Origin of the sequence: Kitasatospora sp. NPDC048298 (assembly GCF_043201465.1) — a bacterium.
Classification (GTDB): domain Bacteria; phylum Actinomycetota; class Actinomycetes; order Streptomycetales; family Streptomycetaceae; genus Kitasatospora.
This window is the reverse complement of sequence record NZ_JBICYZ010000079.1, coordinates 1-46,819: the sequence shown is the minus strand read 5'-3', so window position 1 is coordinate 46,819 and position 46,819 is coordinate 1. Positions and strand designations below refer to the sequence as shown.

The window sequence follows — 46,819 nt, the reverse complement described above, 5'->3', positions numbered from 1 at the left end:
TCCGCGTCGAACACCAGGTGGGGCCAACTTTCACCGTTCCTCGGTGGGGCCACTTGCGGCCGTCACCCCGGGGCCAGAAAACACCGTCCTAGACAGTCGGCCCCGCGCACCCGGGGATTGCCGCCACGGCCGCCGCCCGTGTGCCCTGTCGACGCTCCTTGGCGCGATGTCCTGTCAGCGATCGACCAGCGGAAGCGGAACACACATGCATGGTGCTTCCGCCACGGCCGTCGGGGCCTGGGGCGTTACGGGCGGTTCGGCGCGAGCGCCGGGTAGCGCAGTTCCAGGCCGAGGGCGGTGGCGGGCGGCCGCTCGTGGTAGCGGACCCAGAACGGGGCCGCGCCCTGTTCCGCCTGCGGCCGGCAGCGGTGGCAGAGGAGGCCGCGGGTGAGGCCGGTGTGGGGGTCGTGGTCCTCCGCGTGGGCGGGGCGGCCGGCATCGGGGGTGGAGCCGCAGACGGCGCAGCGGCCCTGGTGGTAGGCGAGGAGGCGTTCGGCGGGGCGTTGGCGGTGGTCGTAGGGCGGAAGCGGCCAGGACAGGTACGCGGGGTCGGCGGCGCTCCAGCGCTCCTCCCAGCGGGCCCACAGCCGTTTGCGGACGGCGCAGCGTTCGCAGCCGGCGGGGCAGCCGCCTTCGAGGGGCGGGCAGAGCGGGGCGGCGTCGAGGGCGTGGCGCAGGTCGAGGCGCAGGCGTTCGAGGGGCTGGGCGCCGGGTGGGGCCCAGCCGTCGGGGGCGGGTGGGGGCAGGGGGTGGTCGAGGAGGACGGCGGGGGCCATGGCGAGGCGGTCGGGGGTGACGGTGTTGGGTTCGAAGACGAGTTCCGGCACCCGCGCGGCGATGGCTTTGACGATGCGTCCGGGCATGGTGTTGGAGTCCAGTCGCCTGCCGTTGCGGCTGGTCAGCAGGGGGCGGCGGCCGGTGTCCGGGTCGTGGCCGTCGACGCGGTGCGGCAGGTAGTCGGAGATGGCCTGCCAGACCTCGCGGGAGGGCTGGTGGGTGATGCTGCCGTCACCTTTGGGGGCGGGGCAGGTGAGGGTGCGGATCCTGCGGTGCGGGTCCTCCTCGTGCAGGTCCTCCAGGTCGATGCCGACGGCCTGGCGGGGACGCAGGCCGTCGAGGAGGAGGTGGACGAGGAGGCGGTCGCGGTGCGGGGCGGTGTCGTAGGGGCCGCGGCGGTGGCGGCCGGGCAGGACGTCGTCGGCGGCGTACTGCATCGCGGCGGCCTGTTCCAGGGTGAGCGGGGTGGTGCGGGGCAGCGCGGTGGGGGAGGGGCGCAGCGCGGCGGCGTTGAACGGGGGCTCGGGGATGTGGCCGGCGTCGGCGGCGTAGGCGTAGAACGCCGCGAGGGCGGCCAGGCGGCGGGCGGGGTTGTGCAGGGAGACGCGCGGTGCGAGTGGGCGGCGTGAGGGCCGGTCGGGGTTGGGGCGGCGCAGGGCGGGGGCGTAGGCCCAGGTGGTGGCTGTCGACTCGTCGGCGTTCCAGGCACCGATGCCGGTGGTCTCCTGGGTGAAGTACAGCCACTCCCGCAGGTCGGCCTCGTAGCGGGTGGGGGTGGTGCCCTGCAGGGCGCGGCCGTGCTTGCCGCGGCCGGCGGCGAGCCACTGGGTGAGGACGTCGTACGGGTCGGGGCGGGTCACCAGGAAACTGTATGCGGGGTGCCGCGGGTTGCTCCGTCTCGGCGGCGCCGGGGGTGACCGCGGTCGCCCTGTGGTGGCGCCCGCGGTGGCGCCCGCTTGTCCGGTCGCGTGGACACACCGCCGCGTGGACGTCGGCCGCATGGCCACAGCCGGACCGGGTCGGCGTCGGTGCGGCCCTGGCGCGTCGGTCAACAGGCGCCGGCCGGGTCGCGTTCTGCGTCCTGCTCTTCGCCGCTCGCCGGTGCCGCTGCGGGGGAGGGGAAGGTGAGCCTCGCCATGCGTGCGGAGATCTCCTTCCGCCCCTTCAGCGCGGCCTGCACGTCGCGCCTGGGGATCCCGGCAGTCTCGGCGAGTTCCTCGATGTCGCCGTCGAAGAGCGGTACGGCCTTCTCCAGTTCCCTTGCGAGCTCTCCCTGGGCCATCTCGACCCGCTCCCTGGCCCTGTCGATCGCGGTGAGGGCGGAGGTCTGGCGGGTCTGCCGCTGTCGGAGGTCTTCGCGCTCCTGCTCCTGGCGCCGCTTCAGGGCCGCGCGCCGGTCCATCGTCTGCTCGTTCCTGCGTGAGGTCATGGCGCGATCCTGGCGCCACACCGCGCCCGAGTACAGCACCTGCGGGTGGACCGTCCCGCGCTGTAACCCGGTGGAACGAATACGCGATCCGGAAACGCTCGATGACGAGCGGATCGGAAGGCGACGAGGAGAGGACCAGGAGGGGACGGAAGCGAGCAAGGAGGAGCAGCGGACACGGACGGGAAGGCGAGGCACGAGCGGAACGGACGGCTAGCGTGATCAGGAACAGCACACCTCTTGCTATCCGCCGTTGATCCCGAAGGAGTGCGCCGGATGCCCTGTTCCGTCGGCCGCCGGACGGGCCGGTACACCGTCGGTGCCCCGACGAGTCACGGCGGGCCCGGGGCCAGCCGGTGATCACCCTCCACCCGATCAGTGCGGGCAGCGGCATCGACTACCTGCTCTCCACCGTCGCCGGCGACGACGTGAGGACCGGTTCGCGCTCGCTGACGGCCCACTGGGAGGGCGGCGGTGACACCCCGGGCGTGTGGCTGGGGGCGCAGGCGGCCGAGCTCGGCATCGCCGGCAGGCGGGTCACCCAGGAGGCTGCCGACGCCCTGTTCAAGGACGCCCTCAATCCGGTCGACGGCAGCCCGCTCGGCCGGCGCTGGAGCCGTTACCCCAGCGCCGACGAGCTGTACGAGCGGTACGCCGCCGCGGAGCCGCAGGCCACCGAGGAGCGGCTGCTCCTGCTGCGGGCGAAGGCCGAGAAGGAGGGCAACCGGACCGCCCGGTGCGGGTGGGAGATGGTGTTCTCCCCGGTGAAGAGCTTCAGCGTGTTGTGGGGGTGCGCCGACGACGCCGAGCGGGCCCGGCTGGAGGCCGTCGAGGAGCGCGCCTTCCGGCGGATCTTCGAACGCGTCGAGCGCGAGGCCTGCATCACCAGGACCGGCCCGACGCCCGCCTCCCAGGTGCAGGTCCGCGCCAGGGGCTTCATCGCCTGCGTGTTCGTCCACCGCAGCAGCCGGGCGGCCGATCCGGCCTATCACCGGCACCTCGCGATCAGCAGCAAGGTGCGGGCGGCGGACGGCCGCTGGCTGGCCCTGGACGCGCGCCATCTGCACCGGATCGCGGTCGCCCTGTCGGAGGCCTACACCGCCGAGCTGGAACGCGGGATGCACGCCGAGTTCGGCATCCGCGCCGGGGCGCGCCAGGACAGCATCCGGCCCGCGAAACGGCCGGTGCGTGAGTTCCTCGGGGTGCCCCTGAGCGCGCTGCGCGGGTTCTCCCGGCGACGCGAGGCCACCGAGCGGGCCCTGGCCCGGATGATCGCCGAGTTCACGGTCCGGGAGGGCCGCGCACCCGAGCGCGCCGAGCAGTACAAGCTGGCCCAGGCCGCCACCCTCCAGTCCCGTCCGGCGAAGACCGCGACCACCGTGGACGGCGAGCGCCGGCAGTGGCGCCGCCGGGCCAAGGCCTACGGCATCAGACGCCCCGACAGGCTGCTGCGGACCGCCGCCCGCACCGGCGCCACCCACCCCGCGCCGGGCCCCGACCCGATGGTCGTCCCGAAGGCGATCGACGCGGTGCTCGCCGAGCTGGAGAGCCATCGCGCCACCTGGACCCGGGCCAACGTCGAGGCCGAGGCGTGCCGCCGGCTCACCGCGGTCGGCGCCCACCTCGACGACGACTACCACCGGGTCCTCGCCCGCGTCGTCGACGGCGTCCTCAGCCCCGTCCGGTGCGAGCTGCTGACCCCGCCCGACGCGGTGCCCCTGCCCGCCCGGTACGCCCGCTGCGACGACCGTCCCTCGCTGTTCGCCGAGGTCGGCTCCCGGGTGTGGACCTCCCACGGCATCCGGGCCGCAGAGCGGGCCCTCGTCGAGGCGTCCACGACCCCCGCGCCGGTGCGCCGCCTGACGGCCGAGCAGATCGACCGGGTCCTCGCGGCCGGCGAGACCGAGCGGGGCTTCGCGCCCTCCGACGAGCAGCGCGAGGCGGTCCGCCGGATCTTCGGTGCGGACACCCGGGCCACGTGGGTGGTCGGCCCCGCCGGCACCGGCAAGACCACGATCATGCGCCTGGTGAGGGAGGTCGCGCACGCCCATCGGATCCCCGTCCTCGGCCTGGCCGGCGGCCAGGTCCAGGCCGACCTGCTCGCGGCCGAGGCGGGCATCCGGGCGGAGAACATCGCCAGGTGGCGGACCATGTCCGAGCGCTACGGTCGGGGACTGCGCCACTGGACGCTCCAGCCCGGCACGATCGTCATCGTCGACGAGTCCGGCCAGGCCTCCACCCCCGATCTCGCCGCGCTGCTCGGCCAGGTCCGGCAGGCCGGCGGGCGGCTGCTGCCGATCGGCGACCCGCGCCAGCTCGGCTCGCCCGGAGCGGGCGGCGCGCTCGCCGACATCGAGGAGAGCGTCCCCGACGCCGTCGTCCGCCTCACCGAGGTCCGCCGTTTCCGCGACCCGGGCGGCACGGTGCGCCGGTGGGAGGTCGACGCGGCCCACCGGCTGTCCGTCGGCGACGCCGGCGCCGCCTTCGACGCGTACGAGCTGCGCGGGCGCGTCCACTGCGGCCCGGCCGCCGCCGTCATGCGCCGGCTCTTCGAGGACTGGCGGCGCGACGTCGACGACGGCCTGAGCTCCGTCATGATCGCCGCCACCGACGCGGCCGTCGCCGAGCTGTCCCGCCTCGCCCGCGAGGACCGCATCGCCCGTGGCCTGGTGGACGACCGGCGCACGGCCGACCTCGGCGCCCGCGGGCGCGCCGGCGTCGGCGACCTTGTGGTCACCCGGGTGAACGACCGCCGCCTCGCCACCGCCGACCGGCGCCAGTGGGTCCGCAACGGAGACGTCTGGACCGTCGGGGCCGTCGGCGCCGACGGCTCCCTGACCGTGCGCCAACAGCGGACCCGGCGCACCGTCACCCTGCCCCCGGCCTACGTCGCCGACGCCGTCGACCTCGGCTACGCGATCACCTCCGCGCGCTGCCAGGGCGTCACCGTCGACGTCGGCCGCGCCCTGCTCGACACCGGCTGGAACCGCAACGGCGTCTACCCCGCCCTCACCCGGGGCCGCTACGGCAACCACGCCTACCTCGTCACCCAGACACCCCCCGACGAGGACAGCGGCGAACCCGGGCACCCGCGCACCGCCCGCGAGATCTGGCACGCGATCGTCGAGCGCGACGGCACCCGGCTCTCCGCGGGCGCCACCGCCCGTCGCCAGGAGGAGCAGGCCCAGTGCCTCGCGACCACCACCAGCCGCCTCGTCCACGTCCTCGACGAACTCAACGCCGAGGCCGCGCAGCGGGCGATCGCCGCACTGCTCGGCGGCGAGGCCGCCTCCCGCCTGGCCGCCGCCGAGGCCTGGCCCGCCCTGCGCGCCCGGTGCGCGCGGCTGGCCGACGACGGCTACGACACCGACCGGCTACTGCGCGCCGCCTGGGCGGACGGGCGGGGCAACGAGACCGACCATCGCACCGGCCGGCCGCTGCGCGACCTGGCCGCCATCGTGGTCGCCCGCCTCGACGCCCTGGCCGAACACCACGGCGAGCGCTTGCGCCTGCCCGACGGCGCCCCTCGGCCCGCGACCGCCCCGACCTACTGGGCACCGCCCTGCGCCCGTCCCGGCGCCGCGCTCCTGGAGGCGATGGGCCTGGTGCTGCCCGACGCCAACCCCACCGACCCGCGCGTCACCCTCGCCCACGACCTCGCCGCGCACGCCACCGTCCGGGCGGATCGACTGGCCGCCCGCGCCCGCGCGAACGCCCACACCGGCACCGGCTGGGCGGCCGCCCACGGGCCCGAACCCGCCGACGCCGACCGGGCCCGACCGTGGGCCGACCGGATCGCGGCGGCCGCCGCCTGGCGCGACCTGGCCGGCTTCCACGCCACCCGGGCCACCGGTGACGCCCCTGCCGCCTGGCGCACCGAGCAGCGCGGCCTGTGGCGTGCCGCCCAACTCCTTCCCGACGAGCAGCGGCACGCCGCCGAACTCGCCGCCACCGGCCCCACCTGGCTCGACGTGCTCGGCCCCGCACCCGCACCCGCCCACCCCGACCGCGCGCTCTGGGACCGGGCGGCGGCGGCCGTCGCCGCCTACCGCGACCTGTGGGACCACGGACACGAGACGCAGGCCCTCGGGGAGCGCCCCGATGAGCCGATCCAGGCCGCCGACCACGACCGCGCCCAGCAGGCGATCACCGCCTGGCGCGACCGTCCGGCCCCGCCTGTCACCGATGAGGAGCAGCGACGGCAGGCCACCGCACGCGCACGGGCCGCCCGCGTCGAAGCGGCCGAGGCCGCCGACGCGCTGGCCGCCGTCCACGCGGCCCGGCGCCTGGCCGCCCGCGCCCGGCAGCAGGCCGACGACGACCGGGTCCGCGCCGACGCCGCCCGCCGGACGGCCGTCACCGACGACCAGCGCGCCCGAGCGTGCGCCCTGCGGACCCGGGCGGACGCGCACGCCACCCTGGCCGTCCGGGCCGCCGAGGCGCTCGCCGCCGCCGAACGGCGACTGGCCCGCACCGCCCCCAACGGCCTGCGGGCCAGGGCCGACGCCGAGCGCGGCCGGGTCGCCGAACGGGTTGCTGTCGGGCAGCCGACCGAGCGTCCCGACCGGCGGCGCCCCGTCCCGACCGCCGTTCCCGCCTGGCGGGAACGCCCGTTCGGCGGCTGGTCGGACGCCGAACTCGACGCGGCCCTGCGGACCGCCCTCGACCGCGTCGCGCGCCAGGACGAGGCCGCGGCCGACGCCGAGGACCGTGCCGCCCGCGCCGAAGCCCGGATGCTCGCCGGCGGCCGCATCGACCGACAGGTCCAGGCGCTCGTCGACCGCGTCACCGGCCACGGCCGACTGCTCGCGGCAGACGCCGCACTCGCCGACCTGACCCGGCGCCGGGCCCGCCTGGCCGACGAACTCGCCGCCGCCGGCCCGTCCGGCCGTCCCGCGCTCCCCGGCGGGGAGCGCGAAGCCCTCGTCGAGCTGCGGCGCACCCGGCAGGCGCAGTTCGAGGCCCTGCTCCAGGCCGAGAACCACCACCGGAGAGTCCGCGCCCAGGCGCTCGCCGACATCGGCGACCCCGCCGGCGTCGACGCCGCACTGGAACTGTGGGCACGCACCGGCGGCTGCGCCGACGCCTACCGCGGCCACCTGCGCCGGATCGCGGACCAGGACGCCCGGCACCACCACCGCGCCGCTTGCGAGTACCGCGACCGGGCGGGCCGCCTTCGCCTGCGGATCGATGCCCTGCGTGACGAACAGCGGGCGCGTACGGCGATGCCGGTCGACGAGCGCGCACGCGAGGCGGCCGAACGCCTGCCCGCCGTCCGGCGGCGCCGGGCCGAGAAGCGGAAGACCGTCATGCGCCGGCAGGCCGGGCCGCAGACGGTGCACCGGTGCCGCGAACGCCTGCCCCTCGACGGTGGCCCGCCCTCCTACCGGCCGTAGCAGTGCCTCCCCCGGTCCGGGTGAGAGCCCGGTCTGCGCCGTGTCGTCCGGGGCGGGCTCGTGCCGGTCGTCCCGCAGGGCCGCGGTCAGCACGCCTTAAGGGTTGGCGAGGCCGGAGACCGTGTGCGCATCCGCGCTTGTTCCTGGAGGCTGTCCGAAGCAGGCCCCTGAGTGGTAGCCGTGTGGAAGTATCGGTGATATGCAGGCTTTTTACGCCGAGGCAACAGGCCTGGTTTCAGTTGAGCGTTCACAGTTCGGACTGTGGGAGCAGGATGAGTTCGCCGAGGACGGCAGCTGGATGGACCTACCTTTGTGCAACGAAACTCCGGGTATCACATTGACCGACGGGGCGATTAAGGTTCGAAGCACGATTCGTGATCACTATGCAGCTGTGACTCTTGAGATTACTGAAAGGCCAGTGAGCCCGGAAGGGTTGAGGCTTATCGCGAGGACTCCATACAAGTCCCTTACGGGGCGCACGGAAGCATGGACTCTATTCTCTGGACCCACCGGTCTGACCTTGGACTTTGAGGGGGCCTCGCGCAACTTTATGCTAAATGTCTTTTGGGGGAGTTCGCTGGAGTTGGGCGATCAAGAAAAAACGGAACTGCTCCACGGGGTGGAGCAGTTCCGCTTCGCATTCGAGCCAGCGGCGGGATGACCAGACACCTTCTCGCCGCCGAGTGATCCTTTGCGGCTACGGAAGGATTTCTACCGCAAACTTATCGTTGTGGAGAACTCGCTGACTCCCGTACCAGATAGCCAGGTCGGTTCCAGCATTTCCGTTCTGAGTGCCGTCTATGTACTGGACCGAGAAGTTCCCGTCGCCGCGGCCTGCACCCTCCCATGTCGACGCGAACGGGAACCCGTCAGGTCAGCGAGACGTTCCCGGTGACTTCCTCGGCGTGTCGCAGGACCGCCAGGCGTCGCTGGGCCTGGCGGTCCTGTTGCTGTTTCTGCGAAGGGGGTATGGCAGGACTCCGTCGTAGTCGGAGATCCATGTGTCACCCACGTCCGGCAGTTTCATACCTAGGCGGCGGGTGGGCGGGTTGTCATCGGACCGGCGTACTACAGCGGCTGCTCATCGGTGCTCAGATCGGCGGCCAGGGCCGGGCTGGGGTGCTCGCGCTCGCGGGTGCCGAGGCCGCCCGGCTCCTCCAGCCATCGGCGCAGGGTCTCCTCGTCCGGCCCGCCCCAAGGCCGGGCGGCCGGGTCGGCGTGCCCGTTGGCGCACTTCGCCCGGCGGATGGTCGGGAGGAGGGTGTTCGCCGTGATCAGCCAGTCCGCCTCGGCGGTGTCGCGGCCCGCACTGGGGCGGGTGTAGGACCGGACCCATCCGATCTGCAGCGCCAGGAGGACCTCGATGACGTCCTCGTGCCGGTGCCAGCAGGCGGGCACCGAGGCGCGGGCTTCCGGGTTGACTTCCACGAGCCAGCGCAGCCAGTGCCCGAGCTCCTCCAGTCGGGAGCGCCGCTCCTGCGGCTCCATGTCGCGCAGGACGATCCGCGGCACGGGCGCGGAGTCGGGCTCGGGGAGGTCCGTCCACGGATCGGCCGGATCCAGGCCGTCGGTCGGCTCGGTGTGGGTCTCAGGCACGGATCGTTCTCCTCAGGACTCGGTCAGCGGGACCGGGGTGTCGTGGGCGGGTGCTGTGGCCGCGGCGGGACCACCACTGGCGCGGCGCCCGCCGCAGCCGCCGGCTCGGGTTTTCCGGCCAGGAGACTGACCAGGTCCGGGTCGGCGTAGGTGCGGCGGAGCCTCACCCGCACGGGGCGCTGGTTGCCGTAGACGGCGATCGCGGTGAAGTCGGGCAGTTCCCGCAGGACGTGGGTGGGCGCGAGGTCGGTCTCGACCAGCTGCTCGGAGGTGGACACACCACCGCCTCCCGTGCTGGTCGATCTCCGCGTCACCAGGGCCCGGCCGAGCAGGTTGGTGAAGGCCCGCAGCGTCTCGGGGTCGGCGTTGCCGGGCAGCAGCATGCGCAGGCCGCTCGCGTTCATGACGGTGTTGGCGGCTTCCCGGCCGAGTACGCCGATCAGCTGGCTGAGGTCGTGCCACACGGTCAGGGCGACGATGCCGATGCCGCGTCCGACGGTCAGGAGTCTCGGCAGGGCCTTGTAGCGGAAGCAGTTGCCGGCCTCGTCGATGACGAGGCCGAGCGCGGGGTCGAGGGGGCGGCCGGTGCGCTGGTAGCGGGCCTGGGCGGCGTGCACGATGCTCGCGGTGATCGCGGTCAGTAGCGGCGCGAAGCGTTCGCCGTCGGCCTCGCTGGCGATCAGGCAGACGGTGCCGCACCGGTCGAGGATCTCCTCGGCGGTGAAGTCGCTGGCAGCGGCGGTGGCGCGGACCTCCTCGTCCGCGTAGACCTTGGTGATCACGCCCAGGGTGAACTTGATGGAGCCGACGCCGTCGGGGTGCAGGGCGAACGCGGCGGCGTAGTCGTCCGCGACGTCGGGGTGGCCGCCGTCGACCAGGACCTCGCGGACCTCGTCCACGGCGTCCTCGGCGAGCGCGAGCCAGCGCCTGAACGTGGTGATGTCCCCGCCGGCGAGGTTGGCGGCCAGCAGCACGCCCTTGACGACGGCCTTGGCCTGGTCGACCCAGGGGCCGGAGCGCGGGTCACCGGCGGTGGAGGCGGCGTCGGCCAGCCAGGTGGCCATCCGGTCGGCGGCCTTGGCGTCGGCGCAGTAGTCGACCGGGGACCAGCGGGCGGTCGGGCGGTCGGGCAGGCCGGCCGGGGCGACGACGTACACCGGGCCCAGGGCCGCCCGCCGCGCGTACACCACGTCGAGGTCGGCCGCCTTGACGGTGGTCATCACGCAGGGGCCGTACCACTCGGCGGCGATCGGCAGTACCAGCCCGGTGGTCTTGCTGCTGCCGGGCAGGCCGAACACGGTCGCGGAGATGTTCTCCTTGGTGGCGAGGATCCAGCCTCGGCGGGCCTTGCTGCGGCCGAAGGCCATGCGGTTGCGACGCCGGTCGGGTTCCTCGGGCACCCGGAGCCGGCGTTCGGTCGCCCGGCCACCCCAGCGGGCGCCGTCCGCGCCGGGGTCGGCGAGGCGGCGCACCCACAGCCACGTCCCGCCCGCGACCGGGCCGGCCCAGACCAGCACCAGCAGCGGCCACCACAGCCAGCCCGGCGGTGCCGGGGCGAAGGCCGCGGCCGGGCCGCGCAGCGGCCAGGTGACGGCGGCGAGGCCGGCGCCGCCGACCAGGTGGCAGGGGCTCGCGGTGAGCAGGGCGCAGACCCGGGCGGCGATCAGCCCGGACGCCGGCAGCCACAGCACCGCGGCGCCGAGCACGGTCGGGGCCCAGGTCGGTTCGGAGCGCCGGTCGGCCGTCACAGGGCCATCCGCTCGTCCGTGTGGTAGAGGTCCTTTTCGGTCTCGGTGAGGTGGAGCTGGACCGGGAAGGCGCCGGAGCGGCCGGGCATCCACAGACCCCGGCCGGCGTGCGCGCGGCCCCACCCGGAGACGAGCTCCACCTGCGGCTCGGTGAGGCCGACCGCGTCCCGGATCGCGCCCAGGGAGCGGACGTCCTGAGCCATCGTGATCTTGGTGTCGAACGACGAGACCATGTGCCGGGCGATCATCACGGCCTCGGAGCCGGCCGGGCCGACCGCCTCGAAGTCCGACAGCCGGTGGGTGGCGGCGAGGTCGAAGACCCCGTCGGCCCGGTGCAGGCGCAGGTCGGAGTCGAGCTTGCGGATCACGGTGGCGCCGCCGACCTGGAGCGCCCGCCACAGCTCGTCGCGCACGACCAGGCGCTGGGGCCCGCCGGGCTGGTCGATCGCGGCCTGGGTCCAGCTGGAGATGCACATCATGATCATGGCAACGGTCTCGTCGCCGTAGGCGCGGGTGCGGGAGATGTCCACGCTGACCATCGGCGCCGACCAGTCGATGCGGCCGGTGGAGGTGTCCGCCGTGCTGAACAGGTCGCCGACATGCCCGTCCAAGCACGTGGCCAGCGCGGCCCGGGCGGCCCTGGTCGCCTCCCGGGTGGCCTGGATGTCCTCGCCCCGGATCCGCAGCTCGCGCGCCATCTCGGCGCTCGGGTCGCGCAGGGCCGCGTGCACGTCGCGCAGGGTCGGGGTGGCCAGCACGGTGCTGCCCGCCAGCTGGCCGGTGACCTCCTTGATCGCGGCGGAGATCGCCTCCGTCTCCTCCGGCGTCAGCGGCCGGCGCATCTGCAGCTCCAGCAGTGTGCACAGCAGGCTCAGGCGGCGCCGGTGGATCTCGGTGAGACGCTCGCGCCACTCCACCGGGTCGGTGACGTGCTCCAGGCCTTCGCCGAGCGAGCCGGCGTCCAAGGGGTTGATGCGGCCGGGCAGGCCCGGGCCGAGCTCCAGCGGCTCGCAGCCTAGCCAGCGGCACACCCGCCCGTACTCGCCCTTGACGTCACCGGCGATCAGCACCTTCACGCCGAACGCCGCCAGCCGTGTGGACAGGGCCTTGATGAGCGCGCTCTTCCCGGCTCCCATGGTGCCGGTGACCAGCACGGCGGGGTTGGAGACGATCTTGTGCTGGACCCATGCGCCCGGGTGCATGGAGAACTGGCGGCCGGTCAGGACGTCGTGGCCGATGTAGGCGCCGACCGCGGGCAGGGCCGAGCCGCCCCCGAAGGGGTAGAGGCCGGCGAGGTTGTGGGTGTCACAGCGGTAGACCTCGGGGCTCGCCACCCGCACGGCCCGTCCGGCGTGGGGGCCGGGCCACCCCAGGACCGGTGCCGGTGCCGCAGGGGCCGGGCGCCGCGGCGCCCGCCGTCCGCGCTGGGCGGGAACCGGCGCCGGTCCGCTCCCGAGAATGTCCTGGAGGCCGATCGAGGGCAGGTCGGTGTCCCCGCGGCGCAACCAGTCGCCCAGGCGGCCCATCAGATCACCGCCCGCCGCTTCACCGGCAGGCCCAGCCCGAGCGGCAGCGTCGCCGCGAAGCCCGAGTCCTGCGCGGCGTACAGCTCGCGCAGGCGCAGGCCGGAGGTGTACGCGTCGCGCTTCAGACGGGCGGTCGCCAGCGGCAGCTCGTCGGGCTCCTCGACCGTCACGGTGACCACACCGGTGAAGCGCGCGATGCCGTGGCCCGCCGTGCGGGCGTGGTCCTGGTCCTGGGTGTCGACCAGCGCCTTGCGCTCGTCCAGGGACTCGATCCGCCCGCCCCGCGCGCGGACGCGGCGCTTGACGTCGGCCCTGGTGCGTTCGCGGCTCAGCGTGGCGCGGGCGGTGCGGGCGCCGAGGCACTCGTAGGTGAGCGAGACGCTCCGCCGGGCATCGCTGGAAGGGCTCATCAGCGGGGTGAGCACGCTCGCGTACACCCGGCCCTCGGGCCAGCCGTGGACCTCGAAGCTCGCCGACACGCCACTGTCGTGCCGGTAGCGGCTCCAGTGCTGCTCGGCCGCGGCGGGGCCGGCGGCCGTCTCCTCCACACCCGCCGGTGCGCCGGTCCACCCCGGTGCGGAGGCGTCCGCCGCGTGGGCGGCGAGCACGGGCACCTCACCCGGGTCGTATGCGGTGCGGATCACCTCGGCGATCTGGCCGACGGTCAGCGTGGCGACGACCTGGAGGTCGGCGGCGGCGATCGCGCCCTGCATCGCGAGCAGCTCGCGCACCAGGACGGCCGTTGCCCCGAGGGTGCCGCCGCCGGAGCTCCTGATGTCCTGGCGGACCCGGGACGCGGCCAGGGTGACGGTCAGATAGGTACGGCGGGTGGACGCGGCGGGCGCCGCCTCGGCGGCCAGGCCGGTCACCAGTTCGTGGGCTGCGGCCGGTGCGCCCTGGTCGAGGTGGCCGGTCGTCCACGCCATCAGCGCGGTGCCGTCCTCGGGAGCGGACCGGTCGGTGACCGAGATCCGTACGATCGGCCCGCCCTCGACGCAGTGCCCCCTGAGGAAGCCGCCCCAGGCGGCGATCCGGGAGTTGACCCGGGCGGTGTCGGCGAGCGCGATCCCCGGGTAGCGCACCTCCATGACCGCCGAGTAGTGGCCCTGCAACGGGTCGTGGACGACGCCGATCTCACGGCCGGCCCCGGTGGGCACCTTCAGGAGCTCCAGGCGGGCCAGCACGCCGGGCAGGTCCGTGCACCGCGCACCGTCGGATCGCCGGGGCGCGAACGCGCCGCTGAAGAACATCGTCTGCCTCCTGGCGACAGCGATCTGGAACCGGACCGCGAGGACGAGCCACTCCGCCGCGGTCAGGCCGTACACCCGCAGATAGACCGCGGCGAGCAGCAGCAGCGCGACGGGCACGGCGACGATCTCGCCCGCCCACGCGTGGCTGTAGACCGGCAGCATCGCGACCAGGCCCGCGCCGGCGACCGTCACCAGGCCGCTCAGGCTCAGCTCGCCCAGGTACGGGCTGCGCTCGCGCTGCCAGCCGCCGTACGTCGACGGCTCCTCGGGGGACGTCACGGCCCCTCACCTCCTGGTGGCGGATCGGCCGGCAGGGGCGGGGCCGGTGCCGGGGTCGGGTGGGTGGCGGCCGCCGGGACGTCCGTCGGGACGTTCGTCGGGCCGGGCTGTGGGGGAGCCGGTGGCGCGGGGGCCGCGCCCGCCGCGCGCGCCAGGGGCGGTCGCGGCGTGGCGGCAGCCGCAAGGGGCGGGGCAGCGGCCGTGCCGGAGTGTGCGGACGAAGACCGGGCGGTGGGGGCCGGACGGGGTGCGGGAGCGGCTGCCGCCCCTGCGGTGCCCGGTGGCCCGGCGGGCGCGGAGGCCTCACCGGAACGGCTGGGCGGGAGGTTGACGGATCCGCCCATGTCGCGCCCGGAGCTGAGTCCGGCGTGCGCGGCCATCGTGTCCAGACCGCCGGAGGCCAGTTCGGTGGCCGCCTTCACGCCCTGGGCGGCCATCAGCCCGGCCATCACCGCGCGGCCCGCCGAGGAGCGTCGGCCGTCGTCCGCCCTGCGCCGGTCGGCGTCGTCCGACTCCACAGCCCTGGCCAGCGCCGGCCCCGGCGGTGCCGCGCCGCTCCCGGAGGGAACCCCGCCGCCGCGGCCCCAGACCGCCGAGGCCGCGGTGACGCCGACCGCGCCGATGATGCCGCTCGCGACCGACCCGCCGCTGTTGCCGCCGCCGGACCACGGCATGAAGCGGCCGGCGATGGGCCAGGCGACGGCGCCGACGCCGACGACGAGCAGGCCGCCGACGACGCCGGTGACGGTCGTGGCCGCGCCGACCATGCCCTGCCCGATCAGCAGGGTGAGCACGACGACCGGCTTGATCATCGCGATCGAGTACACCGCCCGGCGGGCCGTCGGCGCCCACTGCCGCGTGAACTCGCTGATCGCCCCGGCCGCCGATACGGGAAAGCTGACGACCAGGAGGTCGAGGGCGTCGTGCCGGAAGACGAACTCCAGCCACATCAACCCGGCGACCAGCGATCCGACGACGCCCAGCACCAGCAGCCAGCCGACCTCCGAGACGGCGTCCATGCCCGCGAACAGGCCGGTGACGCGGCTGACGAACTGGTCGGTGGTCAGGCCGGAGGCACGGATCATCCAGTCGGAGACGTCGTCGGCGGCCCAGACCAGGGTCTGGGTGACGGTGTACACGGCCGCGCAGCTCAGTGCCCACTCGACCAGGCCGGTGACCGCCGTGGCGATCCCCTTGCCCTCCTGCGAGACGCAGGTGCGGGTGACCTCCACGCACAGCAGGACGACCGCGATGATCGCGGACAACTGGAGCATCAGGGCGAGGGTGTCCGAGATGCCGTCAGCGTCCAGGTCGACGACGGACCCCTCCAGGACCGCCTTGGCCATCTCCCCTAGCACCCACTTCGCCGCGCTGGCGAAGGTGTGGGCGAGCCGGCTGGTGCCCTCGTCGGCGATCGCGGCGCCGGGGTTCTTCAGGGCGGCGGCGAGGCTGTGCTTGGCGCTGACCATGCAGTGGGTGCTGTTGGTGTGCTGCTGGCACCACGCAGCCATCTCCTTGTCGGCGTTCTCGCAGTAGACCTCCATCCCGGGCAGGGGCAGGAGATCGGCGTCGCAGTACTTGTGCTTGAAGGTGGCGTACACGCAGGTGCTGAGCGGGTCGTCCCTCAGCCCGAGAGCCCGGCAGCCGTCCTCGTCGAGCGGTACACAGCCACCGCGCGCGTCCATCTGTTCGGCCGGGGGCTTCGGTTGCAGACCGGTGGCGGTCAGCTTCTCGGGCTGCCCGACGGGCCGGGTGTGCGCGGGGCAGGGTGTTCCGGCGGCGGCGCCCGGAACGGGAAGCGGCGGGGGCGCGGCGGCGAACGCGGTGGCGGGCCCGGCCAGCGCGGCCAGGACGAGCACCAGGACCAGCGCCGCGCGCCGCACGCCGCTAGTGCTGGTAGGCAACGGGCCTCCAGCCGGCCGCGTCGGCCTGCGCGGTACCCGGATCCTCGACGACCGGGGATTGCGTGACCTTCTTCTCGGTCAGGTGCCAGTCTCCTCCGTCCCACACCACCGGGGCGGCGATGGCGAAGACGCCGGTGCCGTGCTGGATGCCGCCGACCGTGGGGGTCTGGGTAGTCAGCAGCCACACGTCGACGGCGTCCGCACTCACAGCAGTGGCCTGGTAGGCGCGGACTTGGAGGGCGATGAAGTCCGAGCCGGTGCTGCCCCCGGCCGCGGGAAGACCGAGCAGGCGCCGCCAGTCCCGGGCGTCCGCGATCGCCAGCGAGGTCAGTTTGAAGAAGTTCTCGTCGTCCTTGCCGGCCATCACCCTCATCTGCCCGGGCACCGCGTCGGGGCTCAGCAGGTCGCGGGCCTCGGTGTAGTGGGCGGCCGCGGACACGGCACCGGCCAGGGTGTGGGGGTAGCCGACCGGAATGCCCTTCTCGACTCGGGCGGGCGCGGGCAGCGGCACAGCCTGCACCACCGTGGACGGGCTCGCGGACGGCGGTACGGCGGCGGCCGAAGCAGCGGCGGGGCCAGCGGCGGCGGCGCCGGCCCGCGGCCCGGGTTCGGCCTGCCAGATCAGGACCGCGACCGCGCCCGCGGCGGCGGCCGCCGCCAAGGCAGCCCCGGTGACCAGCGTGCGCAGGGCCCGGCGCCGGCGGAGCTCGACGGAGTCCATCCCGTCAGCCCTTCAGGCTCGCGCCGAGGGCGACGATCGGCCAGGCCAGGCCGATGATCACGGCGGCGCGGAAGCACTTCGGCATGCCGGCCTTGCCCCGGGCGCTGACATCCGGCTTGTCCGAGATGCTGCCGAAGGAGTCCATGGCGGCGCACGCGCACAGTGCCGCGACCACGAGAGCCAGGCAGCCGCCCATCGTCCAGTTGACGATCGTGGTCAGCGCGCTGCCGACCTCTCCGCCCGGCACCTCGGGCTTGAAGTTCTTCCCGACGTCGTAGAACGACCCGCTCGGGGCGCTGGTGGGGTCATTGAACGGCAAGGTGGTCAGCCGGGCTGCCAGCAGCGACATAGAGGTCGTCATGCGAGGGATCCTCCGAAGTGGCGGCCGTCCCGGCCGGGGCCCGCAGCGGGCCCCGGGACCTCTCGGCCGTGGTGATCAGGGTGTCGGCCAGCCCGGTGCCGGCCGCCTCGAACCGGCGGCTGAGCCGGTCGGTCCGCAGGGCGTGCGCCCGCCAGGTGGGGCAGTGCGGCACCCGTACCACCGCGCCGACCCGGGGCGCGAGCATGGTGGCGACCGCCCTGCACTGCCGCGGCATCCCACCGGCCATGCCGACCAGCACCAGCACGCACCGCTGAAGCGGCAGACAGACGCTCTCGGCGGCGGCGATCGCGACGGCGGCCGCCTCCAGGCCCTCTCTCGACGTCGGCGCGCAGATCACCGGCACGGCCCCTTCCAGCAGCATCCACTGGGCGGTGCGCGAGTGGACCCCGGTGTCACCGAGGTCGTCCGCGACGGTCAGCGCCGTGTCCGCCACGCTCACCTGCCAGCCGCCGATCCCTGCCAGAGCCGGCCACGCCGACGGCGCCGAGGGCAGGGTGAGCGGCGGTTGCGACCAGGGCCTGCGGTCGGTGAGCACCTGGACCCGGCCGTCGAGGCAGGACGAGGCGGCGGCGCGGACCTGACCGGCGCTCAGGGGCCGGTCGGCGGGTACGGAGGCGAGCCCGGTGCCGCCGGCCAGCGGCCAGCGGCGCCACGGCGACGACGCGGTCGACGCGCTGTCGAGCACCACCGTCGAAGCGAGCCGGGCCAGTCCGGCCGCGGCGAGCAGGGCCACGGTGCTCCGGCCGCTGCCGGCCGCCGCCCCCAGCACCGGGACGATCAGCCGGGCGCCCGCGTGCAGCCCGGCCACGGGCGCGGACCTGCCCACCGATGTTCACTCCCTCCCACCTGACCGGTGTTCAGCGATGCCACTTCATGGGCCATCGCTGGTCGTAGCCGCACTGTCTAGCACAGTGACGACCGGCCCTGTTTACACTCGGCGATCGACTTGGAGCGGATCGTGACCAGGGGTGTGCCGGTGCCGTACGACACCACCGACTTCGGGGGCGGGGCCGGCATGCGGCCCTGTCCTCGCTGCCTCGACGGCCGGCCGGAGGTGATGCCGGCCGTCGAGGCAGCGGCCCACCTGCGGCGTCTTTCGTCCGCATGCCCTCGTGTCCGGCCGCTCCGGGCGCCTGCCCGGTCGGCAGGTCGGCGGCTCCGGCGGTGCGGCAGGCGGTACCCGGATAGTCACCTCGCCACCGGCCGAGCCTGTCTGTCCGGCCGGTCCGTATCTGACACGCCGACGGGTGCCACACGATCGGGGGACCTGGACCATGCCCAAACGGACGATCCTGCTGGCGGGCGGCGCGGTCGCCGCACCCGCCGGACTGCTCGCCCTGGTGCTGCTGGCGGCCGCCACCGACGTCCCCGTCGCGGCGAGCGCCCCGGGGCACGGACCGTACGGCAGCGCGCTTCGGCCGGGCAGCGTCCCGGCGCCGTACGTTCCGATGATCGAGCGCGCCGCCGGGGCCTGCGACCAGGGCCTGACCTCCCCCCGGCTCGCCGCCCAGCTCCACCGGGAGAGCGGGTTCGACCCCAACGCCCAGAGCCCGGCGGGCGCCCAGGGCATCGCCCAGTTCGTTCCGGACACCTGGCGCGCCTGGGGCCGGGACGTCGACGGCGACGGGGTGAGCAGTCCGTTCGAGCCGGCCGACGCGATCGACGCCCAGGGCCGGATGATGTGCTCGCTGATCCGCCAGGCCCGCGACTCCGGCCTCGCCGCCGACCCGTGGCAGCTCGCGCTCGCGGGCTACAACGCGGGCTGGCACGCCGTCGAAGCCGCGCACGGCATCCCGCCCTACCCGGAAACCCAGCGGTACGTCGCCGCCATCGTCGGCGCGCTCCCGGACTTCACCGCCCCCTCGCCCGCCGGGCCGCCGGCCGACGCCGCCCTCCCACCGGGGTGGGACGTCCCGGCCGGCACCCACCCGCAGGCTGCCGCCGCCATCCGTTGGGCCCTGGCCCAACGCGGAGGCTGGTACCAGTACGGCGGCGACTGTACCGACCCACTGGGCGCCACCCCGTCCCACCGGTGCGACTGCTCCAGCCTCGTCCAGCAGGCCTACGCCCACGCCGGGATCCGGCTGAGCCGCACCACCTTCACCCAGGTCGAGGAGGGGCAACCGGTCGACCCCGGAAGCATCCAGCCCGGCGACCTCGTCTTCACCAACGGAACGGACGGCGGTCCGGGCCGCCCCGGCCATGTCGCCCTCTACATCGGCGACGGCCGTCTCCTGGAGGCCCCTCGTACCGGCCTCCGGATCCGGACGGGCAGCTACCAGATCTGGAGGGCAGCCGGCGGCGGCCCCAACCAGGTCGTCGCCGTCCGCCGGATCGTCACCTGATCCCCCGTCCGGGTGACCGGATCCGTCCACAACACCCGGTTTATCCACAAGAACCCGCACCACCGGCCTCCTGGGCCGGCCGGATCGGCCACCCTGACCGCCACGACAACGACCGACGAAGGAACTCACTGTGACGACCGCCTGGTTCGACCGCATCGCCGTCCGCCTCGCCGAGCCCGACATCCAGGGCCCGCTCTCGGCGGCCTGGTCCCTCGCCCACCAGACCGGGTACTGGGCCCTGGCCGTCACCACCGACACCGGCGGCGACACCCTGGCCGCCTGCGGCGCCCACAACCACGCCATCGAGCTCCGCGGCTTCCTGCCCGAGCCCGACGACGGCGACGACCCCGAAACCGACCTCACCTTCGCCGACGGCCGTCGGCTCGCCGAATTCCTGGAGCAGGCGGAGCTTCGGCTTTCGGCAGCGGCCGCCACCGCGGCGACGCCGGACGAGGCCTACACCGCCCTGGTTGCCGTCCGCCTCCTCGGGCACACCGCCGCCGCGGTGCGCACCACGCTCCGCCCGGCGGAGACCGCTCGGTGAGCGCCGAGTTCGGCGAGTTCGTCGCCCTCGCGGGCAGCTGCCTCACCGACGCCGACCACCTGCCGATCGAGCGGAGCTCGGAACTCTACCGACGGACCGTCGGCCACCAGGTCGCGGACCTGCTGGACCTCCTCCTCGCCGTGGAGACCCGGTACGGCTGGGAACCGGTGGACACCCTGCCCGACCGGGCGCCCACCGGCCCCGGCCCGGCGACGGCACCGGACAGTGCCCGCCGGGCCCGGCTGCACGTGGCCCTGGCCGAAGCCGCCCGACAGCTCAGAGCCGCCTACGGCAAGCCGCCGGCCCTCACACCCCTCCAGGCGTTCCAGGCCCCCCGGTACGTCCCCCATGCCGTCCAGGCCCTGCGCACCGGCCTGGACCTGCTCGCCACCCACACCGATCCCGACGGCCGACCCCTCACCCGGCACGGGCTCGCCCTGGAGAGCACGCAGCTGCGCACCGCCGTCCTGGTCAGGGTCCTCGCTCTCACCGGAACGGTCGCGGACCTGGTGGGCCGCCTTGGTTCGGCCACGTCCAGCGCGTCCTTCACCGAGCGCATCGGTGCCCTTGGCCGGGTCGTCGACCAGCTGGGAGTGGTGCAGCAGGAGGTCCGGGCGCTCGCCGCCGACCCGGACGTCCGGCTCGGCGCCGTGGCGCTCGACACCGTACGGCCCCGCGCGCTGCTGCAGCCCGACCCGCCCCGTACCGTGGAGACCCCCGCACAGCTCGGCACCGGCGCCGCCGCCTCGGCCGACCGGCTCGCGGACATCAGCTGGCGCGCCGTACAGGCGGGCGACGACTCCCACGCGCACACCGCCTCCGCCATGGGCACAGCAGCCTCCAACGCCTTCGCCGTCTACCAGCTGACCCGGTTGCTGTTCACCCACGCCGCCACCCATGCTCCCGCCACCGTGTCCGCCCACCTCGCGTCCGTCCACGCCGCCGACACCGCCTGGGAAGCAGCCGAGCACGCCTGGCGCCGCGTACGCGCCTGCTGGTTCCCCCTGCGCTCCGCTCCCGACAACACCCTCTCCGCCGTCACCGCGGAGTCGCACGCCCTGGTCGACCGGGTGGGCCGGCTCCTCTACGCCGACCCGGCCTGGCGGCTGTCCCACGGCCACGGGGGACCCACCCGTCGGGCCTGCGACATCGCCGCGTCCCTGCCGGTGTGGTGCGACGCCCTCCGCCAGGTCTCCGCCCGCCTCCAGCACCTCGCCGAGGACCACGCCGTCCTCGCCGAACGCCTCGCCGACACCCGGCGGCTGATGATGCGAGCCTCCGGCCCCGGGCACAACCGACTGCCGGCCCGGCCGCTGCCCGCCGATCGACGCGCTGAGCTCGCCGAGGAGTACCGGTCCGCCGGCCGGGCGAGCGCGGCCGCCGAGACGGCCCTCGCCACCGTGGTCTCGGCGCTCGGAGCCGACCTCGCCGCCCAGCACCTCCAGCACCGGCTCGCCTCTGCTCCCGACCGTCAGGCCGCCGACCGCATGACCCTCAGACGCTCCGCGGCCCGGCTCGCCGCTACCGGGCAGAACCCGCAGCCGACCCGGCGTCCAAGGCGGAGCGGCCTGGGCCTGTGAACTATGGACCCGCCGGGCAGAGTCCAAGAAAGCAACGTGGTCCGATACGGGCGACGATTCCTACGCCGTGCCTCCGTGCCAGTCGGCGCCGACACCTGAAGCACCGGAAAGCGCTGTGCCGTCGCCGACGACCCGATCCTCAGTCGGCTGCTCGCGGTCGGGCGGTGGGTCGATGTCGTATGTCCGCAGGACCAGGCAGTGGCGGTATGTGGCGACGACTTCGGCGACGGCGGCGAGGTCGGCGGCACCGCGGAGCTGAAGGTCGTCCTGCGTCAGCCTCTCCGCCCCGGGGCGTGGCCGACGCCGTCACCGGCGAACCCGTCTCCTATGCCCATGCCTGATGCCAGCCCGTACGATGCTGTCGAAGGTTCAGAGCCGGCTCGCCGGGGCGCAGCTGGGAGAGATCGTCTCTGGGGCGTTGGTCCCGTACACGTGGGGCTCCGGATTCGAACTGAATGGATTGGCGCACTCTGCGCCCAATCGCCGCAGGTCAGGAAGTGTCGGCCCCGCGCTCGCGGGGATAGCTCCCGCGTGCGCCGCCGAGCGACGGTGCTGCGGCAGTCGGCCCCGCGCTCGCGGGGATAGCTCCACCCGCAGCCGGCGGGCGAGGGCCACGCCGTCGTCGGCCCCGCGCTCGCGGGGATAGCTCCAGGATCGCATCGGCCCAGGTGCCCCCGATCACGTCGGCCCCGCGCTCGCGGGGATAGCTCCAAGGAGCAGCTCGCCGCACTCCGGACCCGCCCGTCGGCCCCGCGCTCGCGGGGATAGCTCCCGCGGCGGGTTCGTCACCGAGTTCTCCCAGCCGTCGGCCCCGCGCTCGCGGGGATAGCTCCAGGGCGGCCTGAGCGTGCGCGACGTCCGGCGCGTCGGCCCCGCGCTCGCGGGGATAGCTCCCGGGCCTTCGAGTCGACCGCCACCGCGGCGACGTCGGCCCCGCGCTCGCGGGGATAGCTCCGGGGGCGGCTCCTCGATCACGGTCACCGTCCCGGTCGGCCCCGCGCTCGCGGGGATAGCTCCTCCACCTGCTGGACGCTACCCACGCCCGGCGCGTCGGCCCCGCGCTCGCGGGGATAGCTCCCCCGCGAGACGAGGGCGCCGATGATGGATCGGGTCGGCCCCGCGCTCGCGGGGATAGCTCCCTGGTCGCAGGCAGGGAGTTGGCCAAGTCCACGTCGGCCCCGCGCTCGCGGGCATAGCTCGCAGCTCTGGTACGGGCAGGCCCTGCGCGAGGTGTCGGCCCCGCGCTCGCGAGGATAGCTCCTTCGTCGGGCTGACGAAGCTCGCCGGGAACCTGTCGGCCCCGCGCTCGCGGGGATAGCTCCTACATGTACGCCGAGCCGGACCGCGGGCTCTTGTCGGCCCCGCGCTCGCGGGGATAGCTCCTCGACGCCGGCCGCCATCGTCCAGGCCCTCGCGTCGGCCCCGCGCACGCGGGGATAGCTCCAGGCTTGACCGGCGAACACCGAGCCGATACTGGTCGGCCCCGCGTACGCGGGGATAGCTCCTGCCACTGCAAGCTCACCTACTGTCGGCAACGGTTGAAGCCGGGGGAGGGCCGTGGGGCGGCGCTCCGTGCTTCAGGAGGGCCGGTGAGATCGACGCTGTCCAAAGGATTCACGTGCAGTGGGTCGCCGGGCACCGCCGGACGGGTGTCCCGGCAGCGAGTTCGCGCAATCACCGGGTGTTCGGTTTTAACGCTTCGCAGCAACGGCATCCGGAGTACCGTCCTGATGGACGAGGTCAGAACGGAGTACACCAGCATGCCCTTGAACAGCGAGCACATCGGCGCCCGCGTGCGGATCGCCCGAAACGCGGCTGGACTGACCCAAGTTGAGCTGGCCGGTTTCCTGGGCCGGGCCGAGTCCTGGATGGCAAACGTCGAGAGCGGTCGGCAGCCGCTCGACCGGTACAGCGTGATCACTGCGATCGCCGACCGTTGCGATGTCGACGTCGTCTGGCTCCTCGGCCAGCCGTACCGCCTCCAGAGGGCCGGGGGAAGCCTTGCGCACGCCCACGTCCCCGCGGTCCGGACCGGTATCCGCCGTGCCAGCCTGATCCTCTCGGGACACCCAGGGCTCGCCCCGCAGGGGGCACCGGTTGAGCTGGACAGGCTGCGTGGGCAATCCCGCCGTGCCAACGCAGCCCGCCAGGCAGCGAACCTGCCCGGAGTCGCCACCCTGCTTCCGCCACTGATCGAAGATCTGAACACGGCGGTGCTCACCCTTACCGGCCACCAGCGGGACGAAGCTCTGAGGCTGTTGGTTGACGCCGCCAGGACGGCTCGGATGTGCCTGAACCAACTCGGCTACCCTGATTTGGCATGGTCGGCGGCCGAGGTGGCGGCCAGTGCCGCGGCAGCGGTCGACGACCCGCTCATGCGTGCCGCCGTCGCATGGGACAGGTGTGGTGCGTTGCTGCACCAGGCCTCGAACCGGGAGACCATCGCCGTGGCGGAGGCCGCGCTGCGGGACCTGGAGCCCTACGCCACCGGAGGCGCGACTACCCGAGCAGCGATGTCCTTGCGCGGTGCCCTGCACTTGAGGTGTTCGATCGCCCATGCCCGCGCAGGGCAGAAGGACGATGCCTGGGCCCGGATCAGTGCCGCGCTGGAGGACGCCGACCAGCTTGGCGACGGCTGGTACGACCTGGCGAACCACACCGTGTTCGGGCGTGGCGTCGTGGCCGTACATGCGGCGGAAGCCGGAGTGGAAGTGGACGAGCCGGACCGTGGCCTCAGGCGCGTTCCGGAGGTGGACATTCACGAGGTTCCGTCGAAGGAGCGCCGGACGCACTATGCGATCGACGAGGCGCGAGCGATGCACCGGATGGGTAGAAGCTCGGCCGCGGTGGTCAAGTTGAGGGAAGCCGCGACGGCAGCACCGCACTACGTGTACGCCGACCCCATGAGCCGCGCACTGGTCACTGAGCTCGTCCAGATCGGAGTGCCCTCCCAGGCCGCTGCCCTCTCAGGGCTCATCCGGAACATGGAACTTGTTCAGTAACTCAACTGAAATATCGAACAGTTGACGCCCCCTAAGTTTTCTAGGGGGCGGGCCAAGGCCGGGCTGTCACTCTCGGAAGGTCACCAGCAGTGCATGTGTGATCACCGTGGGAGAGGCTGGCATGGAGCTGATCAACACCCGCCGACCGGAGGACGCCGCCACGGCCTACTCGGCCCTGAGCTGGCCGCTGTCCGTCGGACACCGACACCGGCCCAGGCAGGGCTGTACCTGCGGCGATCCGAGCTGCCCGACCCCAGGCGCCCACCCGCGTCCGAAGGGTCCGGTGTTCTCCGACCCGGAGCTCGTCATCTCCGAGTTGGAGGAGTCGCCCGGTGCCGGCCTCATCGCCTGGACCACCAGGTTCGATGCCCTGCTCCTCCCGCGAACCATCGGCATGGCCGCGATGGTCGTCTTGGAAAAGGTCGCTCAGGTCCCGTGCATCGTGACCGTCGAGTCGGTGATCCTTCTGGTTCTCCCGGCCACCGGCCGGTACGCGAGCGCATCCTGTGACGACCTCGAAGTCCGCTCCGGTCCCGGCGACTGGATCGCCGTTCCGCCTTCGCACGGCACCCGCTGGGACACCCCGCCGTGGGTGCCTCAGACGAACACGCCGGCTGTCCTGTTGCACGGTGCCGATGTCGGCCGCCGCCTTGAGGGAAGCTCCTCCGGCTCGGCCACTGGGACGGCGGTGTGAGCACCATCGCCAGCCTTGAATTCGTCGCCGAACGGGAACGGATCGGTGATCTCCGCCGCTGGGCGAGGACGGCGCTGCCGACGCTCGGCCTGGACGGCCGGCAGCAGGAGGCGGTGTCGGACGATCTGCAGCTCGTGCTGAGCGAACTCGGGACGAACGCCGTCGTGCACGGCTGTGGCGGCGAGCGGCCGGACGTGATGCTGACCGCCCGCCTGCGGTACGACGCGGGTGTGCTGCGGGTGTCCGTGACCGACCCGGGGCTCGGCCGGCCCGAGTACCGGTCGGCCGGCGACGAGGCGACCTGCGGCCGCGGGCTGATGCTTGTCACGGCGGTCGTGTCCGGGTTCGGCGTCGAAGAGTTCCCCGAGGGCGGCAAGGAGATCTGGGCCGAGATCGGGCTTCCCGAGCAGGCGCGTCCGGCGGCCACCGTGGGCGAGCAGGTCCACCCGCGGGTCGCGGCGCCGCGCGCGGACGCGCTCGTGCGGGAGTTCCGGCCTCGGCCCGCCGTGGGCCCGCTGCCCGGGCAGCCGGCGCGCGACCGAATACCGGCGTGACCGGCACCTAGTAGGCCTCCGGTAGCACCTGCCGCCTCCGCACACGCTGCCTGTGCACACCGGTGCCACCGGAGTCCGGAACACCCGTCCCTGGAGCGACACGGCGGCGGGTGGCGGAAGAGCACCGCCCCGCCCGCACGGGGCGCGCACGCTCACCGCCTCCAGGGCCGCTTCCCTCTCCATCCGTCCACTCCGAACCCGAGGACTGCGCCGTGAGCGTCGGAACGCGCACCAAGACGCTGCTCAAGACCATCAGCCCGGCCCGCAGACTGGACATCGCTGCCTCCTACGAGGCCCTGACGCAGGCCTGCGTGGCCACCGGCGACGACCCCGCGAAGGCCGAGCTGGTCAGCGACTGCCCGAACCACCTGTGGTCGCTCGGTTCGCGCTCGCACGCGCTCGCCATCGTGCACCCGGACCTGGACCAGGCCTGGGCACTCGTCAAGGGCGCGCAGTTCCTGCGGCAGCACCGGCTTCCCGTCACCTCCCCCTACTACACCGACGTCCGCCCGGCCGCCGACGGCCGGGCCGTGACCTTCTGGCAGGACCCCGGGAGGCCGAGCGCCGACACGTCCCTGTCCGCGTGGGTGACCGCCCTCGCCCACCGCATCGACCCCGCGTTGGCGCCGTGGCTGAGGGAGCACGACCCGTTCGCCCACCTGCTGGACGGACTGGACGACGCCCCGCTGGACGATGCCGCCCGCCGGTTCCTGCGCGACCACACGGCGCAGCTGCGCGAGGAGTGGGACTACCTGGACTGGCCGACTCCGGACACCGTCGTCCTCGGCGCCCTCGGAATGGTCCCCTGCCACGACGACGGCGTTCACGTCGGGCTTCTGCTGCGCCGGCCGCTGACGCGCGGCCACCGGGAGTGGGACCTGGTCGCGGCCCGCTGGCGCTCCGAACTGCTCACCGGCCCCCGCGAGGACCACCGGACCTACGCAGACACCTACCTGTCCTACGAACGGGAGGGCCGGCTCCCGGCCCACCCCTACATCGGCGCCTGGTCCGGCTACCAGGTCGTGCGTGACGTCGTCGTCCTCACCGCGGTGATGAACACGGTGTGGCGCGCCCACCTCGACGCCGCCGCCCACCGGCAGGCCGCCCATCGCGTCGCCTGCCTGCGCGGTGCACACCCCGCCCCGTGGAACTGGGGGCCGCGATGACGGCCTCCCACACGAACGCCCGCCCGCTGCCGGAGCTCCACGAGCCCCGGGTCCTGCGGTGCGGCGACCACCTCACGGAGGAGATCACCATGCCCATGACCCCGCCGCAGAGCACCCCGGCCGCCGCCGACCCCCTGGCCGTCGCCGGCTTGGCCGACCTGGACCCTGACGCCCTGACCGACCGCCCCGAGTACCTGGTCACCGGCGCCTGGCTCGCCCCCGCCACCGAGTTGGCCCTGCACCTGCTCGACCGGGCCGACCCCGGCACCCTCGCGGCCGGCTCCCGCACCGCCCCCGGCCACACCCTGCTCCTGCTCGCCGCGCCCCGCGACGGCCACCCGGCGATCCACCTGCGCCTGCCCGACGGCACCACTCCCGACGGCACCACTTCCGCCGGGCCCTGGCCCGCCGACCGCACCACCGCCCTCGTTCCGCTCGTCGGCACCCTGGACCTCGCCCTCTACCGCGACCGGGACGACATCGACCATGACGACCCCCAGTACCTGCGCACCCTGGACCCCGGCCAGGTCTGCCTCCTGCACGCCGGTGCCACGACCCGGCTCACGGGCTCCCCGGACAGCGCGCAGCTCGTCGCGTCCGATGCTTCGGCCTCCACCCCGGTCCCGGGCACCGCGCCGCTGACCCCGGACGAGTACCGGGCCGCCGTCGCCGACGCCCACGCGCGCCTCACCGGCCCCCGCCCGAGCGGTGCGGCCCGGGCCGCCGCACCCCGACTGGAGGACATCCCCGACCTGCGCGCCGCCGGCCTGCCGCGGATCCACGCCGAGTCCGACGTCCTCCACTGCCTCGCCGCCGACCGCGCCCTCCTGTCCTACCTGGTCACCACCACCGTCCTCGCCCCCGAGCGGTACGAGGCCTCCCGCACCACCCTGCTGCTGGACCGTCTCGTCCTGTCCACGGCCGACGACCTCGGGTACGAGATCCGCCTTAACACCAACCCCCGCCCCGGCAACCAGCTGCTCCCGCACGACCACGCCTACCCGTTCGCCGCCCGCGTCCTGACCGGTGGCTACCTCCACACCGTCTACCTGCGCACCGACGGCCGGATCGACGGCCGGACCGCCGACCGCGCCGACGGCCCGTTCACGTCCGGCGACCTGCGCCCGGCCGTCACCACCACCGAACTCCCCGGCAGCAGCTACACCCTGGCACCCACGCTCGTGCACCGGGCCGTCATGCTGCCCGGCACGACCACCCTCATGCTGCGCGGCCCCTACCGCTCCGCCGCCCACGCCGCCTCCGACCTGATCCCGCCGGTCTCCGCCTGGCCCCCACCAGTCGGCGGCGAGGCGCCGACGCACTCGCGCCGGATGACCGACGCCGAGCACCACGCGCTCTACCGGAGCCTCGCCGCCGCAGGCGTGATCGACCCCGTGCCCGAGCGCCGGTGAAGCAGCACCCGGCCCCAGGATCCCGGCGCTCCGGTGCCCCGACGCCGCCGGGAACCCGGCCGAACCGGCCCCGGCGCCCGCCCGGACTTGGCAAGCTGGGGCGGCCCACTTCGGCACCCTAGGCAAGGAGCGCCCCGTGCAGACTGTCCTGACGACCGATCACCCAGCCTGGCAGGAGAACACCACCACCGGCCACCGGCAGCGCCCCCTGCGCACCGCCGACGGCCGCTGGGTGGCCACCCTCACCCCCGACGGCCTCGACCTGGCCTGCGTGGACGGCACGGAGGACACCAAGCCCGCCCTCGTCACCACCGACCCGACGTCGCTGCCCGGCACCGTCCCGCCCGTCCTCCTCGCCGGCCTGCGCGGTCTCGGGCCGAGCGTGCGGGTGGCCAACCCGTGGCTGTGGGACGCGATCACCACCGCGGTCCTGCGCCAGGTCGTCCGCGCCGACCAGGCCCGCCGCCTCTACCGCGGCTGGTGCGCGGCCCACGGCACCGAGCTGCCCGTCCCCGGCAACGGCCCCGACAACGGCCCCGCCTCTGGCCACGACCACGGCCCCGCTCCCGACCGCACCCTGCACACCGCGCCGACGCCGGAGACCGTCCTCACACTGACCGACGAGCAGTTCGCCGCTGTCGGCACCACGTTCCACCGCACCGCACTGCGCGCGGCCGCGAACGCGTACCTGGAGCAACGCGCCCGCTGGGAGCGGCTGGACGCCCCGGCCCTGGCCGCCGAGCTCGTCGGCGTGCCGCGGATCGGGCCCTGGACGGCGGCCGCCGCGGCCGCCGACTTCACCGGCGACTTCTCCGTCTACCCGCACGCCGACCTCGCGGTCCGCACCTGGGCCGCCCGCATCGCCCCCGACCACCCCTGGCCCGCCGCCGACAAGCCGAAGAAGACCGAGGCCCTGTTCGGCGCGCACTGGCACCACCTGGCCGGCGACGAACCGCGCCACCTGCACACCCTCACCCTGTCGACACTCACCTGGGGGGCCCATGCCCGCACCGATCAGCTCGGAGGAACAGACCCGCACCGCCCATGACCTGGTCGCCGGCGCCGACCCGGACCGCGCCCTCGACTGCCTGTTCGTCAACGCCCCGCTGCGCGACTATGGCCTGCGCCCGCGCGTCAACGACTACACCCTGCCGGTCCTCGGCATGGCCTACATCGCCACCCACGCCGCCGCGCACGGCTTCAACGTCGGCATCCTGGACGCCGAGGCCCACGGACTCGGCATCCGGCGCACCGCCGACGTCGTCAACGCGCTGCGGCCGCGCTGGGCCGCCTTCAACCTCCTCGCCCCCACCTACGAGCTGACGGCACGGATCGCCGCCGCCCTGGACCCGGCGATCGCGCTGATGGCCGGCGGCCACCACGCCAAGGCCGACCCGGGGCGCGTCCTGGCCGATCCGCGCTTCGCCGGCCTGGAGGCCCTGGTGATCGGCGAGGGCGAGATGCGGGTCACCGCCCTGCTCGGGGACGTCCACCGGCGCCGCGAACTGCCGAAGGTGATGTGGCGCGACCGCCTGCTCGGCACCACCGCCTGCGGCATCCCGCGCCCCGGCGACACCGCCCGCTGGCTCGCCCCGGACATCGACGCCCTCGCCGTCGACCGCCGCTTCCTCGCCCAGGACCCGTACCGGGCCGCCGACGGCCGCATCGAGGCCAACCTGGTGTGCTCGCGCGGCTGCCCCTACGAGTGCGGGTTCTGCGGTGCCGCCGCCTCCATGAACCCCGAGGTCAGCATCCGCACCCGCACCCCCGAGAACATCATCGCCGAGATGCACCGGCTCGACGCCGACTTCGGATGCACGGCCTTCCGCGCGGTGGACGACCTCTTCCTCGGCGCCCGCCGCGTCATCCACCCCGCCCTGGACGCCTTCACCGCCGAGCGCGTCGGCGAGAGGTACGTGTGGGACGCCACCGGCCGCATCAACGTCCTCGACCGCGAGAACGACACCGTCCTGGAGCGGCTGCGCGGCAACGGACTGCGCGAGGTCGCGCTGGGGATCGAATCCGGCTCCGCCCGGATCCTGGAGGCGATGGACAAGCGGATCACCCCCGCGATGACGCTCACCGTCGCCCGTCGGCTGCTGGAGAAGGGGATCGGCGTGAAGGGGTACTTCATCCTCGGCTACCCCGGCGAGACCATGGACGACGCCCTCGCCACCCTCGCCCACATCCGCGAGCTCTGGGTCCTGTCCGACCGCCTGCCCGGCACCTTCCGCGCCTCCGCGTTCACCTTCCGCCCCTACCCCGGCTCACCCGTCTTCGCCGACCTCGTCCGGCAGGGCTGGGACCCCGAAGCCCTACAGACCTACCAGGACGTCGACCTCACCGGACACGGAGCCGACGAGGCGATGCGCGGCCGCGACGAATTCAACTTCGCCACCGGCCAGCAGTTCGGCCACGTCCCCCTCACCCGGCTCTACGGATGGCTGGCCGACATCTCCCGCGAACAGCACCACCGCAACACCGCCGCCGCCCGCCAGGCGGTGGGCGCATGAGCGGACTGCTGCTCACCGTGGACGGGCCCAGCGGCCTGGGCAAGTCCACCGCCGTCGCCGCCACCGCCCGCGCCCTGCGAGCGGCCGGACACACCGTCCACACCGCCACCGGGCCCTCCACCACCCCCTACGGCCAGGCCGTGCGCGTGGCCGCCGCGACGATGCGAGGCCGCGCCCTCGCCCTGGCCGTCGCCGCCGACCGCCTCCACCAGCTCGACACCGACATCCGCCCCCGCCGCGCCGCCGGCACCACCGTGCTGCTGGACCGCTACCTGCCCTCCACCCTCGTCCTCCAGCGCGCCGACGGCGTCGACACCGACTTCCTCCTCGCCGTCAACGAGGGCACGGACGTCCCCGACCTCGCCGTACTCCTCACCGCCGACCCCGACACCGTGCAGCGCCGCCTCGCCCACCGCGGCACCCGGCACCGCTTCGAACTCGACGCCGCCGCCACCGCCCGCGAACTGCGGCTCTACCAAGAGGCCGTCCCCGTACTCGAACGGCTCGGCTACCGGCTCCACACCGTGGACACCACCCACCTCACCCCCGAGCAGACCGCACAGGCCATCCTGGAACATGTCCCACCCCGGACGATCAACACCAAAATGCCGTACGGGAGTTAGAGAGAACATGAGCACCAGCGACACGAGTCCCACCCCGCATCCCGTCGTGGACGTCCACGTCATCCTGCGCACCCCGGACGGCAAGGTCCTGCTGTCCCAGCGCGGCGGCCCCTACGGCTACGGCCAGTGGCACGCCCCCAGCGGCAAACTCGACCCCGGCGAGAAGCCTGCCCACGGCGCCGCCCGCGAACTGGAGGAGGAGACCGGGATCACCGTCGACCCGGCCCACCTCCACCTCGCCTACACCGTCCTGCACCGCCAGGACCCGGCGATCCTGCGCCTGGGGCTGTTCTACCTCGCCACCGAGTGGGAAGGGGAGCCGGTCAACCGCGAACCCGCCAAGTGCCTGGACCTGCGCTGGTTCACCGAGGACGACCTGCCCGACGACCTGATCCCCTACCCCGCCGCCGGCATCCGCGGCGCCCTCACCGACCCCGGCGGCCTGGCCCACCACGGCTGGCCGCCTGCGTGACGGGCCCGGCCCACCCGGCTCACCCTCCGGCCCCGTGCCGCCCCCCAGGAGCGCCAGGGCGTTCAGAGGGTGAGGCGGGGCTCTCGACGATGGTCGGGTCGAGGTCGAACTCCGAGCCGTCGCGCGCGGCGACGTCGGTCGTCTCGGTCTGCGGCACGACGAGTGTCTGAGGCGCCATGCTGATCCCCTCCTGGGGGGGCGGTTCTCTCGGGTCGCCTGGCCCGGTTCAGGGCCAGGAGATCGTGATGCGGGTGTGTCGCTTGTCGATGACGCGGCCCTCACCTAGCCGGTCGTCCGGCGTGGTGGCCGGGTGGACGGTGAACTGCGGGCCGGGGCCCGAGCGGTGGGCGTGGTCCCAAGTGTGGATCTGTTCGGCCAGCTGGGCGGCCAGCTTCGCGCCGTCCGGCCCGTAGCCGTGCGCGCCGAACTCGAACATCGGGTCCTCGCTCACCTTGCGCAGCGCCAGGTAGGCCAGGCTCGACCCGTCGGTCATGGCCGGGCAGGAGATGCGGTTCTGCGGCGCGACGAGCCCGGTGTCCAGCTTCGGGTCGACGGACATCATGCAGAAGCCGGGCAGTGCGGTGGCCAGCCGCAGGTGCAGCGAGTCGAACGGCTCCATCCGTCCGACCGTCACCCCGGTCCACTCCTCGGTGCGGTCGGTGTCCAGCGCCCCGGTGAGCAGGCCGGCGTCGGCCGGCGGCTCCTCGTCGAAGCGTAGCCCGACCTCCTCGCCGCGCAGGAGCAGCAGCTGCTCCTCGTGTGCGCCGGCGCCCTGCATCCGCACGAAGCCGCACACCTCGGCGGACACGCTCACCAGCCGGTCGGCCTCGCGGCGCAGGGTGATCGAGCGGGAGACGCCGCGCATCCGCAGCGGCACGGTGACGGTGCCGCGCTCGGTGAGCTGCTCCACCCAGGCCGGCGGGATGTCCCAGGCCCCGACGGTGACCAGGATCCGGTCGAAGGGGGCGCGGTCGGCGCAGCCCACCTCGCCGTCGCCGAGGACGACGTTCACGCGGTCGTAGCCGGTGGCGGCCAGCCCGCGGGTCGCGCGGTCGGTCACGTCCCGGTCGATGTCCAGGGTGGTGATCTCGCCGTCCGGCCCGACGAGCTCGGCGATCATCGCGGCGTTGGTGCCGCTGGAGCCGATCTCCAGCACGCGGTGGCCGGGCTTGATGTCGGCCTGCTCCAGCATGAAGGCCTGGATCCTTGGGGCGGAGACCGAGCTGATCGCGGTCCCGTGTTCGTTCCGCTTGGTGATCACGACGTCCTCGACGCCGTAGGCCTGCCTGGCGGGTGCCTCCGGCACGAAGGCCTCGCGCGGCACCGTGCGGAAGGCGCGCTCGACGGCGGCGGTGCGGATCTCGCCCATGGAGATCAGCCGCTCGACCATGGCCGTCCGCAGCTGCTCCGGGGTCTCCGCGCTGGTGGCTTCGGGCTCCACCGTGTCAGACATGCAGTGCTCTCTCTCAGTGTGATGATCGGTTAACTGTGCTTACAACAGGTCCAGTTGAGGTCTGGAAGACTACGGGTTCAGGCCGTTGGTCCTCTCGGGGACTGCGGGGCCAGCGCCGTTCCGTCCGGCCGGTACAACCGTGGCGGTGGGGGCGCGGCCACGGGGTGATCCGGCCGAGGAGGTCACCCCGGGGTGACCTGGAGGTCCGCGTGCGCCGTCTTCCCGCAGGCGTGGACCGACGTGCCCCAGTTGCCCGAGGCGAGTTCGTGGATCAGCGCGAGACCGCGGTGGCACTCGTCGTCATCGTCGGCCGTGAGCATCACCGGAAGTTCGTGCGAGCCGTCCCGGACGAAGAGTCTCACCGACCGGGGAGACCGGCGCCGGACACCCACCCGCATGCAGGTCAGGCATCCCGTCTTCGCCGCGTTCGTGACCATCTCGCTCATGACGACCTCGGCCGCGTCAACGAGGTCGTCCAGTCCCCACTCCAGGAGTTTGCCCCTGACCAGCTCCCGTGCTGCTCGTGCCGACTCCGGCCGGTACCGGAGGTCCGCCGTCGTCGGCCCCGGCGGGGCGCTCGGGGGCGGCGGGACCGGCTCCGAGCCCGTCATCGCGGCGTCCGATGCCGCCTCGTGGGGTGTCGAAACCGTATGCGTCGCACGGCGGTTGCGCGGCGCAACACCCGTTCGAAGCCTTCCACGAAGACGTCGGTGCCACCGGGCCGCTGCTGCCAGGATCCGCGGCGGGCGTCGGCCGGGAGGATCCCGCCCGGGATGTCGGCCGGATCCGGGGAGCCTGGAGCTGGGCACGACGCTTCCCACCACGGTTCAGGTGGATACCGCCGGAGCGGGCATGTCGATCACCGACAAGCCCCGAGACGTCGGCCGGTTCACTCGGATGTTCGAGGCACTGTCCCGCTCGGCCCTCCCCTCCGAGGCGACGCCGGCAATCCTGCAACAACTCACCCGAGAGATCACCTCATGACCCACCACATCAGCGCCACCGAACTCGCCCACACGGCCGACTGGTTCAAGTCCTCCTACAGCGGCGCCGGCAACAACTGCGTCGAGGTGGCCGACCTGACCTCGCCCCCCTTCGACGCCGTGGCCGTCCGCGACTCGAAGGACCCCCACGGCCCGGCCCTGCTTCTCACCCCCGGCGCGTACGCCGGCCTCGTGGCCTTCGCGAAGACCTTCACGGTCTGACCCACAGGCCGGAGGAGGGCCGCGTTCCCCGTTCCAAGGGGGAGACGGCCCTCCTCCGCACCAGCGCCTCCACTTCCAGCACACGACGCGATCACGCCGCTCCGAATCGACCCCGACGGACGCCGCTGCGCTTGGGGATCTCCACGGCCGCCGACGTTGCGGCCGACCGGAAGTCCATCTCCATGCCACGCCCCGGCGCGTCGCCCTTTCCCGGCGCGGTCTGATCACAGCCCCGAAAACCGTGGTGCCCTCGCAGAACATGACTTGACAGACATCCCATGAGTTGGAGAGTCAAACGGCGAGTGCGTGAGCCCAGGGGAACCAGGCAGTCCCTTTCCCATCGGCAGCCCGTCGTGCAGCCCGAACGGATGCCCTAGTCTCAGCGGATGACGCTGTACTTCGACCCGGTGGCCATCCTCGGCAACGACCGCGATGCCTTTCGGGGCCGTTGGGAAGACCGGCTGTGGCGAGATGGTCAAGTCTGCTGCGGAACGGGCGTGTTGGTCAGTCTTCCGGGTGGTGGACCTGGCGCCGGACGTCCTGGAGGTAGCGGAGCCGGCACGGTGTGCGGCTCACTCCCAGGGCTGTTCGTAGCGCTTCCACGCGTCTTCGAGGGCGTCCAGGGCGCCCTGGCAGGCATCAACGGACCAGAGGTAGTCGTAGTAGAACTCGAACGACTCGACCCCGTCCTCGGGTTCGGGCCACCCGTCGTCCTGGATATCGCGCTGGACGTCGCGGGCGAGGTCGCCGATGGGTGACTGCTCGTCGGTCAGGCGCAGGAGCCACTCGGCGAAACCCAGCGGTCCGTCGGACATGTGTACCCCCTGGGGTGTCGTGATGCCGGTCCGGACGATCGGCATCCCTCGCCGGGCCCGTCCGCGCGGTGGGACAGGCTGTCGAAGGAAAGCCTCTCACAGCGGTTGCCTCGTATATTGCCGCATATACGAGGCTAACGATCGTTAACGCGCGACAGGGGGGTATCGGGGCTGTAGAGGCCGACGCGACCCCTGTGCCGGCCTGGTGATGCGTCAGATGCGGGAACTCACCCCCGGCGCTCGTCGGGCGCTGGTCAGCACCACAGCTGGCCGTCGCCGGGCCTGTCGGCCTCCGGATCCTTGTGCTCCTGGTCGTCGCTGTCGGTCCAGGTGCCGAACGGCCCGGGCATACCGGGCTCCTCGGCGCCGAGCTGGGCGGGGATGCAAAGAGGTCTTCGCGTCAGACCCCGTTACCTTGGCACCCTCTACCCCGAGTCCCCGGCCGCTGGCCTGGTCGACCTGCGCGAGCGTACCGGCTGGAACACCTGGGACGGCTCCCGCCTTCCGATGGTGGACACCAGCTGGCGGCTGCGCCTGAACATCCCCACCCGCTCGCTGGAGGAACTCGTCCTCGTCGACGACGAGGGCTTCGACGATGAGGTGCTGTGGCGGGCCGCCGAGCAGGTGAGCCTGCCCGACAGCTGGTGGGACCTGATCGACCGTACGGAGCACGTCCTGGTCGCCGGCCCCGGAAGCCCGGAGGACGGCAGCCTTGAAGCCCGGGCCGTCGCGGTCGTGGCCCGGGCGAGGTTCATGTGACCCGTCCCCACCCTGCCCTTCCGGCCGACGAGACGGAGCCCGCCGTGACCACCACCCCCGCCGTCCAGACCAGCACCGACCCCGCCGACACCGCACACCTGCGCGCCGGCCGCCGCATCACCCTGGAGGAGATCGTTGGCCACGTCTCCTCCGCCGCCGTCCTGCTGCAGCAGGTCGCCTACGCCGCTGAGACCCCCGACGTGCCGGTGGAACTGGCCGACTTCATCGAGGAGCTGCGCTGTACCGCCGACACCCTGGCCAAGAACGCCGACACCGCGCAGCACCTGGCCGCCATCACCTCCGGCGAACTCCCCCTCGCCACCACCTTCGAGGACAAGCGGACCTGGGGCGCCGCCGCCCGTGAGGAGGAGCCCAGCACGGCCCCGGGCAGCTACCCGCCCGCCGTTGTGCCCACCTACAAGCAGCTGCTGCTGCTCGCCCGCCGCGGCCGCCCGATCCCCGACGACCACCCCATGGCCCGCTGGCTGCGCACCGAGACCATCACCTTCCCGGCGGCGATGGACGGCGTGCACTTCGTGGAGTCGAAGGTTGCAGCCGAGCGCCGGGCCGTCGAACGGCTGGCAGAGATCCGAGCCGAAGTGCTGCTCGTCGAGTGCGACACCGTAACGTGCGCCCAGGGCGAGGGACAGCCGTGCCGCACCAGCACCGGCCGGCTGACCGAGCAGCCGCACAAGGGCCGCCTGAACAGGGCGACGCTCCGCGTGGACGAGCGGCTGGACACCCTCGGCCCCACCGTCACGGTGACCCGCCATGTCTGAGCGCCGCCACCGCCGCGAGCACCCGGCCCCGCTGCCCGGCATCGCGCGGATCCGCGCGACCGGCGACGACCAGGCCGTCGCCGCCGTCCTCCAGCACCTTGCCGACCGCTTCGTCGTCACCGGTGCCGCCCGTACCCCGGTGGCCGCGCCTACCTCGAAGCCGACACCCGCCCGCCGATCCGGGAGACCCATGATGGCTGAGCAGTTCACGTTCGCCGCCGCCCGCTTCACCCCCCTGGCCAGCACCCATGAACCGCTGGCCGGCTCGGCGCTGGCGCTGAGCGTCCACGGGATCGTGCGCTATGTCCTGGACGAGGACGGCGCCAGCGAGCACTATGTGCTGCACCTGGCCACCGCACGCCTGGACGGGGTGCCGGTAAGAACGCTGTCACCGGCCGCAAACGGCTGGTGTCACGTGCGGCGACGTGCGGCGGGGTCGCGTTCCGCGACGTGTCGGGCAACGGCATCGACACCGGGGCGGGCGTACCGCTCCAGGGAGCGCACGGAGGCGTGGCGGGAGCGGGCCAGCAACATCGGCGTGGACGTGCCGCCCTCGGCGTCGTGCGTGAGTGCGCTGTGGCGTAGACGGTGGAGTGTCCAGCCGTCCAGGTCCTCGATGTTCTCAGGTGAGGCGAGGGGGTTGGCCAGCAGGCGGGTGTTCTCCTCGAAGATCTCCTCGGCCCGGCGGTAGGACAGCCGGGCCCTGCCGGTCTCCGGGCACACGTCGAGCGTCGGTGTCCCGGCCGGGGCCTTGCGGTCGGTCAAGAACAAGGGGCCGCGGGTACGGCGGGCGATGAGTCGCGGCAGCAGCTGGGCGGTCCCGGACTGCCAGTGAATCCACTCCGTGGCCCCGCCCTTGGCGGTGATCTTCCCGCGCTTGTCCTGCGGGTACAGGTCTTCCACGTTCAGGCACAGCACCTCGTCGGCCCGCGCGGCGGACTCGTAGAGCATCTTCCACTGCGTCTTCTCCCGCAGGGCGACGTCCAGGCGCCACAGGGCGGCGATCTGTTTCTCGGCCAGCGCCTTGGTGCGGTCGGGAGGTGCCGGCCGCCGCTCGATGCCGATCGTCGGGTCGCCGGCGATCCAGCCCTGGCGTTGCCACCAGCCGATCGCCTTGCGCGCGATGGACAGCTCCCGGTTGACGGTGTCGGCGTCCATCTCGTCCGCCCGAGCCGCCGCCAGCTCGGCCAGCACCTCGGGCAGCGCCGGGTCGTCGATCGCGGCGACGGGGAAGACGGGCGGCTTCGCGCCCCGGCGGGCGGGCCCGGTCGGCGCCGGTTCACCGGCGAGCATCCACCCCCACGTCGTCAGCGAGATCCGGTAGATCCGCGCGGAAGACTTCGCGATGCCCGCGCCGGTGAGGTACCGCTCGACCGCCGCGGTGTACGACGAGGGCGGGGCGGACAGCGGCACGACCCGGGCGCGCGGCAGTCGGAGCGCGCCCCCGCTCCCGAGTTCGGTCACCGGTTCGATCGCCACGTCCGCCCTGCCCTTCCGTTCCTGCCGCAGTAAATGCGTACACCTCGCCTGTGGTGGCCGGAGAGCCCGCCGCAGGTCGCGATGATCACGGTAGGGGCTCCGCCGCAGTAAATCCGGCATTTACTGCGGCACCACCCTGACGAGCCATCGAGCAACGGAAGTGCGACCCCCAATACGGAACCACTGCTACCGCTATCCGCCGCACCGCTGACCCTCACGATGAGCGCAGGCTCGATTCTTTGTCGGTGCGGAAGGGGAAGATGAGACCTCCACGCCCGCGCTTCAGTAGAAGGTGATCATGAGCGGATTCCCCGGCCGTGGAAACGGCCCTTACGAGGCTCTGCGGAGGGGCCGGACGGCTGTGGACCGTTTGACCGCACGCATGGCGGCCAACGGTGGGACCTTGCGCGAAGTGACAGCGACACAGGTCCTGCTGGCTGAGGCCAGCCCGCGCGTCTGCTTCCAGGAGTTCACGTCGGCCGAGGAGGCGGAGTCCGGGGCTGACTGGATGTGGTGGTGGGTGGACCGGGACGGCACCTGTTTCGGCCTGCTCGCCCAGGCGAAAATCCTCAAGGTCAGCGGTCGCCGGTGGACCGTCGACTTCGGGTACACGACCAAGGGGCACTCCCAATCCCAGATCACCAAGCTCATCGAGGCGGCCGACCTTTGCTCCGTGCCTGCGGCCTACGTCCTCTACTGCGGGGATCGGAAGTACCGGGCGACCCTGGAGTGCAGCCGCACCCACCGCGGTGTCCTGTGCCGAGATCGTGAGCGGGTAGGCGTGTCGGTGGCGTGCGCCTTGGTCGCGCAGGAGGCTGCGAAGTTTCATCAGAACGCCGCTGGTGTGGAGGTCTTCCACGACGCGGTACCGGTGGAGGACATCGCGAGCCCTTCCGAGGGGCTGGACGAACCGATCCGCTCCTTGGTACGCGAGCTGGATGAGGAGCTTGCACGGTTCCTCCGGCAGCCGCAGAGGGGGGCCCGGCGTGTGGCCAAGGAGCTGCTCCGCCCGCTGGGGCGGATCAGGCTTGGCCAGTTCGCCGGCGCAGCCACCCTGGAGCGTGCAGCACCGGCGGCCGGCGCCCTCTTCCAGCACGTCCCCGCCGACCGTGGCCATTTCTCAGTGCCGTACCTCGACCATGTGTTGCGTGGTCTGCGTACAGGGGTTCCCGGCTACGTGCGCGACGTCATGGATGGGCGGACCCCTCCGGCAGCGGTGACCGACAGGATCGGGGGGATCGTGGTGATCACCGACGCGGATGGTCTCGGATAGCGAGCGGCGCGCCCTCGTCACGAACAGTGCAGGCACACGATCTGACGCCGATGTTCCTTGAGCACACTACTGCGGGGTGGGCGTCGATCCGGCCAACCAGACCCCGGTTCCTGGTGTGCGCATCTGCGTCAGCCAAGTGATCAGGGTGTCCCGGTTGGCCTCCTCGACCGGATAGCCTCGGCTCTCAACCGTGTGGCGCGCGCCGGGAGACCAGGACGAGGTAGTGGCGACCATTCCCTGACGCGCGCCCTCGAAGTCGACGTCCGCAGCGAGCGCCTTCACCACCACACGGTCCACCTTGCTCCGTGTCCGCTTGCACTGCACCAGCATGACCGCTGGCGCGTCGCTTCCGGCATCCGGGTCCCACGCCCGAACATCGACCCCTTCGTCCGCACGGCCTGGACCGAGCTCCACCCGAAGCCCTTCGCGACGCAGCCGTTCGGCTACGAGGCCCTCGAACTGACGCCAGTGCATCTCCTCCAGAGCGGTGCTGTTCGCGTCCAGGTAGTCGATGAACCGCTGGTCGAAGAAAAGCCCCAAGGGCAATGGGAGATTCTCAGAGGTGAACAGATCGCGCAGTACAGCGCGTGATGCGTACTCCTCGCGCCGGATACGTGACCATGGGTTTGCGACCATGTGCTGGTCCATGATCAGCATCAGCCGTGAGGCGATCACCACTCCACGCGGTCCCCATTGCTCCTCAACCTCATCAAGCAGGGGCCCTGGATCAATGAGGTTTGACCCGACCGGAGGCTTCAACTGTGGCAGCCTGTCGAGCGTGTAGTCGAGCGGCCCGAAGTCTTCCGCGAGCTCGGGAAACTCCCGCACAAGCCGGCGCACCACCAAAGGTTCCTCAAGCATTGAGGCAGCATCAGCGTCGCCGAACGCAGCCAGCATCCGATGAGCCAGCTCTTCGAGCACCTCCGACCGATACCGGTAGGAGGCATCCATCTCTAGCGGCCACAGCTCCGCAAGCCCGTGAGACGCGACTGCGGTCGCCAGATCCTCCTCGGACACGACCAGCCCCAACTTGTACCCGATCAGCTCCGCTATCGAGTCGACGACGCCGCGACCGCTGAACCAGATGCTTCCCACGCGCCCACCCCTGCCCACGTGTATGAAATGTCAAAGAATGCTACTGCCGCGCGGTCGGGTAGGCCGGGGCCCGGGGTCCCGGTACGGAGGCCGCGGCGAGGTTGAGGCGGGCGCCCATGTCGAGGTTCACCTCGCCGTAGGGCCGGATATGGGACCAGAACAGCGGGGTCAGGCCGCGCCGGTCCGCGGGCGTGAGGAGGTCGGCCCACTCCGGTTCGCCCAGGATGTCCTGGAGCATCAGGGTGTTCACGTAGACCAGGGCCGATTGCAGGATGCGCAGGCACAGGACGAACATCTCCTGTTCGTCGCGCCGGTTCGAGGCGATCTCCCCGCCCTTGCCGTAGGCGATCACGGAGTTGGCGCCGTTGGAGGACTCCATGACGTTCAGGCCCTCCTCGATCTCCCGCTGAAGGTCCCGAAGCCGCAGGTAGCGGGCTACGAAGATGGTTTTCTGGGCGCGGCCGACCTCCAGCATGGCCGCGTAGGTGGGGTGGGAGGCGTTGCGGGTGAACCGGCGCAGGATCGCCTCGGTGGACGCGGTGCGGGTCCGGATCGCGGTGGCGTACTTGATCATCTGGTCGTACTGCTGGGCGATGAGTTCCCAGCGGATCGGGCGGGTCAGGGCCGGGGTGAGCTGTGGGTAGGCGTCCGGTTCGCCGACCACCGGCCGGTACAGCTTCACTTTGTTGATCCGTTTGATCCTGGGCAGCAGGTCGAAGTTCAGCAGCCTCGTGATGCCGAACCCGATTTCCGACTGGCCATGACTGTCTGTGTAGTTGGCCTCGACGTCCATGGTGGTGCCGTGCCGCATCGCGCCCTCGACCATCGCGGCGACCTCGGAGGCGGTGCAGTGGATCAGCTGGGAGTGGATGGCCAGCGACTTCTTCTCCACGTGCCAGTAGATGAGCACCCCACGGCCGCCGTAGCGCGAGTGCCACTCGGTGAACAGGTTCTGGTCGTAGGCGCGCACGTGGGTGGAGTCGGAGGCGACCGCGGTCGAGCCCTGGCCCCACAGCTCGGTGCTGCGGGCGGCGAAGGTGGCGTTCGCGATGGCGATCTGCCGGGCCGTCTCCGGGGTCAGGTACCGGCGGCGGACATAGCGCAGTTCATCCTCGGTGTGGCCGTGTCCGCCGGAGGCGACGGCCTTGATCCCGGTGTTCGTGCCGTAGGCGTAGATCACCAGGAGCAGGCGCTCGGCAAGGACCTCCGCCGAGAGACTGCCGCCGCCGGAGACGGAGGTGACCGCGTCCAGGCAGCCGGTGCGCAGCACGGCTTCTTTGAGCATGTCGATGAGCGGCACGATGCCCCACCGGCGCTGTACCTCGCCCTTGATCCTGCGCAGGTTCTTCGGCTCGGGCTGGGCCTCGGCCGGGGTCAGCCGGATCGCCCCGGACTTCCGCTCGGCGATGTCCAGCCAGCTCAAGCGCGGCATGCGGTCGTTCAGCAGGCCCAGTTCGGTGGTCATCTGCTCGCGCAGCTCGTCGACGAAGTCGGCCGGGTCCAGCGGCTTGCGCAGCTCGCGGTAGTTCTCCTCGCGCCGCTCGGCGAAGTCCTGGGGCAGGTCCTCGTCGGGGTTGCGCCACTTGTCGGCGCCGACTACCCAGATCTCCTTGCATTTGAGCTGGTCGCGCAGGGCCTGGAAGGCGACGACCTCGTAGACCATGCGCACCACCCGGCGCCGGCCGCGCTTGTCGGTGCGGTGGACGACCTCGGCCCAGTCCCCGCCCATCACCTTGTAGACCGGCACGGTCTCGCCCAGCGGGTAGTACGTGGTGTTGCCCGCCGCCGCGTACCGGGCCACCAGCGCCAGCGCCTCGATCACCGGCTGGTGGGTGTGGTTGGACGAGCGGAACTCCAGCACGTCCAGCAGCCTGATCAGCCCGCGCCGGTAGTGGTTGGTGTACGACGCCTTCAAGGTGGTCTGCACCGTGCGCCGGTAGACCGGGCCGCGAGTCTTGAACTCGTGGACCAGCTCCCGCAGCGTCTGCTCGCCGCCGGACACGGCCGGGTAGACGACCTCGCGGACCGTGCCTTCCGGCTCACCGATCGATGCCTCAGCGAGCTTGAAGAGGATGTTCTCCTTGCCCGACACCTTCTTGAACGCGTTGACCAGCTGCTCGGTGACCTTCTTCTCCGCCCGCGCCCCGATCCGGTGCACCGTGGATATCAGCAGCTCGACCAGCGTGTCCGTGATCTCCCGTTCCCGCTCGTGCAGTAGCGCTGCCAGCAGCGTCACCCGCAGCGGCAGCGGGTGAGTGCGCAGGTGGGAGGGGGATTCCACCGCGGCCCGCGCCCGCCATCCGGCCACGACCCCCGGCGCGATGCCGGCGAACAGGTCCGCCGGCAGCCCGACGGCCCGGACCGCGAGCAGCTTGTCGATCTCGGTGAGCATCGTCTCCAGGCTCACGTTGCCCGGAGCCTCCTTGATCTTCCCCAGGACCGGCGGGCCGTCCTCGCCCTCACCGGGTGCGGCGTCGTCCTCCTGGTCGGCGCCGACGACCAGGGCGACGATCCGCTCCGTGCTCTCGACCGTGAGCCGCGCCGAGATCCTCGCCGTCAGCGTCTCCTCGGCCACTCGCAGCGCGGCGCCCACGATCCGGTCGCACCGCCCTGGAGTCGGCGGCTCGATGCTCTCCGTGCGGCAGCGGACCAGCAGTTCCACCCGTACCTGCTCCGGTCGTCGCTCCTTGCACGCGACGTGCTCGGCGAGCCAGCCGGTCAGCTTGTCCGCGTCCGCAACGCTGCACTCACGGAAGCCCAGGTGCCCGCGGATCTGCGCGCGGTGGTACTCGACCGTCCGGCCGCTCCACTCGTACGCGTCCAGCTCGGAGGCGGGTACCTGTACCTGTCGGGCGACGAACTCCACCGCCTCGCCCGGCAACTCGAACCGGCCCCGGGGAAACCGGCCGTACTGCGTGTAGAACTTCAGCAACACGGCGAAGCCCAGTCTCGTCGCACCGCGCTTGCCGGACACGAGCCCCTGCTCGTCCTTCAACAGCGTCCAGTGCTCGACCAGGTCGTCCAGGTCCAAAGGGGTACGCGCCACGGTTGTCGATCGTCCTCTCGGGGCCTCACCCCGCGCAGCTGTACGGCCCCGGACTCACCCACACGAGTTACGCCCGCGCAAGATCACCACCGTTTGCGGCTGGTGACAGCGTTCTTACCGGCACCCCGATCTGCCTGACAGGAGGCTGCTGACCGCGGACGGGTCTCCACCGACTCCTTCGTCGGCAGCGCCCGCCGTTTCGGTCTGCCGTCATCACCGCCCGGGTACCCAGCTGACGATGCCCCTATCGTTCGCTGTCGTCTTCACCGGCTGACGGTTCGCGCAGCGGCGGGTGCCCGACCTCCTGCGGTCGAAAGAACGCGTACCGGCCGAGGAAGTCGATGGGGTTGAACTGCAGCGGTGAGAGGTGGGCGAGGAGGTCGTCGGTGACGGGGAAGCCATCGGCTGCGAGCTGCTCAGGAGCTTTTTGTTCGCGTGGACCGCGGCCCGGGTGCCGGTCGGTGCGTGGGTATGGCCAGAGGTGCGAGGCTGTCGCTCTCCGCTCAGTACAGCGAGGGAGGCATTTCGGAGTCGCTAGGAGGACGACTCTTCAGGAAGGTTTAGACAATCGCCAAAGGATACCACCCGCTCAGTTGCAGGATGGTTGACGTACGTTGGGAAGGTGAGGTGAGGGGCGCGCGCGATTCTGCTAGAGGGATGGTGTCTCTGGCGGTTGTCTAAAATAGACCTTTAAAGAGCGGCGTGATGATCTACTGGCACGTTGAGCGGAAGAACGTCTGCATCTACTCCCAGCTCAAGTCCTGTTCGTCATCCGAGGTCGCGGCGATGATCGAGTCCCAGTACGTCGACACCCACGGCGCGAGCGTGGTCGGGTTCGCCTTCACCGAACTGCTGAACTTCCGCCTGCTGCCCCGGCTGAAGAACATCGGCAGCATCCGCCTGTACCGCCCGGACGACAGCCCGCCCGGCTGGCCCGCGCTCGGCGCCTCGCTGACGCGGCCGATCCGCTGGGAGCTGATCGAGCAGCAGTACGACCAGATGGTGAAGTACGCCACCGCGCTCCGGCTCGGCACCGCCGAGGCCCAGGAGGTCCTCTACATTCCCGGGCGCCTGGTGAACCGGGCCGCTGACGGCTACCGCGGCGAGGGCAAGGCCGATGCCCGCGACGCCTACGTGATCGCCGATCAGGCCCGGATGCGCCGCGACCTGCAACGGATCCGGCCCGGTGACGAGGCCGCGATAGACCTCAAGCTGCTGACCGGACGGCGCGCCGACCTGGCCGAGGACCGCATCCGCACGGTCAACCGCCTTCGCGGCGGGCCGCGGCGGGCCGCGGCCGGCCCGACCGGTCCGACGAGATGGGCCGTGATTCCGGTCTGCTACGTTCACATGCACGAATGAATCGCTCGGATGTGCAGTCATCGCAGTTGCGGCGGCGCTGCTCCGTGAGCGGGCACAGGACGGCCGGCAGGGGGACCGTAGTCCATGAACGCGTACGCAGGCTTGGACGGGCCGGGAGGGCTCTAGGGGTCCAGCCAAGGTACGTGCAAAAGGGGCCATGACGTGATCTTGGAGGCGTGAAGGCTCTTGTCGCCAGCCAAGGTGGACCGGAAAGCCGCCGTGGGACGATCTTGAAGCTCTGGCCCGGGCTCGGCGGGCTCCTGGTGGTCCGGGGGCCAGCTGCCGAACGGGCCGGGCAGGCCGGGTTCCTCGGCGCCGAGCAGCAGCGCGCCGCCTTTGAGCTGGTGCGGGCCGGGGATCACGGGTGCACCTCTTCCAACTCGGCGGCGTCCAGCTCAGTGCGCTGGGCGACCAGGCGTTCGCGCAGGTCGATCTCCTCGGGGGTGAGCGGATCTTCGGGGCCGAGGATGCGGGCGGGCTTGGGCCGCCGGGGCAGGTCGTCGGCCGGGGTATCGGCGGCGGCCTCCTCGGCCTCGGCGAGCGCGCGGTAGACCGAGGCGACCGAGGGGTGCTTGCCGGCGTTCTTGCCGGTCTTGATCTCCAGCTTTTTGGCGATCTCCGGGACGGGCACGCCCTTGTCCTTGAGCGCGATGGCGAAGGTGAGCATGTCGTCGTCGATGACCTTCGGCCGGCCGCCGTGGTTGCCCTTGGCGGCGGCGCTCTGCTGACCTTCGAGGGTCTTCTCGCGGATGTAGTTGCGCTCGATCTGGGCGGCGGCGGCCAGGACGGCGAAGAACATCGAGCCCATGCCGTTGGGGTCGTAGACGCCGCTGAGCGGGCCGGTGAGGAGTTCGAGCAGGATGCCGTACCCCTGCAGGTCGGCGGAGAGCTGCATCAGCTCGGCCGCGTTGCGGGCCAGGCGCTTCGTCTCGTGGACGGTCAGGATGACCGCCTGGTCCGGCGCCGCCTCCTTGAACTGGCGGGCCAGGGTGAGCGCGGCCTCCATCTGCGGGCGGGCCTTGACCCGGGTGCTGATCTTCTCCTGGAAGATCTTGAAGCAGCCCGCGGACTGCAGGGCCTCGATCTGGCTGGCCAGCTCCTGCTGGGCGGTCGAGCAGCGCGCGTACCCGACCCGGATTGGCGGGGCGGCGTGCTCGGGCGCCGGGGCGAGCACCGGGGTCGGCCGCCGCTGCCACGGCTTGCCCGGCGCGCGGTCGGCGGGGACCAGGACCTCCAGGTCCTCGCGCAGCGCGGGCACGAGGATGAAGCGCGGAGTGTGGTACTTCGCGGCGGTCTTGCCGCCCATCGTCCGGCACGGGCTCCCGGCCAGGGCTTCACATTTCGGGCAATCGTGGCGTTCTACCGCAGATGCTGCCTGATCGGATGTCGGATCCATGCCGGGATTCTCTCAGAAGTGTCTTGCAGAACGCCGGAGTTTTGAGAGGTTTTCTGCGAGCAGAGACGTGGACAAACCGGACGCGTTCCGGGAGTCTCGCAGAACTCTCGCAACTGTTCATTTGTGAGAGTGACCCACCGCCACGACCGTCACTGTCCTGTGACAGCGAAGTTTCACCGTTTGCCATCGAAGTTTGATCGACCTGCTTGTGCCAGTAGTTCGCCAGGCGGCGGTTAGGCTTCCGTTG

37 protein-coding genes, 1 pseudogene and 1 CRISPR repeat array are annotated in these 46,819 nt (G+C 72.6%); of the genes and pseudogenes, 20 read left to right on the top strand and 18 right to left on the bottom strand.

What is annotated here, in order from left to right:
- Nucleotides 1–245 precede the first annotated feature (245 nt).
- Both ACGF0D_RS37595 and ACGF0D_RS37590 read right to left on the bottom strand, forming a co-directional pair.
- On the bottom strand, nucleotides 246–1,637 hold the full coding sequence (locus tag ACGF0D_RS37595; RefSeq protein WP_392924219.1) for an endonuclease domain-containing protein: 1,392 nt from the start codon (nucleotides 1,635–1,637) through the stop codon (nucleotides 246–248).
- Between the two features lie 188 nt (nucleotides 1,638–1,825).
- Complete coding sequence (locus ACGF0D_RS37590) at nucleotides 1,826–2,206, bottom strand: hypothetical protein (RefSeq protein WP_392924217.1); 381 nt, start codon at nucleotides 2,204–2,206, stop codon at nucleotides 1,826–1,828.
- A gap of 353 nt (nucleotides 2,207–2,559) precedes the next feature.
- Here ACGF0D_RS37590 and mobF point away from each other — a divergent pair, with 353 nt between their 5' ends.
- Nucleotides 2,560–7,599: a MobF family relaxase gene (gene mobF / locus ACGF0D_RS37585; RefSeq protein ID WP_392924215.1), complete on the top strand. Its 5,040-nt coding sequence runs from the start codon at nucleotides 2,560–2,562 to the stop codon at nucleotides 7,597–7,599.
- Between the two features lie 199 nt (nucleotides 7,600–7,798).
- Nucleotides 7,799–8,260: a hypothetical protein gene (locus ACGF0D_RS37580; RefSeq protein WP_392924212.1), complete on the top strand. Its 462-nt coding sequence runs from the start codon at nucleotides 7,799–7,801 to the stop codon at nucleotides 8,258–8,260.
- A gap of 407 nt (nucleotides 8,261–8,667) precedes the next feature.
- On the opposite strand, the gene ACGF0D_RS37575 is transcribed toward ACGF0D_RS37580, so the two are convergent.
- Genes ACGF0D_RS37575 through ACGF0D_RS37540 form a run of 8 tightly spaced genes read right to left on the bottom strand, consistent with a single transcriptional unit; the run spans nucleotide 8,668 to nucleotide 17,831 of the window.
- Nucleotides 8,668–9,195, bottom strand: coding sequence for a hypothetical protein (locus ACGF0D_RS37575; RefSeq protein ID WP_392924210.1), 528 nt, complete (start codon nucleotides 9,193–9,195; stop codon nucleotides 8,668–8,670).
- A gap of 23 nt (nucleotides 9,196–9,218) precedes the next feature.
- Nucleotides 9,219–10,943 carry a type IV secretory system conjugative DNA transfer family protein gene (locus ACGF0D_RS37570; RefSeq protein ID WP_392924207.1) on the bottom strand — a complete coding sequence of 575 codons (1,725 nt, stop codon included), beginning with the start codon at nucleotides 10,941–10,943 and terminating at the stop codon, nucleotides 9,219–9,221.
- A complete protein-coding gene (locus ACGF0D_RS37565) occupies nucleotides 10,940–12,469 on the bottom strand; it encodes a type VI secretion protein (protein WP_392924205.1) in 1,530 nt (509 codons plus the stop codon). Before ACGF0D_RS37565 ends, ACGF0D_RS37570 begins: the two co-directional genes overlap by 4 nt.
- Nucleotides 12,469–13,998, bottom strand: coding sequence for an SCO6880 family protein (locus ACGF0D_RS37560; RefSeq protein ID WP_392924203.1), 1,530 nt, complete (start codon nucleotides 13,996–13,998; stop codon nucleotides 12,469–12,471). The genes ACGF0D_RS37565 and ACGF0D_RS37560 overlap by 1 nt, the downstream gene beginning before the upstream one ends.
- On the bottom strand, nucleotides 13,995–15,902 hold the full coding sequence (locus tag ACGF0D_RS37555; RefSeq protein ID WP_392924201.1) for a hypothetical protein: 1,908 nt from the start codon (nucleotides 15,900–15,902) through the stop codon (nucleotides 13,995–13,997). The genes ACGF0D_RS37560 and ACGF0D_RS37555 overlap by 4 nt, the downstream gene beginning before the upstream one ends.
- Complete coding sequence (locus ACGF0D_RS37550) at nucleotides 15,886–16,623, bottom strand: hypothetical protein (RefSeq protein WP_392924198.1); 738 nt, start codon at nucleotides 16,621–16,623, stop codon at nucleotides 15,886–15,888. The genes ACGF0D_RS37555 and ACGF0D_RS37550 overlap by 17 nt, the downstream gene beginning before the upstream one ends.
- Before the next feature lie 4 nt (nucleotides 16,624–16,627).
- Complete coding sequence (locus ACGF0D_RS37545; protein WP_392924196.1) at nucleotides 16,628–16,984, bottom strand: hypothetical protein; 357 nt, start codon at nucleotides 16,982–16,984, stop codon at nucleotides 16,628–16,630.
- Nucleotides 16,929–17,831 carry a hypothetical protein gene (locus ACGF0D_RS37540; protein ID WP_392924193.1) on the bottom strand — a complete coding sequence of 301 codons (903 nt, stop codon included), beginning with the start codon at nucleotides 17,829–17,831 and terminating at the stop codon, nucleotides 16,929–16,931. The genes ACGF0D_RS37545 and ACGF0D_RS37540 overlap by 56 nt, the downstream gene beginning before the upstream one ends.
- Before the next feature lie 448 nt (nucleotides 17,832–18,279).
- Here ACGF0D_RS37540 and ACGF0D_RS37535 point away from each other — a divergent pair, with 448 nt between their 5' ends.
- From ACGF0D_RS37535 to ACGF0D_RS37480, 12 genes are all read left to right on the top strand, one after another.
- A complete protein-coding gene (locus ACGF0D_RS37535; RefSeq protein WP_392924191.1) occupies nucleotides 18,280–19,350 on the top strand; it encodes an NlpC/P60 family protein in 1,071 nt (356 codons plus the stop codon).
- A 130-nt stretch (nucleotides 19,351–19,480) separates the two neighbouring features.
- Nucleotides 19,481–19,894 (top strand): hypothetical protein, encoded by a 414-nt coding sequence (locus tag ACGF0D_RS37530; RefSeq protein ID WP_392924189.1) that lies wholly within the window; start codon nucleotides 19,481–19,483, stop codon nucleotides 19,892–19,894.
- Nucleotides 19,891–21,474 carry a hypothetical protein gene (locus ACGF0D_RS37525; protein WP_392924186.1) on the top strand — a complete coding sequence of 528 codons (1,584 nt, stop codon included), beginning with the start codon at nucleotides 19,891–19,893 and terminating at the stop codon, nucleotides 21,472–21,474. Before ACGF0D_RS37530 ends, ACGF0D_RS37525 begins: the two co-directional genes overlap by 4 nt.
- Nucleotides 21,475–21,973: 499 nt before the next feature.
- A CRISPR array of direct repeats spans nucleotides 21,974–22,979; the repeat unit is 29 nt; unit sequence GTCGGCCCCGCGCTCGCGGGGATAGCTCC.
- A gap of 225 nt (nucleotides 22,980–23,204) precedes the next feature.
- Entirely contained in the window at nucleotides 23,205–24,476 is a 1,272-nt protein-coding gene (locus tag ACGF0D_RS37520) for a helix-turn-helix domain-containing protein (RefSeq protein ID WP_392924183.1), read from the top strand.
- A 283-nt stretch (nucleotides 24,477–24,759) separates the two neighbouring features.
- Nucleotides 24,760–25,170: a hypothetical protein gene (locus ACGF0D_RS37515; RefSeq protein WP_392924180.1), complete on the top strand. Its 411-nt coding sequence runs from the start codon at nucleotides 24,760–24,762 to the stop codon at nucleotides 25,168–25,170.
- Nucleotides 25,167–25,724, top strand: coding sequence for an ATP-binding protein (locus tag ACGF0D_RS37510; RefSeq protein WP_392924177.1), 558 nt, complete (start codon nucleotides 25,167–25,169; stop codon nucleotides 25,722–25,724). The genes ACGF0D_RS37515 and ACGF0D_RS37510 overlap by 4 nt, the downstream gene beginning before the upstream one ends.
- 212 nt (nucleotides 25,725–25,936) lie before the next feature.
- Nucleotides 25,937–26,890, top strand: a complete 954-nt coding sequence (locus ACGF0D_RS37505) for a hypothetical protein (RefSeq protein ID WP_392924174.1) — start codon at nucleotides 25,937–25,939, stop codon at nucleotides 26,888–26,890.
- Nucleotides 26,887–28,302 carry a hypothetical protein gene (locus ACGF0D_RS37500; protein ID WP_392924171.1) on the top strand — a complete coding sequence of 472 codons (1,416 nt, stop codon included), beginning with the start codon at nucleotides 26,887–26,889 and terminating at the stop codon, nucleotides 28,300–28,302. The genes ACGF0D_RS37505 and ACGF0D_RS37500 overlap by 4 nt, the downstream gene beginning before the upstream one ends.
- A 136-nt stretch (nucleotides 28,303–28,438) precedes the next feature.
- Entirely contained in the window at nucleotides 28,439–29,350 is a 912-nt protein-coding gene (locus tag ACGF0D_RS37495; protein ID WP_392924168.1) for a hypothetical protein, read from the top strand.
- The gene (locus tag ACGF0D_RS37490) at nucleotides 29,304–30,815 is read left to right on the top strand and encodes a B12-binding domain-containing radical SAM protein (RefSeq protein WP_392924166.1); all 1,512 of its coding nucleotides are present in this window, start codon (nucleotides 29,304–29,306) and stop codon (nucleotides 30,813–30,815) included. Before ACGF0D_RS37495 ends, ACGF0D_RS37490 begins: the two co-directional genes overlap by 47 nt.
- Nucleotides 30,812–31,438 (top strand): dTMP kinase, encoded by a 627-nt coding sequence (locus ACGF0D_RS37485; RefSeq protein WP_392924163.1) that lies wholly within the window; start codon nucleotides 30,812–30,814, stop codon nucleotides 31,436–31,438. The genes ACGF0D_RS37490 and ACGF0D_RS37485 overlap by 4 nt, the downstream gene beginning before the upstream one ends.
- Nucleotides 31,439–31,445: 7 nt before the next feature.
- Nucleotides 31,446–31,910, top strand: a complete 465-nt coding sequence (locus tag ACGF0D_RS37480; protein WP_392924160.1) for an NUDIX domain-containing protein — start codon at nucleotides 31,446–31,448, stop codon at nucleotides 31,908–31,910.
- A gap of 19 nt (nucleotides 31,911–31,929) precedes the next feature.
- On the opposite strand, the gene ACGF0D_RS37475 is transcribed toward ACGF0D_RS37480, so the two are convergent.
- The 3 genes from ACGF0D_RS37475 to ACGF0D_RS37465 form a co-directional block, all read right to left on the bottom strand.
- The gene (locus tag ACGF0D_RS37475) at nucleotides 31,930–32,088 is read right to left on the bottom strand and encodes a hypothetical protein (RefSeq protein ID WP_392924158.1); all 159 of its coding nucleotides are present in this window, start codon (nucleotides 32,086–32,088) and stop codon (nucleotides 31,930–31,932) included.
- 48 nt (nucleotides 32,089–32,136) lie between these two features.
- A complete protein-coding gene (gene fxlM / locus ACGF0D_RS37470) occupies nucleotides 32,137–33,363 on the bottom strand; it encodes a methyltransferase, FxLD system (protein WP_392924155.1) in 1,227 nt (408 codons plus the stop codon).
- Nucleotides 33,364–33,545: 182 nt separating this feature from the next.
- On the bottom strand, nucleotides 33,546–33,974 hold the full coding sequence (locus ACGF0D_RS37465) for an ATP-binding protein (RefSeq protein WP_392924153.1): 429 nt from the start codon (nucleotides 33,972–33,974) through the stop codon (nucleotides 33,546–33,548).
- A gap of 241 nt (nucleotides 33,975–34,215) precedes the next feature.
- Between ACGF0D_RS37465 and ACGF0D_RS37460 the strand changes: the two genes are divergently transcribed.
- Nucleotides 34,216–34,347 carry a hypothetical protein gene (locus ACGF0D_RS37460; protein ID WP_392924150.1) on the top strand — a complete coding sequence of 44 codons (132 nt, stop codon included), beginning with the start codon at nucleotides 34,216–34,218 and terminating at the stop codon, nucleotides 34,345–34,347.
- On the top strand, nucleotides 34,344–34,568 hold the full coding sequence (locus tag ACGF0D_RS37455) for a DUF397 domain-containing protein (RefSeq protein ID WP_392924147.1): 225 nt from the start codon (nucleotides 34,344–34,346) through the stop codon (nucleotides 34,566–34,568). Before ACGF0D_RS37460 ends, ACGF0D_RS37455 begins: the two co-directional genes overlap by 4 nt.
- 572 nt (nucleotides 34,569–35,140) lie before the next feature.
- On the opposite strand, the gene ACGF0D_RS37450 is transcribed toward ACGF0D_RS37455, so the two are convergent.
- Nucleotides 35,141–35,383, bottom strand: a complete 243-nt coding sequence (locus ACGF0D_RS37450; RefSeq protein ID WP_392924145.1) for a YozE family protein — start codon at nucleotides 35,381–35,383, stop codon at nucleotides 35,141–35,143.
- Nucleotides 35,384–35,764: 381 nt separating this feature from the next.
- On the opposite strand from ACGF0D_RS37450, the gene ACGF0D_RS37445 reads away from it, so the two are divergent.
- Together ACGF0D_RS37445 and ACGF0D_RS37440 are read left to right on the top strand one after the other, a co-directional pair.
- Nucleotides 35,765–36,142: a hypothetical protein gene (locus tag ACGF0D_RS37445; RefSeq protein ID WP_392924143.1), complete on the top strand. Its 378-nt coding sequence runs from the start codon at nucleotides 35,765–35,767 to the stop codon at nucleotides 36,140–36,142.
- 44 nt (nucleotides 36,143–36,186) lie between these two features.
- Nucleotides 36,187–36,921 (top strand): hypothetical protein, encoded by a 735-nt coding sequence (locus ACGF0D_RS37440; protein WP_392924140.1) that lies wholly within the window; start codon nucleotides 36,187–36,189, stop codon nucleotides 36,919–36,921.
- A gap of 411 nt (nucleotides 36,922–37,332) precedes the next feature.
- Here ACGF0D_RS37440 and ACGF0D_RS37435 read toward each other — a convergent pair whose 3' ends face one another.
- On the bottom strand, nucleotides 37,333–38,400 hold the full coding sequence (locus ACGF0D_RS37435) for a tyrosine-type recombinase/integrase (protein ID WP_392924138.1): 1,068 nt from the start codon (nucleotides 38,398–38,400) through the stop codon (nucleotides 37,333–37,335).
- A gap of 361 nt (nucleotides 38,401–38,761) precedes the next feature.
- On the opposite strand from ACGF0D_RS37435, the gene ACGF0D_RS37430 reads away from it, so the two are divergent.
- Complete coding sequence (locus ACGF0D_RS37430) at nucleotides 38,762–39,673, top strand: hypothetical protein (protein ID WP_392924135.1); 912 nt, start codon at nucleotides 38,762–38,764, stop codon at nucleotides 39,671–39,673.
- A 66-nt stretch (nucleotides 39,674–39,739) separates the two neighbouring features.
- On the opposite strand, the gene ACGF0D_RS37425 is transcribed toward ACGF0D_RS37430, so the two are convergent.
- A complete protein-coding gene (locus ACGF0D_RS37425) occupies nucleotides 39,740–40,768 on the bottom strand; it encodes a restriction endonuclease (protein WP_392924132.1) in 1,029 nt (342 codons plus the stop codon).
- A gap of 40 nt (nucleotides 40,769–40,808) precedes the next feature.
- A complete protein-coding gene (locus ACGF0D_RS37420; RefSeq protein ID WP_392924130.1) occupies nucleotides 40,809–43,814 on the bottom strand; it encodes a Tn3 family transposase in 3,006 nt (1,001 codons plus the stop codon).
- Between the two features lie 705 nt (nucleotides 43,815–44,519).
- Between ACGF0D_RS37420 and ACGF0D_RS37415 the strand changes: the two are divergent.
- Nucleotides 44,520–45,092, top strand: a pseudogene (locus ACGF0D_RS37415) (Tn3 family transposase); the annotation flags it as partial.
- A 442-nt stretch (nucleotides 45,093–45,534) separates the two neighbouring features.
- Here ACGF0D_RS37415 and ACGF0D_RS37410 read toward each other — a convergent pair.
- Nucleotides 45,535–46,482 (bottom strand): recombinase family protein, encoded by a 948-nt coding sequence (locus ACGF0D_RS37410; protein ID WP_392924127.1) that lies wholly within the window; start codon nucleotides 46,480–46,482, stop codon nucleotides 45,535–45,537.
- Nucleotides 46,483–46,819 lie beyond the last annotated feature (337 nt).

What these genes read in the sequence shown, in the direction of transcription:
- ACGF0D_RS37455 (WP_392924147.1), top strand. Translation starts at nt 34,344, where the DNA reads ATGACCCACCACATCAGCGCCACCGAACTCGCCCACACGGCCGACTGG.
- ACGF0D_RS37500 (WP_392924171.1), top strand. Translation starts at nt 26,887, where the DNA reads ATGACGGCCTCCCACACGAACGCCCGCCCGCTGCCGGAGCTCCACGAG.
- ACGF0D_RS37545 (WP_392924196.1), bottom strand. Translation starts at nt 16,984, where the DNA reads ATGACGACCTCTATGTCGCTGCTGGCAGCCCGGCTGACCACCTTGCCG.
- ACGF0D_RS37535 (WP_392924191.1), top strand. Translation starts at nt 18,280, where the DNA reads ATGCCCAAACGGACGATCCTGCTGGCGGGCGGCGCGGTCGCCGCACCC.
- ACGF0D_RS37475 (WP_392924158.1), bottom strand. Translation starts at nt 32,088, where the DNA reads ATGGCGCCTCAGACACTCGTCGTGCCGCAGACCGAGACGACCGACGTC.
- ACGF0D_RS37580 (WP_392924212.1), top strand. Translation starts at nt 7,799, where the DNA reads ATGCAGGCTTTTTACGCCGAGGCAACAGGCCTGGTTTCAGTTGAGCGT.
- fxlM (WP_392924155.1), bottom strand. Translation starts at nt 33,363, where the DNA reads ATGTCTGACACGGTGGAGCCCGAAGCCACCAGCGCGGAGACCCCGGAG.
- ACGF0D_RS37550 (WP_392924198.1), bottom strand. Translation starts at nt 16,623, where the DNA reads ATGGACTCCGTCGAGCTCCGCCGGCGCCGGGCCCTGCGCACGCTGGTC.
- ACGF0D_RS37465 (WP_392924153.1), bottom strand. Translation starts at nt 33,974, where the DNA reads ATGACGGGCTCGGAGCCGGTCCCGCCGCCCCCGAGCGCCCCGCCGGGG.
- ACGF0D_RS37520 (WP_392924183.1), top strand. Translation starts at nt 23,205, where the DNA reads ATGGACGAGGTCAGAACGGAGTACACCAGCATGCCCTTGAACAGCGAG.
- ACGF0D_RS37590 (WP_392924217.1), bottom strand. Translation starts at nt 2,206, where the DNA reads ATGACCTCACGCAGGAACGAGCAGACGATGGACCGGCGCGCGGCCCTG.
- ACGF0D_RS37450 (WP_392924145.1), bottom strand. Translation starts at nt 35,383, where the DNA reads ATGTCCGACGGACCGCTGGGTTTCGCCGAGTGGCTCCTGCGCCTGACC.
- ACGF0D_RS37410 (WP_392924127.1), bottom strand. Translation starts at nt 46,482, where the DNA reads ATGGGCGGCAAGACCGCCGCGAAGTACCACACTCCGCGCTTCATCCTC.
- ACGF0D_RS37445 (WP_392924143.1), top strand. Translation starts at nt 35,765, where the DNA reads ATGCAAAGAGGTCTTCGCGTCAGACCCCGTTACCTTGGCACCCTCTAC.
- ACGF0D_RS37565 (WP_392924205.1), bottom strand. Translation starts at nt 12,469, where the DNA reads ATGGGCCGCCTGGGCGACTGGTTGCGCCGCGGGGACACCGACCTGCCC.
- ACGF0D_RS37460 (WP_392924150.1), top strand. Translation starts at nt 34,216, where the DNA reads ATGTCGATCACCGACAAGCCCCGAGACGTCGGCCGGTTCACTCGGATG.
- ACGF0D_RS37485 (WP_392924163.1), top strand. Translation starts at nt 30,812, where the DNA reads ATGAGCGGACTGCTGCTCACCGTGGACGGGCCCAGCGGCCTGGGCAAG.
- ACGF0D_RS37490 (WP_392924166.1), top strand. Translation starts at nt 29,304, where the DNA reads ATGCCCGCACCGATCAGCTCGGAGGAACAGACCCGCACCGCCCATGAC.
- ACGF0D_RS37480 (WP_392924160.1), top strand. Translation starts at nt 31,446, where the DNA reads ATGAGCACCAGCGACACGAGTCCCACCCCGCATCCCGTCGTGGACGTC.